This window comes from Phenylobacterium sp. (assembly GCF_013911965.1).
Taxonomy (GTDB): Bacteria; Pseudomonadota; Alphaproteobacteria; order Caulobacterales; family Caulobacteraceae; genus Phenylobacterium.
The window spans coordinates 1-56,385 of record NZ_JACESE010000024.1 but is presented as its reverse complement, the minus strand read 5'-3'; the positions used below and the strand labels follow the sequence as shown (position 1 = coordinate 56,385).

Sequence of the window (56,385 nt, the reverse complement as noted above, 5' to 3'; positions counted from 1 at the left end):
GACGCCCGCCCCCGTGACCGACGCCGCGCCCGCCGCCCCGCTGAAGCCCCCCGCCCGACCTGCAGGCCAGTGGGCCTTCGACGTTCTCCTGTGGGGCGGCATCGCGCTCGTCCTGGCGATCAGCTTCGGGCCGGCGGAGATGGCCAAGTTCCCGCGCCTGTTCACCGGCTCGGAGAACATGCGCCTGTTCGGCCAGGCCTTTCTGAGGCCCGACTTCGAGCTCCTGCCCTTCTACGTCGCCCAGATGTGGCTGACGATCCAGATGGCCATGTGGGGTACGGCGCTGGCGGTTCTGCTCGCCATTCCGCTCGGCCTGATGGGGGCGCGCAACATCGCCCCGCCGGCCATCCAGTGGCCCGTGCGCCGGGTGATGGACGTGCTGCGCTCGGTCCCCGACCTGGTCATCGGCATGGTCTTCGTGGTCGCCGTGGGCCTGGGCCCCTTCGCGGGCGTCATGGCGCTGGCGCTCAACACCGGCGGGGTGCTGGGCAAGCTGTTCTCCGAGGCGGTGGAATCCATCGACAAGGGCCCGGTCGAGGGCGTGCGCGCCACCGGCGCCCACCCGCTGCAGGAGATCGCCTGGGGCGTGGTCCCGCAGGTGGCGCCGCTGTGGACCTCGTACGCCCTCTACCGCTTCGAATCCAACAGCCGCGCGGCCACCATCCTGGGCCTCATCGGCGCCGGCGGCATCGGCCAGATCCTCTTCGACAGCCTCAACAGCTTCAACTATTCCCGCGTCGCGGCCATCGCCCTCGTGATCGTGGTGGCGGTGACGCTCATCGACCTGCTCAGCCAGGCGATCCGTTCGCGGCTGCTGTAGGGCCGCTCAGACGTCCAGATAGGCCGACATCAGCATCAGCAGGATGAAGCCCGCCGCGAAGGCGGGGCTGGAAATGCGCAAGGGGGCGCCGGGCTTGTCGGCCTCGGGCACGATCTGTTCGATGGTCGCGAGAAGCAGCAGGCCCGCGAAGAAGGACAGGGCCAGCGCCATGGTGACGTCGCCCGCTCCGCGCAGGACGAGGTAGCCCGCCGCTGCGCCAGCCACCGGAGTCAGAGGATAGGCGCAGGCTGCGATCAGGCGGCGGGACCGCGGGACGTCGGCGGCGCGGAAATTGGCGGTCACGGCGAAGCCGCCGGGAATGTTGGCCGCCACCTGGCTGAGCGCGAGCAGCAGCCCGAGGCTGCCGGAAACCGCCGAGCCGGCCCCAGTGGTCAGACCGTCGATCAGCAGGTCGGTGGCGACCGCGGCGTAGACCCCCCAAAGCCCAGCGCGGCCTTCGCCTGAGCCGAGCCGTCCCCGAATCCAGCCCGTGGTCCGCATCAGGAGGATGGAGGCCACCGCCCCGCCCATGAAGCCGATGGCCAGCAGCCACTGCTCGCCGCGGCCCACCGCGCGCGGCATCAGCTCGACCGCCACCACCGCGGCGGCGATGCCGGCCGCCGCATGCAGGGCCGCGCCGGTCAGCCAGGGCGGCGGCTGGCGCCACTCGGCCACGAGGGCCCCGGCGAGGGTGCCCGCGGCCGGCAGCAGGGCGATGAGCAGCAGGGTGGCGAGATCGGGCACGGGGCTCTTCGGCGGCGAAAGAACGGTCGCCTCCCGCAACGCGCATGGGCGTGCTTCGGCTCAGCCGCGGCGGACACGGGCTCTTGAACGCCCCGCCGGCGCCGCATATCTGGGCGCCCTGAGGCCACGACCTCACCGCGCGAGCGGCTTCCGCCCGGGACGGCCCGGCGATCTTCGAAAGAGGCGCCCGATGGCCTGGATCCTTCTCCTCATCGCCGGACTGTTGGAGGTCGTCTGGGCCTTCCTGATGAAGCAGTCGGACGGCTTCACCCGGCTCTGGCCCACCCTCGGGACCTTCGCCTTCATGGCCGCCAGCTTCGGCCTGTTGGCCATGGCCATGCGCAGCCTGCCGCTCGGGACCGCCTACGGCGTCTGGACCGGCGTCGGCGCGGTGGGCGCCTTCCTGGTCGGGCTGGTCGTGCTGGGCGAGCCGGCCAACCCCATGCGGCTGGCCGCCGCCGGGCTCATCGTCTCGGGCCTGGTGCTGATGAAGCTGTCGAGCAGCGCCTGAGGCGCCTCATCGCAAGGCAGCCCGCCGGAAAGTGCGGCGCGGCGGCCGATGGGATTTGCCGGCCGGCCGCGGCCCTCGTGCGCTGGGGCGGTGAAACGGCTCCGCCAGCTCCTCCACCTGATCCTCGCCGTCCGCGCCGGGCGGCTCGGCGGCCTGTGGACCGCCCCGCGCGGCTGAGCGCCCTCAGGCGATCGGCAGGTCGAACATCAGCTGCCGCGTGAAGCGCACCGGCGGCGAGCCATAGCCCAGCACCTGGTCGTGATAGGCCTTCATGTCGAAGGCCGCGCCCGCCTTGGTCTGCGCCTCGCGCCGCAGCGCCCAGTGTTCGCGCCAGCCGACGAAATAGGTGGGGAGCTGGGCCGAGGAGACCCGCGCCCGCGTCCACTTGCCGGCCGCCTCGCGCTCCTGCTGGAAGGCGTCGTGGGTCATCAGGCGCATGGCGCGCGCCTCGTCCCAGCCCTCCACATGGACGCCGATGTCGAGCAGGGCGTTGGCCACCACCCGCAGCAGGAACTTCAGATTGGCCAGGCGGTAGAGCGGATGGCCGTCGCGGTGGCCGGCCTCGACCATCACGTCCTGGGCGTAGCAGGCCCAGCCCTCCACGAAGGGACCCGACCAGAGCACCGAGCGCAGGATCGAGGGATAGCGGTTGGAGTGGGCCAGCTGCAGGTAGTGGCCCGGCGTCGCCTCGTGGGTGGTCAGACCCTCCAGCGTCCAGTTGTTGTATTCGCGCAGGAAGGAATCGGCCTGTTCCGCCGTCCAGTCCTCGGGGATGGGCGAGATCTTGTAGAAGGTCGGCAGGCCGCGATCGAGCGGACCGGGCGGATCGCAGTAGGCCACGGCCACGCCGCGCTGGAACTCCGGCGTCAGCACCAGCTCCACCGGCTCGGTGGGCGGAGTGACGATGGGGTGGGTCGCGACGAACTCGATGGCTGCGGCCAGCTTGGCCTCGCAGACCTCCACCAGGGTTTCAGGCGTGGCGCGGTCGGCATAGACGAACTCCATGGCCGCGGCGATGGCGGCCTGCCGTTCCTCGTCCGTGGGCGCCTCGGGCAGGGCGGGGGCTTCGGGGCGGCCGGCCAGCACCTCGCGCGACAGGCCGTACATCTCGCTGCGGATGTCGGCGAGCGCCTGCTCGGCGGCCGCCTTGATCTCGGCGCGGGAGAGCGAGCTGTTGAGCGCAAAGCGCAGCTTGGCGTCGTAGAGGTCGGCGCCCAGACGCCATTCCCCTGCGGCCTGGGGAACGAGGGTCCCGTCGATCCAGGCCTGGTGCTCGGCGATGGCCGCCTTGGCGGTCGCCGCGGCCGCCTGCAGCCGGGCGCGCTCCGGTCCCGAGAGGGCGTCCGCCTCGGCCAGCAGCAGGTCGACCAGACTGACCAGGCCCGCATTCTGGCCGGCCACCGTCTGGGCGTGGATCTTCGGCGTGCGGGCCGGGACGAGCGTCGCGCGCGTGCCGGCGAGCAGGGCGGGATAGGCCTCCATCCGCGCCGTGGCCGAGGCCAGCCGGGCCGTGATCGGCGCGAAGTCGCGGGCGATCAGGCTGTAGAGGGCGCCGCCCGCCATCTCGTTGTGGATCAGCGGGTCCCAGGCGTGCGCCTGCAGGGTCTGGGCCGACCACACGTCGCCCGCCAGGCTGTTGCGCAGGAGGGCGGCGTCCACCTGCCGGTCGCGCGACAGGGCGCTCGTCTCGATCGCCTCCAGCCGGGCCAGCAGGGCCGCCGAGGCCGCCGCCTTGGCCGCCCAGCCGGCGGGCGACAGGTCGTCCACCTGCGCGTCGTAGCGATGGTCGCCCATGGCCGTGGCCCAGATGGGCGAAAGCCTGGCGCTGGTCTCCAGCCAGTCCTTGCCGAGCGCGTCGAAGGCGGCGTCGGCCGGGCTGGTCGCCGGCGTCGGCGCGGCGCGCGCCTGCGAGAGCGGCAGGACCGCCGCGGCGCCCAGCGCCATCAGGGCGCGGCGGGAAAGGAGCAGGGACATGGGAAAGGCCTCGAACCGGTGCTGTGGCGATACTGTCGGCCGGACGCGCGCCGTCAGTCCATCAGCTTCTGCATCAGATAGACGTAGTGGCGGGCCCAGCGCTGCGCGTTCAGCTCCGGATCGGCGTCGTTGGCGTGGCCGCCAAAGGTGTTCTCGAAATAGATGTAGGGCGAGCCCATCGCCTCCAGGGCGGCGGCGAACTTGCGCGCATGGCCGGGATGCACCCGGTCGTCGCGGGTGTTGGTGGTGATGTAGGGCTCCGGATAGTCCACGCCGGGCTTGAGGTTCTGATAGGCCGAGTAGCGGGCGATGAAGGCGCGGTCCTCCGGAACCTCCGGGTCGCCATATTCGCCGATCCAGGACGCGCCGGCCGGCAGCCTGTGATAGCGCAGCATGTCGATCAGCGGGCTTTCGATCACCACGGCGTTCCACAGTTCCGGATGCTGGGTCATCGAGACGCTGGTCAGCACGCCGCCGTTGGAGCGGCCATAGATGCCCAGATGCTCCGGCGAGGTGATCTGTCGCGCGAAGAGGTCGCGGGCCACGGCGGCGAAGTCGTCGAAGGCGAGCTGGCGCTTTTCCCGCAGGACCGACTGGTGCCAGGCGGGGCCGAATTCGCCGCCGCCGCGGATGTTGGCGATCACATAGGCGCCGCCCTTCTCCATCCAGAGCTTGCCGGCCTCGGGCATGTAGATGGGCGGCTTGGCGATCTCGAAGCCGCCATAGCCGTACATCAGGGTCGGGATCTGGCCGTCCAGGGCCGCGGCCTTCGGCCGGACCACGAAATAGGGGATCTGCGTCCCGTCCGACGAGGCGGCCCAGAACTGCTCCACCAGGTGGGTCGAGGCGTCGAACCGGGCCGGCAGCTCGCGCGCGACCTTGGCGCTCATGGCCGAAGCGTCGGCGAACCACAGGCTGGTGGGCTCAAGGAAGCTCTCCACCTTCACGAAGAGGGCGTCGTCCTCGGACGCCAGGTCGGTGAGCGTGATGTTGGCGTCGGCGGGCAGGGGCAGGCGGGCCGAGGTCCAGCGGCCGTCTTCGAAGTCCCACACGTCGACGGCGCCCTTCACGTCCTCCAGGAGGGCGACGATCAGCTTTCCGTCGGTGGCGCCCGCCGTCTGGACCGCCTGGCGCGGTCCGGGCGCGAAGATCGCTTGCGCCTTGGCGGCCGCCGGGGCGGCCTTCAGCGCGGCCAGGTCGAAGGCGACGAGCGCGCCTTGCGGCAGGTCGCCGAAGGCCTCCTGCAGGGAGAAGACCGCCTGGCCGTCCACATAGGCCTCGTACTCGGCCTTCTTGGGCAGGGGGATGCGCTGCGGGCCCTCCGGGGTCAGCAGCATGAAGTCGCTCTCGTAGAAGGTGATCCCCCGGCGGGCGATCACCGCCTCGGCCCGGCCGCCCTCGCCGCGCAGGACGATGGGGGAGACCGAGACGTCGGTTTTCTCGCCGCGGAAGAGCTCGCGCGTCTCGCCGCTGCGCTTCAGCTCCTTGAGCACATAGGCGTAGCCGGATTCCGTCACCTCGCCCGGCGTCCATTCGCGGGCGACCAGCAGGGTGTCGGCGTCGAGCCAGGCGGCGCTCTGCTTGCCCTCGGGCAGGTGGAAGCCGCCGTCGACGAAGGCGCCGCTGCGGGTGTCGAACTCGCGGACCTCGACCGCGTCGCCGCCGCCGTCGGAGAGATCGACCAGGCAGACGGCCTCATCCGGCTTGCGGCAGTCGGCGCCGTGGAAGAACCAGTTGCGGCCCTCGGCCTGACCCAGCGCGTCCACGTCGATCAGCACCCGCCAGTCGGGCGCGCCGGCCAGGTAGCTGTCCCGGCTGGCGTGGCGCCACAGGCCGTGCGGATGCTCGGCGTCCTGCCAGAGATTGTCGACCCCGCCCGCGCGGAAGGCGGGCGTGGCGATGCGGTCTTCAGCGGTGAAGATGGCGCGGGCCTCCGCCAGCAGCGCCGGGTAGCGCGGATCGCCGGTCAGGCGCGCCAGCGCCTTCTCGTTCTGCGCCTTCACCCAGGCCAGCGCCCGGGGGCCGTCCACCGCCTCCAGCCACTGGAAGGGGTCGGGACCGTCGATCGTGGGAAGCACGGGTTCGGCCGCGATCGCCGCGGCGGGGAAGAGGATGGCGGCGCAGAGCGCGGGCAGCACAGCTTTCATGCCGTCCTTCCTAGATCGGCGGGGCAGGATCTGTCTTCCCCCGCTCGCGCGCGCATGATGATTTTGCGACCGCTCTCGCCTATATGTCGCCGGCCATGAGCCGTCCGTTCCTGAAGATGAACGGGCTCGGCAACGACTTCGTCGTGGTCGAGGCCCGGGAAACCCCCTTCGCGCCCAGCGCGGAGGAGGTGCGCGCGATCGCCGATCGCGAGCGCGGGATCGGCTGCGACCAGCTCGTCTCGCTCGAGCCTTCGACCAACGGCGCCGACGTGCGCGTGCGCTTCTGGAACGCCGACGGCGAGGAGGTCGGCGCCTGCGGCAACGGCTCGCGCTGCGTCGGCTGGCTGGTCATGGAGGCCACAGGCCGCGACGAGGCCGTGCTGGAGGTGGGCGAGCGCATCCTGCGCACCCGACGGGCCGGCGACCGCCTCGTCTCCGTCGACATGGGCGAGCCGGGTCTGGACTGGACGCAGATCCCGCTCGAGGAGCCGATGGACACCCGCGGCGTCGAGCTGCAGGTCGGCCCCATCGACGCGCCCCTGCTGCACACGCCCGGCTGCGTCTCCATGGGCAATCCGCACGTCGTCTTCTTCGTCGACGACATCGAGACCGCCCCCGTGCGCGAGGTCGGCCCGATGATCGAGCATCACCGCCTGTTCCCCGAAGGCGTCAATGTCGGCTTCGCGGAAGTGAAGGCCCGCGACCACATCCGGCTGCGCGTCTGGGAGCGGGGCGCAGGCCTGACGAAGGCCTGCGGCACCGGCGCCTGCGCCGCCCTGGTCGCCTGCGCCCGCCGGGGCCTCACCGACCGTGTGGCGCGGCTGGAGCTGGACGGCGGCGACCTGACCATCGAGTGGCGCGAGAGCGACGGCCACGTGATCATGACCGGCCCGGCCAGCGTCGACTTCACCGGCGTGCTGCCGTGAGCGGGGCCGATCCCAAGGGCGTCGACATCGTCACCTTCGGGTGCCGGCTGAACGCCTATGAGAGCGAGGTCATCCGGGCCCGCGCCGCGGAGGACGGGCTGTCCGACGCCATCGTCTTCAACACCTGCGCGGTGACGAACGAGGCCGTGCGCCAGGCCCGCCAGGCGATCCGAAAGGCCCGCCGCGAACGGCCGGGCGCCAAGGTGATCGTCACCGGCTGCGCGGCCCAGATCGACCCCGCCGCCTTCGCCGCCATGGACGAGGTCGACCTCGTCCTGGGCAACGCCGAGAAATCCGCGGCCGGCGCCTATGCCGAGCGGCCGGCCGCCAGCCCTTCCGAGGGCAAGGTCCGGGTCAACGACATCATGAGCGTGCGCGAGACCGCCGGTCATCTGATCGACGGGCTGAAGGACCGGGCGCGGGCCTATGTGGAGGTCCAGAACGGCTGCGACCATCGCTGCACCTTCTGCATCATCCCCTATGGCCGCGGGAACTCCCGCTCGGCGCCGGCCGGCGAGGTGGTCGAGCAGGTCCGCCGCCTGGCCGCCGAGGGCTATTGCGAGGTCGTGCTGACCGGGGTCGACGTGACCAGCTGGGGCGCCGACCTGCCGGGCGAGCCGACGCTGGGCCAGCTCGTCGGGCGCATTCTGAAGCTCGTCCCGGACCTGCCGCGCCTGCGGCTGTCCTCGATCGACGCGGCGGAGATCGACCGCGACCTCCTGCGCCTGTTCGCCGAGGAGGAACGGCTCGCCCCCTATCTGCACCTGTCGCTGCAGGCGGGCGACGACATGATCCTCAAGCGCATGAAGCGCCGCCACAGCCGGGCCGACGCCCTGCGGCTGGTGGAGGAGGTGCGCGCCGTGCGCCCGGACACAGCCTTCGGCGCCGACCTGATCGCCGGCTTTCCCACCGAGACCGACGAGATGTTCGCCAACACGCTGAGGCTGGTCGAGGAGGCGGGGCTCTCCTTCCTGCACGTCTTCCCCTTCAGCCCCAGGCCCGGCACGCCGGCCGCGCGCATGCCGCAGCTGCCGCGCAGCGTCGTGAAGGCCCGCGCCGCGGCGCTCCGCCAGGCCGGCGAGGCCGCCCTCGACCGGCATCTGGCGCGTCAGGTGGGCCGCACCCTCGACGCTCTGGTCGAGCGGCCGGGCCTCGCCCGCGCGCCGGACTTCACCGAGATCGCCTTCGAGGGCGAGGCGCAGGTCGGCCAGATCACGCCGCTCTCCATCGTCGGGCACGCCGAGGGCAAGGCCCGCGCGGTGACTCCGGCCCTGCTGGCGGCGGAATAGCCGCCGCCCTCAACGCCGCCGGGGCGTGTGGGCCAGGCGCAGGATGTTGGCCGCGCCCGGCGAACCCATGGGCAGGCCGGCGAGGATCAGGATGCGCTGGCCGGGCGGGGCGAGGCCCAGGTCGAGGGCCGCGTCGGTGGCGACCTTGGCGAGCGATTCCGAATCCGTCGGCTGTTCGACCACCCGGGCCTCGACGCCCCAGGTGAGCGCGAGGCGGCGGGCGACGCCCAGATGCGGCGTCAGCGCCAGGGCCGGCTGCAGGGGCCGCTCGCGGGCGAGCCTCAGCGCCGTCTGGCCGGTGGTGGTGAAGCTCGCCAGACAGGCGATGGCCGAGCGCTCGGCCGCGCGGGCGGCGGCCGCCACCAGGGCGTCGGCGTCGTCGTCCTCCAGCGGGAACTCGGCGTCCATCAGCTCGGGCCAGCGGGGATCGCGCTCCACCCGCTCGATGATGCGGTTCATGATGGTCACCGCCTCCAGCGGGAACTGGCCCGCCGCGGTCTCGGCCGACAGCATCAGGGCGTCGGCGCCCTCATAGACCGCCCCGGCCACGTCGGAGGCCTCCGCCCGGGTGGGCGTCGGCGCCGAGGTCATGGACTCCAGCATCTGGGTGGCGACGATCACCGGCAGGCCGCGCAGTCGGCAGGCGCGGATCAGCCGCTTCTGCACCACCGGCACGTCCTCCGGCGCCAGCTCTACGCCCAGGTCGCCGCGCGCCACCATGACCGCGTCGCAGAGGTCGAGGATCTCGTCCAGCGCCTCCAGCGCGGCCGGCTTCTCGATCTTGGCCAGGACGGCGGCGCGGCCCTGCACCAGCTGGCGCAGCTCGGCCATGTCGGCGGCCCGCTGGACGAAGGAGAGCGCCACCCAGTCGACGCCCTGATCCAGGGCGAAGGCCAGGTCCTTGCGGTCCTTGTCCGTCAGCGCCGGAATGGGGATCGGATGGCCCGGCAGGTTGAGGCCCTTGTGGTTGGACAGGGTCTCTCCGACCGTGACCTCGGTCTCGGCGAAGTCGGGGCCGTGGCGCAGGACGCGCAGGCGCACGCGGCCGTCGTCGATGAGGATCTCCGCGCCCGGCTTCACCGCCGCCAGCACCTCCGGATGGGGCGCGCAGACGCGCGAAGCGTCCCCCGGCGTGGGGTCGAGGTCGATGCGGAAGGTCTGTCCGGGCCGGATGCGCACCTGGTCGTCGGCGAACCGGCCGAGCCTCAGCTTGGGCCCCTGCAGGTCGGCCAGGACGGCCAGCGGCCGACCGACGGCGGCCTCCGCGCCCCGCACGGTGGCGATGGCGCGGGCGTGGTCGGCGTGGGTCCCGTGGCTGAAATTGACGCGGAAGACATCGGCGCCGGCGCGGGCGAGCGCCTCCACCTTGGACGGATCGCGGCTGGCGGGGCCCAGGGTCGCCACAATCCGGGCGCGACGGTTGCGGATCATGGGGGCTCTGTTCCTAACTGTGCGGCCGAACGTCCGATGACCGGATGTCGCCTTGGCGGCGGTCGAAACGCAGCTTACCAAACCGCATCCGAAGCCATCGTAAAAAGGGACCCGGCCGACGCGGCAAGCCGGCGGGGCCGGAGGCGCCTTGTGATCCAGAACCTCGACCTCTTCCCCGTCGGCAACTGCGCCGCCAGCGGGCTGATCGACCGGCAGGGCCGAATCGTCTGGGGCTGCGTGCCGCGGGTCGACGGCGATCCCTTCTTCTCCACCCTGCTGTCGGACCGCGACCCCGGCGCGGAGGACGTCCAGGGCCTGTGGGCCATCGAGGCCGAGGACCTGGCCCATGTGCGCCAGTCCTACCTGCGCAACACGCCCATCGTCCGCACGGAACTGACCGACAAGAAGGGCGACACGCTCGAGATCCTCGACTTCTGCCCCCGCTACCGGCAGTTCGGCCGGGTCTATCGGCCCACCGCCTTTATCCGCCTGGTGCGGCCGATCTCGGGCACGCCGCGGATCCGCATCCGCCTGCGCCCGACGGTCAACTGGGGCGAGGCGCCCGCCAGGCGCACCACCGGCTCCAACCACATCCGCTATGTGGGCGGGCCGGCCACCATGCGGCTGACCACCAACTGCCCGGTCAGCCACATCACCGAGGAGCGGCTGTTCCGGCTGGAAGAGCCGATCGCCATGTTCCTCGGCCCCGACGAGGGCTTCGACGCCGACGTGGCGGCCACCACCAGCCGGATGCTCAACGAGACGCGCGACTACTGGCGCAACTGGGTCCGCACCCTGTCGGTGCCCCTGGAATGGCAGGAGGCGGTGATCCGCGCCGCCATCACCCTCAAGCTCTGCGCCTATGAGGAGACCGGCGCCATCGTCGCGGCGCTCACCACCTCCATTCCCGAGCATGCCGAGTCCGGGCGCAACTGGGACTACCGCTACTGCTGGCTGCGCGACGCCTATTACGTGGTCCAGGCGCTGACGCGGCTGGGCGCCGCCGACATGCTGGAGAACTATCTCGGCTATCTGCGCAACCTGGTGGACAAGGAGAAGGGCGGCCACGTCCAGCCGGTCTACGGGGTGGGCCTGGAGCCGGGCCTGGTGGAGCGCATCGCCCACGCCCTGCCCGGCTATCGCGGCATGGGTCCGGTGCGCATCGGCAACCAGGCGCACGAGCACCTGCAACACGACGTCTACGGCCAGATCATCCTGTCCACCGTCCAGGCCTTCTTCGACGAGCGCCTCCTGCGGCCGGCGACGGTGGAGGATTTCCGGGCGCTGGAGCCCGTGGGCGAGCGGGCCTACGAACTGCACGCCACCCCCGACGCCAGCCTGTGGGAATTCCGCGGCCGCGAGGCGATCCACACCTATTCGGCGGTGATGTGCTGGGCGGCCTGCGACCGCCTGGGCAACGCCGCCGTCCAGCTCGGCCTGCTGGAGCGCGCCAAGTACTGGAACGACCGGGCGCAGGAGATGCGCGAGACCATCGAGAGCCGGGCCTATAACGAAAAGCTCGGCCGTTTCGCCGCCACCTTCGACGGCGAGGAGCTGGACGCCAGCCTGCTGCAGCTGGTGGACGTCCGCTTCGTCCCGGCCAGCGACCCGCGCATGAAGGCCACCATCGAGGCGGTGGAGAAGGGCCTGCGCCGCGGGCCCTACATGCTGCGCTACGCCATTCCCGACGACTTCGGGGAGCCGAAGACGGCCTTCAACATCTGCACCTTCTGGCTCATCGAGGCCCTGCACCTGTCGGGCCGGGGCGACGAGGCGCGCGATCTCTTCGAGGAGATGCTGACACGCCGCACGGCCGCGGGCCTGCTGTCGGAGGACATCTCCTTCGACGGGAACGAACTGTGGGGCAACTACCCCCAGACCTACTCCCTGGTCGGCCTGATCAACTGCGCCACCCTGCTGTCCAAGCCCTGGGCGGCGGTGCGGTAGGCGGGCGGGCTCAGGCCTTCGCGCGTTCGCCGAAGAGGGCGGAGCCGACGCGGACGCTGGTGGCGCCGAAGCGCACCGCGGTCTCGAAGTCGCCGCTCATGCCCATGGAGAGCTTCGCCACGCCGTTCCGCGCCGCGATCCTGGCCAGAAGGGCGAAATGCGGGCCCGGCGGCTCCTCGGCCGGCGGGATGCACATCAGACCCTCGACCGCCAGGCCGTAGGCGTCCCGGCAGGCGGCGATGAAGGCGTCGGCCTCCGTCGGGACGACGCCGGCCTTCTGCTCTTCCTCGCCGGTGTTCACCTGCACATAGAGGCGCGGGCAGCGGCCGGCCTTCTGCGCCTCTTGCGCCAGCGCGCGGGCCAGCCTGTCCCGGTCGAGGCTCTCGATCACGTCGAAGAAGGCGACCGCCTCCCGGGCCTTGTTGGTCTGCAGCGGTCCGATCAGGCGAAGCTCGATCTCGCCTCGCCGATCGGCCCATCGCTCCATGGCCTCCTGCACGCGGTTCTCGCCGAAGACGGTCTGGCCGGCGGCCAGCACGGGCGCCACACGGTCCCAGGGCTGTTGCTTCGACACCGCCACCAGGGTCACATCGGCCGGGTCTCGGCCGCACGCCCGCGCCGCCGCGGCGATGCGGGCCAGAACCTCGGCGCGGGCGGCGGCGGGATCGAAGGGGGATTCAGGCAGGCTCATGGGCGACAGCTTCTGGGATCTTTCGCGGACCGCCTGGTCCTTAAGCCGCCGCGCGGCCGCGCAAAACCCCCTGCCGCCCCTGCTCCTCTTCACCGATCCGGCCCGCACGCCCGATCCCATGGCCGCCGCCGCCGCCCTGCCCACGGGTTCGGCCGTGGTCTACCGCGCCTTCGGGGCGGCGGAGGCGCCGAAGATCGCGCGCGAGCTGCGGACCCTGACCGCCCGGCGCGGCGTCCGGCTGCTGATCGGGGCTGACGCCGCCCTGGCGCGAGCCGTCGGGGCCGACGGCGTCCATCTGCCCGAGCGGCTGGCCCCTCGGGCGGGGCCGCTCCGGCGGGCGCGCCCCGGCTGGATCATCACGGCCGCGGCCCATTCCCTGCCGGCCGCGCGGCGGGCCCTGGCGGCCGGCGCGGATGCGGTCGTGGTCTCGGCGGTCTTCCCCAGCCGCTCGGCCAGCGCCGGCCCGCCCCTGGGGGCGCTGCGCTTCGCCCGCCTGGTCCGCGCCGCCGGCGGGCCGGTCTACGCCCTGGGCGGGGTGAACATGAAAAACGCCCGCAGGCTGCTGGCCTCGGGCGCGGTCGGTCTGGCGGCGGTGGAGGGGCTGGCGCCCGGAAGGATTTAGAAGCGGAGGGCGGTTTCGAGCCGGACGCGCGGGGTGGACTCGGTCGGCTGGGTCTTCTTGAAGGCCGGCTCTTCCTTCTCGCCCAGGGCCACCGCGCCGCCGACGCGAAGGCTGGGCGTGACGCGGAAATAGGCGCCGGCCTGGACGTCGTTCAGCTGCACATCACGGCCGGAGGGCTGATCAAGGTCGAGCGTGACGCCCCACCGGCCGTTCTGCATGTCCCACTTCAGGGTCTTTCCCCCCTGAGGCAGGGCTTCGCTGCGGACGGTGAAGTCCATGTCCTTCGCCTTGGTCTGCGCATGCGCGCCGGCCGCGCCCAGAAGGGCCGCCGAAAACGCAACAAACGCCACCGTCCGCTTGGACATCTTCACCGTCAAAGGGCCCCCTGCGCCCCAGGTCGCCTCCGGCAGATCGCCGGTCTTGACCGTCGGACCGATTAGATGCCCCCAACGCGGCCGGTCAACTGCGGGATGCGAGTCTCCCGGCCCTGTGGACAAGATGGCCGCTTTCTGTGGCGCCGCCGCCACGTGATTCCTGTTTGGCGCCTGTGCTGTCGTTGTTATAGAGGGCCGGGCGCGGGGCGGCGCCGCGGCGCGATCACGACGCGGAAACTATCACTGGAGGCGGATGAATATGCCGTTTGTGCGCGGAGCCTGGATTCGGAACACCTCTTCCGTCGTCCTGGCCCTTGGCCTTTTCTCGCTGACCGCCTGCGCCTCGCGCGGCGACGACGGCGACGGTTTCCGCCTGTTCGGCCGGGGCGGCGACGAGCCGGCGGCCGCCGACGCCGCCGCCATCGCGGTGAACGGCTATCTGTGGCGCGCCAGCCTCGACACCCTGTCCTTCATGCCGCTGGCCTCGGCCGATCCGTACGGCGGCATCATCATCACCGACTGGTACGTGAATCCGGAAAAGCCGGACGAGCGCTTCAAGGCGACCGTCTACATCCTGGATGCGCGCCTGCGGGCCGATGGCCTGAACGTGTCCATCTTCAAGCAGGTCCGCGGCCCCGAGGGCGGCTGGGTCGATGCGCCCGCCGCCGGCCAGACCGAGGTGGACATCGAAAACGCCATCCTGACCCGGGCCCGCCAGCTTCGACTTTCGAACATCCGGGGCTGACGCCCCGGGGCGCGTTCAGCCTCGCTCCTCCGAACGCGCCGTCTCATTCGCGACCGGCGCGTCCGAAGGGATTCGCCGGTCTTCCCGTTCCGATCTGAAGACCCCGAAGGCAGCCCCCGATGGCGCGCTACAATCCCAAGGACGTCGAGCCCAAATGGCGTGAGGCCTGGACCAAGGCCGACGTCTTCAAGGCCGAGATCAAGCCCGGCCAGCCCAAATACTACGTGCTGGAGATGTTCCCCTATCCGTCGGGGCGGCTCCACATGGGCCATGTGCGCAACTACGCCCTGGGCGACGTGGTGGCGCGCTTCAAGCGGGCGCGCGGCTTCAACGTCCTCCATCCCATGGGCTGGGACGCCTTCGGCCTGCCCGCCGAGAACGCCGCCATGGAGCGCGGCGTCGATCCGCGCGGCTGGACCTACGACAACATCGCGCGCATGCGCGACGAGCTGAAGCAGCTGGGCCTGTCCATCGACTGGAGCCGCGAGTTCGCCACCTGCGACGTCGACTATTACGGCAAGCAGCAGGCCTGGTTCCTGGACCTGTACGAGCGCGGCCTGGTCTATCGCCGCGAGGGCGTGGTCAACTGGGACCCGGTGGACCAGACGGTCCTGGCCAACGAGCAGGTGGTCGACGGCCGCGGCTGGCGCTCCGGCGCGGTGGTGGAGAAGCGCAAGCTGAACCAGTGGTTCATGCGCATCACCGACTATGCCGACGACCTGATCGAGGGGCTGAAGACGCTGGACCGCTGGCCGGAGAAGGTCCGGCTGATGCAGGAGAACTGGATCGGCCGCTCCCAGGGCCTGAAGTTCCGCTTCCCCTGGGCCGAGGCCGCGCCCGCCGGCTTCGAGGACGGTCTGCAGGTCTACACCACCCGGCCCGACACCCTGTACGGCGCAAGCTTCGTCGGCATCGCCCCCGACCATCCCCTGGCCGAGCAGCTGGCGGCCGCCGACCCGAAGGTGGCCGACTTCATCGCCCAGTGCCGCAAGGGCGGGGCGAGCGAGGCCGAGATCGAGACGGCCGAGAAGATCGGCTATGAGACCGGCCTCTTCGTCCGCCATCCGTTCAACCCCGACTGGAAGCTGCCGGTCTGGATCGCGAACTTCATCCTGATGGACTACGGCACGGGCGCCATCTTCGCCTGCCCGGCCCACGACCAGCGCGACCTGGACTTCGCCCGCAAGTACGGCCTGCCGGTGCGGCCCGTGGTCCTGCCGCCGGGCGAGGATCCGGCGAGCGTGACCATCGGCGACGAGGCCTATACGGGGCCCGGGACCATCTTCAACTCCGCCTTCCTGGACGGGCTGGACGTGCCGGCCGCCAAGGCCGCAGCGGTGGCCAGGGTCGAGGAAGCCGGCCTGGGCGAAGGCGCGACCGTCTATCGCCTGCGCGACTGGGGCGTGGCCCGCCAGCGCGGCTGGGGCTGCCCGGTGCCGGTCATCCACTGCGCCAAGTGCGGCGTCGTGCCGGTTCCCAAGGACCAGCTGCCCGTCGCCCTGCCCGACGACCTGGAGTTCGGCAAGCCGGGCAATGCGCTGGACCGCCATCCCACCTGGAAGCATGTGGACTGCCCGTCCTGCGGCGGGCCAGCGACGCGCGAGACCGACACGCTCGACACTTTCGTGGACTCGTCCTGGTACTTCGCCCGCTTCACCGACCCGACCGCAGAGGCGCCCATCGACAAGGCGGCGGCCGACTACTGGCTGCCGGTGGACCAGTATGTCGGCGGCATCGAGCACGCGGTCCTGCACCTGCTCTACGCCCGGTTCGTCACCCGGGCCCTCGCCGACGAGGGCATGCTGTCGGTGAAGGAGCCCTTCGCCGGCCTGTTCACCCAGGGCATGGTCACTCACGAGACCTATCGCCGCCAGTCGGGCGAATGGCTGGAGCCGAACGCCGTCGAGATCGAGACGAGCGGGAACACCCGCCGCGCCGTCCTGATCGAGACCGGCGAGCCGGTGGTGATCGGCGACGTCGAAAAGATGTCGAAGTCCAAGAAGAACACCGTGGCCCCGGAAGAGATCTTCGAGGTCTACGGCGTCGACGCCGCGCGCCTGTTCGTCCTGTCCGACAGTCCGCCCGAGCGGGACACCCAGTGGTCGACGGCCGGCGTCGAGGGCGCCTGGCGTTTCGTCAACCGCGTCTGGGCCGAGTTCGACAGCCAGCCCGCCGCCGTCCCGCCGGCCGAGCCGGACGCGCAGGCGGCCGAGCTGCGCCGCGCCGCGCACCGGCTGGTCAAGGCGATGACCGAGGCGGTGGACTCCTTCCGCTTCAACTCGGGCATCGCGCGCCTTTACGAGTTCCTGAACGTGCTCAAGGCCCATCCGGCGCAGGGGGCCAGCCCCGGCCTGCTGGCCGCGCGCACCGAGGCCCTGTCCGTCTTCGCCCGCCTGGTCGCCCCCTTCACGCCGCACCTGGCCGAGGAGTGCTGGGCCCGCATCGGCGGCGAGGGCCTGGTGGCTGTGGCCCCCTGGCCGGACTACGACCCGGCGCTGGCCGAGGACGCCGTCAAGCTCCTGCCGGTGCAGGTCAACGGCAAGCGCCGCGGCGAGATCAGCGCGCCCGCCGGCGCCGAGCCGGCCGATGTGGAGAAGTTGGTGCTTGACGATCCGGAGATCGCGCGGCGCCTTGAGGGCCTGACCATCCGCAAGGTGATCGTGGTCAAGGACCGCATCGTCAACATCGTGGCCAACTGAGGCGTTCCGACGTGAAGCAGACCCGCTCCCTGGTGCTCCTGGCCTGCGCCGGCCTCCTGCTGGCCGGCTGCGGCTTCCGCCCGCTCTATGCGGAAAGCGGCGTCACGTCCGGCCTGTCGGGCGTCGTCGTCGCCGCGCCGGAAGGCCGGGCCGGCTATCTCGTCAACGAGGCGCTGGAAGACACGCTGATGCTGCGCCCCGGCGCGGCCGCGCCGTCCTGGCGCCTCGACCTCGACATCTCCGAACAGCGCTTCCCCCGCGGCCTGCGGGTCGACAACGTGGCCACGCGGTACGAATACGTCCTGACGGCGGCCTACACCCTGCGCGCCCTGCCCTCCGGCGATCCGGCCAAGACCGGCCGGGTCCGGGTGGAGCTGACCTACGATTCCGCCGACCAGCCCTACGCCTCGGTCGCCGCCCAGCAGGACGCCCAGGAGCGGGCCGCCGCCGAGGCCGCCCGGCGGATCGAGCTGGAGCTCGCCGCCTGGTTCGCCGACCAGGCCGGCGCCTGACGGGGCGGCCGGCATGATCCTCTCCCGCCGGCCGGACATCGAACGCTTCCTGGCCCGGCCGGACGCCGCCGTCCGCGCCGCGCTGATCTATGGCCGCGACATCGGCGTGGTGCGCGAGCGGGCCAACCAGCTGGCCGGCAAGGTGGTCGAGCGGCCGGACGATCCCTTCGACGTCGCCCTGCTCACCGACGCCGATGTGGACGGCGACGCCGGTCGTCTGGAAAACGAACTGGCCTCCCAGTCCCTGATGGGCGGCCGCCGCCTGGTCCGACTGAAGCTGTCGGTGGAGAAGGCCAGCCTCGACAAGATGGCCGCCGAAGCGCTCAAGCGCCACGCCGAGGGCGAGTTCAATCCCGAGGCCTTCTTCCTGATCGAGGCCGGGGCGCTGGACCGCAATTCGGCCCTGCGCCGCAATGCGGAGAAGGCGAACGCCTGCGCCGCCATCCCCTGCTACGAGGACGAGCCCGGCGACATGGCCCGCCTGGTGCGCGAGGCGCTGACCGCCGAGGGTGTGGGCTTGAACTCCGATGCGCTCGCCCTCTTCGTCGCCCGCCTGCCCCGCGACCGCGGCGTGGCCCGCCAGGAGATCGAGCGGCTGATCCTCTATCTGGGCCCGTCCAGCGGCATGACGGCCACGCCGAAGGACCTGGAGGACTTCATGGGGGTGGAGCCGGAAGCCTCCCTCTTCGACGCCGCCTCCGACGCGTTCGGCGGCCGCATCGCCGAGGCCCAGGCCGCCCTCCGCCGCGCCGCCGCCGAGGGCGAGACGGGCCCGGCCGCCGTGCGCGCCATCGGCCAGCACCTGGCCAAGCTGCGCCGCACGCTGACCCTCGCCAAGAGCGGCGCGGGCCTGCAGGAGGCGGCCAAGGCCTCCGGCGTCTTCTGGAAGAACGAGCGGGAGTTCCTGCGCCAGGCGCGCGCCTGGAACCTCGAGCTCCTCGACGCCGTCCAGCCCGAGATCCTCGCCGCCGACCGCGCCTGCAAGACCGCCGGCAGCCCCGACCGCCTCATCGCCGAACGCCTGGCCCTGACGATCGCGGCGCGGGCCAAGCGGATGGGGCTGTAGGGGCGCCGTGCGTCCTTCGAGGCTCGCTCCGCTCGCACCTCAGGAGGAGGGGCGCGGGAGCGAGGCTTCAGTTCGACCTCATCCTGAGGCGCCCTGCGCAAGCAGGGCCTCGAAGGACGAGGGCGGTCGCAGGGCCGCAAACCCCCTCAGCCGCCTTCGGCGGCAGCTCCCCCTGGAAGGGGGAGCATCTTAGGGCTGAGCGTCCAACGAGCGCTGCGCAGATCCTCCCCCTCATCGAGGGGGAGGTGGCCCGGAGGGCCGGAGGGGGCCCCACGGACTCAGCGTGGTCGGGGTGTCTGTCGATAAGCCACTGAATATAGACCAGAATTCAACCCGTGCGCGACAGGCGGCGGCAGAGGTCGTCGAGCTGCTCGAGCGTGGCGTACTTGATCTTCAGCTCGCCGGCGCCGCCGCGGTCGGCGATCTCGACCGAGAGGCCCAGCACCTCGGCGAGGTCGTTTTCCAGGGCGAGCGTGTCGGTGTCCTTGGCGCCGCCGCCGCCTGAGCGGCCGCCGCCGGACGTCCGCCCCGCTTCCGGCGCCGAGCCCTTCCGGACCAGGGCCTCGGTGTCGCGCACCGACAGGTTCCTGGCGATCACCTGTTCGGCGAGGGCCTCGGGGTTGTCGGCGGTGATCAGGGCCCGCGCATGGCCGGCGGTGAGCTTGCCTTCCACCACCATGTTCTGCACCGAGCCGGGCAGGTTCAGGAGGCGCAGCATATTGGCCACGTGGCTGCGGCTCTTGCCCACCACCTGGGCCACCACCTCCTGGGTGCGGCCGAAGCGGTCCATCAGCACGGCGTAGCCGCGGGCCTCTTCGATCGCCGAGAGGTCCAGCCGCTGGACGTTCTCGACGATGGCGATCTCCATCACCTGCAGGTCGTCGAGCTCGCGCACGATGACCGGCACGGTGTGCAGGCCCGCCCTCTGGCTGGCCCGCCAGCGCCGCTCGCCGGCGACGATCTCGTACTGGCCGTCGTGGCGGGTGCGCACCAGGATGGGCTGCAGCACGCCGCGCTCGCGGATGGAGTCCGCCAGTTCGGCCATCTCCTCCTCGCGGAAGACATGGCGCGGCTGGGACGGGTTGGGATGCAGGAGCTCGATCGGCGCGTCGCGATAGCCGGTGGCCGGCGGGCGCGCGGCCGGGGCGGCCGCCTCGCCGCCCTCGCCGGCCTCCACCGGAACCTCGTCCTCCACGTCGCCCAGAAGGGCCGACAGGCCCCGGCCCAGGCCCCTGCGGTTCTCCGCCATGCTCATCAACGCTCCCTAGGCGGCGGCCTTGGCGCGCCGCCGGCGCTCGCGCGCCACCACCTCGCGGGCCAGTTTCAGATAGGCCTGGCTGCCCGCACATTTCAGATCATAGACCAGGACCGGCTTGCCGAAGGACGGCGCCTCCGACACCCGCACATTGCGCGGGATCATGGTCTCGTAGACGGTCTCGCCGAAATGGTCGCGCACGTCGCGGGCCACCTGTTCGGAGAGGCTGTTGCGCCGATCGTACATGGTCAGCACCACGCCCTGGATCTCCAGGGCCGGATTGAGGCTGCCGCGCACCAGCTCCACCGTCCGCATCAGCTGGGTCAGGCCCTCCAGGGCGAAGAACTCGCACTGCAGGGGGACCAGCACCGCATCGGCCGCCGTCATGGCGTTCACCGTCAGCAGGTTCAGCGACGGCGGGCAGTCGATCAGCACATAGGTGAAGTCGCCCTCGCGCCGGATCCTGTCCAGGGCGTCGCGGAGCTTGAAGGACCGCCGGCTCTGACCGCCCAGCTCCAGCTCCACCCCCGAGAGGTCCGGATCGGCCGGGATCAGGTAGAGGCCCGGCAGGTCGGTGGCCACCACCGCCTCGGTCGCCGGCTTCTCGCCCATCAGCACGTCGTAGAGGGTGGTCTTGCGCTTCGCCCGGCCGACGCCGAGGCCGGTGGAGGCGTTGCCCTGCGGGTCGGAGTCGATCAGCAGCACCTTCTCGCCCACGGCGGCCAGCGCCGTGCCGAGATTGATGGCCGTGGTGGTCTTGCCCACCCCGCCCTTCTGGTTGGCGATCACGAGGATGCGGGCCTTGGCCGCCGCCGCCGGGGCGGCCGGCGCCTCCTTCACCTCAGCTTCGGCGGGCATGGACCTGGCTCCTTACGCGTAGGATGCGGCCGCGGGGATCGCTGGCGCTGGGGATCTGTTCGGACTCGAAGCGCCAGGCGGCGCGGGCCTCCTCCACCTCGGCGGCCACGTCCTGGCCCTTGAGGAAGAGGCCCTCCGCGCCGCGGTCGAGATAGGGCTTGGCGTAGCCCAGCAGGCGGGTCAGGGGGGCGCAAGCCCGGGCGGTGACGATATCCACATCGAGGCGCAGGTTTTCCGCACGGTCGTTATGGATGGTGGCCGGCAGGTCCAGCGCGCCGACCACCTCGGCGAGGAAGCGGCAGCGCTTGGCCATGCTCTCCACCAGGTGGACGTGGAAGCCCTCGCGCCCCTGGCCCAGGATGGCGAGCACGAGTCCGGGCAGGCCGGCCCCGGCGCCCAGATCGGCCCAGGTGCGGGCTTCGGGCGCCAAAGAAATGAGCTGGGCGGAGTCCCACGCATGCCTTCCCCAGAAGTCGGGCAAGGTGGCGGGACCGACCAGATTCATCCTTTGATTCCAGTCGGTTAGGAGCTCTCGGAAGGTCTCCAGAGCCGAAATCTGCGCTTCCGAGGCCCCGCTGAGGCGCACAAAATCCGAAGCGTCGATGGGGGATAGGCCGCTGTGCGCCACAGGGCCGATTTTTTCAGGGCCCTTCTCGGCCGATTTCGCCCCCGAGGCGGTCGCCGCGCCGGTCACGCCGCCACCTTGCGCCGCACATGGGCGAGCAGGGCCGTGAGCGCACCGGGCGTCACGCCCTCGATGCGGGCGGCCTGGCCGAGCGTCAGCGGTCGGACGGCGGCGAGCTTCTCGCGCACCTCGTTCGAGAGACCGCCCACGGTCGCATAGTCGAGCTCGGCCGGCAGACGCAGGTCCTCGTCGCGGCGGAAGGCTTCGACGTCGGCGGCCTGGCGATCGAGATAGCCGGCATAGGAGGCGTCGATCTCCACCTGCTCGCGCACGGCCGGCGACCAGGCGCCGATCTCCGGCCACAGGGCGGCCAGGTCCGCAAAGCCGATGGTCGGATAGGCGAGCAGCTGGACAAGGTTGCGCACCACCCCGTCGGCCTTGACCGGCAGGCCGGCCTTGGCCGCCTGGGCCGGGGTCAGGGTCAGTTCGGCGGCGCGGGCCCGGGCGCCGGCCAGAGCGGCGGATTTCTCGCCGAAGGCGGCGGCGCGGTCAGCGCCCACGACGCCCAGCTCGATCCCCTTGCCGGTCAGGCGCTGGTCGGCGTTGTCGGCGCGCAGAGTCAGACGGAACTCCGCCCGGCTGGTGAACATGCGGTAGGGCTCGGTCACACCGCGTGTGACCAGGTCGTCGATCAGCACCCCGATATAGGCCTCGTCCCGGGCGAAAACGTGCCCCTCCCCGCCGCCGGCGGCGCGGGCGGCGTTGAGGCCGGCCACCAGGCCCTGGGCGCCGGCCTCCTCATAGCCCGTGGTGCCGTTGATCTGGCCCGCGAGATAGAGGCCCGGCAGGCGCTTGACCTCCAGGGTCGGATAGAGCTCCCGCGGATCGACATAGTCGTATTCGATGGCGTAGCCGTAGCGCTTCACCCGGACGTTCTCGAGACCCGGAATGGTGCGCAGGAAGAGGTCCTGCGTCTCTTCCGAGACCGAGGTCGAGATGCCGTTGGGATAGACGGTGTCGTCGTCCAGCCCCTCCGGCTCCAGAAAGATCTGGTGGCTCGTCTTGTCGGCGAAGCGGACGACCTTGTCCTCGATGGAGGGGCAGTAGCGCGGGCCGCGGCCATTGATCCGGCCGCCATAGACCGCCGATTCCGACAGCCGCTCGGCGATGATCCGGTGCGTCTCTTCGGTCGTATAGGTGATGCCGCAGGCGATCTGCGGGGTGGTGATCGCCGCCGTCAGAAAGGAGAACGGCGTCGGCGGATCGTCCGCCTGCTGCATCTCGAGCCGGTCCCAGGCGATGGAGGCCCCGTCCAGCCGCGCCGGCGTGCCGGTCTTCAGCCGGCCCATGGCGAGGCCCAGATCATAGAGCCGGTCGGCCAGGCCGATGGCCGGCGCCTCGCCCGCCCGGCCCGCCGGAATGCGGCGGTCGCCCAGGTGGATCAGACCTTTGAGGAAGGTGCCCGTGGTCAGCACGACGCGGCCGGCGGCGTAGGTCTCGCCGCTCGCCCCCGCCACGCCCGCGACCCGGCCGTCCCGGACGATGAGGTCCTCGACCGCCTCGGCGCGGATTGTCAGGTTCGGCGTGGCGACCAGCTCGGCCTGCATGGCCTCGCGATAGAGCCTGCGGTCGATCTGCGACCGGGGACCCCGCACGGCGGCGCCCTTGGAACGGTTCAGCAGGCGGAACTGGATGCCGGCGGCATCGGCCATGCGGCCCATGACGCCGTCCAGGGCGTCGATCTCGCGGACCAGGTGCCCCTTGCCCAGGCCGCCGATGGCCGGGTTGCAGGACATCTCGCCGATCGTCTCGACCTTGTGGGTGAGCAGCAGGGTGCGCGCGCCCACCCGCGCAGCCGCGGCCGCGGCTTCGCAGCCCGCATGGCCGCCGCCGATCACGATCACGTCCCAGGTGGAGTTGGCTGACATTGCGGTCGTTCGTCTTCAAAGCACGGACGCCCCCGCGCAGGCGGGGGCGAGCCCTCGCTATATAGGCGAAGTGCGGGCGAACGTCGACGCTGCGGGGCGTCGCACGAAGCGGTTTGGGGCGGAGCGACGGTTACCGGCGCTGTCGCGCCGGCCCCCTCCGGCCCTCCGGGCCACCTCCCCCTCGCTAAGGGGGAGGATCTGCTCTGCGGCTGCGGGGGCCCGGTGAGAAGATGCTCCCCCTTAGCGAGGGGGAGGTGGCCCGGAGCGACTGAAGGGGCCTACTGCGCCTGTTTCACGTGAAACGCCGGAGGGGTAGCGCTCGGCCCTACCGGCGCTGTTTCACGTGAAACACAGGCTTAGGCTCACGCACGATGTTCCACGTGAAACATCACTTCCCGATGCAGAAGCTGGAGAACACCCGGTCCAGCACATCCTCCGGATGGATGCGGCCGGTGATCCGGTCCAGCGCTCGCGCCGCGAGCCGGACGTCTTCGGCCGCCAGTTCCGGCTCAGGCTCCGGACCCGCCGCCCGTCGCAGGCGGTCGGCGGCTTCCAGCAGCAGGGCCTGGTGCCGCAGCCGTGTGGCCGCCGGCGGCTCAGCCCCGCCCAGGGCCTCGACCACCCGCTCGGTCAGGGTCTGTTCGAGCCAGGCGAGGTCGTTGGGGCTGCGGGTCGTGAACGGCGTCCCGACCGAAGCGGACTCCCCGAGATCACGCTTCGTGGCCAGGATGAGGTCGTCGCCGCCCACCTCCGGCGGCGCCGGCCCCGGGTCCGGATCGGTCCCGTCCACCAGCCAGATCCGCAGGTCCGCGCCGGCCGCCCAGGCGCGCGCGCGCCGCACGCCCTCGGCCTCGATCTCGTCGGCCGTGTCCCGCAGACCGGCCGTGTCGGCGACGATGACCTTGTAGCCGCCCAGGACCAGGGGGACCTCGATGATGTCGCGCGTGGTGCCCGGCGTCGCCGTGACAATGGCCGCCTCGCGCCGGGCCAGGGCGTTCAGCAGGGTGCTCTTGCCCGCATTGGGCTTGCCGACGAGCGCGATCCGGTAGCCTTCGCGCACCCGCTCGCCCCGCTCGGCGGCGCCGGCCGCGGCTTCGATCTCGCCGATCAGCTCCGTCAGGATGGGCCGGGCCCGGGCGGCGACGTCCTCGGGGATCTCCTCGTCGGGAAAGTCCACCGCAGCCTCGAAGACCGACAGGGCCTCGATCAGCCCCTCGCGCCAGCGGGCCTGGGCCTGGCTCAGGCGGCCGCCGAGCTGGTCGAGCGCCTGGCGCCGCTGGGCCGCCGTCTCGGCCTCGATCAGGTCGGCCACCCCCTCGGCCTGGGCGAGGTCGAGCTTGCCGTTCTCGAAAGCCCGCCGGGTGAATTCGCCGGGCTCGGCCAGCCGCAGGCCCAGGGCGGCGAGGGCCTGCAGCACGCCGGCCACCACGGCGGGGCCGCCGTGCACGTGAAACTCCGCGGAGTCCTCCCCGGTATGGCTGGCCGGACCGCGGAAGAAGAGGACGAGCGCCTGGTCCAGCACCGCGCCCTGCCCGTCCCGCAAGGTCCGCACCACAGCCTCGCGCGCCCGCGGCGCTCGGCCGGCCAGGGCGCGAACGGCCTCGCGCGCCCGCGGCCCGGAAACGCGGATCACCGCGACGGCGGCCCGGCCCGGCGCGGTGGCCGCGGCGTAGATGGTGTCGCTCATTTGGGCCGATTGCCGCCCATGGCGCTTTCGGCCGCCGCCGTCATCAGCTTGCGGAACTGCTCCTGGGCGCCGACGCCGAAGGCCGTCCAGGCCTTCATCAGCTCGTCGGGCGAAGCCATGGCCATATTGGCCTCCATCCGCTTGCTCATCTCGGCGACCATCTTCTCATTCAGCTCAGTCACGTCGGGCAGGCCCAGGAAGGCGCGCGCCTCGGCGGGGGTGCAGTCGATCTCGACGGACATCTTCATGGGAAGCCTCCCTTGCGCGCCCAAGGCCTAAGGGCGCAGTGACGACAATGTTATGGTCCTGCGCTAGGGACGCAGGCTAGTAGCCCTGCGCCCTTATGGCGCACGCTTTGCGGCGACCTTTCGGAACGGAGCATAGAATGGCCGGCGAAACCCTTCAGATCCAAACCCCCGACGGCGCCTTTTCGGCCTATGTGGCCAAGCCCGCCCAGACGCCCGCCCCGGCCATCGTGGTCCTCCAGGAGATCTTCGGCGTCAACAAGGTGATGCGGGACATCTGCGACGACTACGCCGCCAAGGGCTATCTGGCCGTCTGCCCCGACCTCTTCTGGCGGATCGAGCCGGGCGTCGACATCACCGACCAGTCCGAGGCCGAGTGGAAGAAGGCCTTCGAGCTGATGAACGCCTTCGACCCCGACCAGGGGGTGCGCGACATCCGCGCCGTGATCGATCAGGTCCGCGGCTCGGCCGACTGCAACGGCAAGGTGGGCGCGGTGGGCTTCTGCCTGGGCGGCCTGCTGGCCTTCACCACCGCCACCCGCACCGACGCCGACGCCTGCGTCTCCTTCTACGGCGTGGGCATCGAGCAGCGCACCGGCGAGGCCGAGCGCCTGGCCCATCCCCTGCTGATGCATATCGCCGAGGAGGACCAGTTCGTGCCCAAGCCGGCCCAGGACCTGATCCTCAAGGCCCTGAAGAACCATCCGCAGATCGAGATCCACACCTATCCCGGCCGCGACCACGCCTTCGCCCGCAAGGGCGGCGAGCACTACCACGAGGCGGACGCCCAACGCGCCCAGCAGCGCACCGACGCCTTCTTCAAGCAGCACCTGGGCTGATCCTCATGCGCGCCATCCGCATCGAGTCCGTCGGCGGGCCGGAGGTTCTCCGCCTCGTCGAGGTGGAGACGCCGCAGCCGGGGCCCGGCGAGATCCTGGTCCGAAACCAGGCGATCGGCCTCAACTTCATCGACACCTACCACCGCTCCGGCCTCTATCCCGTCAAGCTGCCCTCGGGCCTGGGCATGGAGGGGGCCGGACTCGTCGAAGCCGTGGGCGAGGGCGTGACGCGCTTCTCGGCGGGCGATCTGGCCGCCTACGCCTCGGGGCCCATCGGCGCCTATGCCGAGTTTCACGTGGTGAAGGCCGACCGCGCCGTGAAGCCGCCGGCCGGCGTCGGCGCCGATGTGGCGGCCGCGGCCCTGCTGAAGGGCATGACGGCGGAATTCCTGCTGCGTCGCTGCTATCCGCTGAAGGCCGGCCAGACGATCCTCGTCCATGCCGCCGCCGGCGGCGTGGGCTCCATCCTCGTCCAGTGGGCCAAGGCCATCGGCGCCATTGTGATCGGCACGGCCGGGTCCGAGGAGAAGGCGGCCCGCGCCCCGCGAGTTGGGCGCCGATCACGTCATCCTGTACCGCCACGAGGACGTGGCGGCGAGGGTGCGCGAGATCACCGGCGGCGCCGGCGTGCCTGTGGCCTATGACTCCGTGGGGGCGGCGACCTTCGAGGGAACGCTCGCCAGCCTGGCGCGGCGCGGCCTCTTCGTCTCCTTCGGTAACGCCTCGGGCCCCGCCCCGCCGGTGGAGCCGGGGCGGCTGTCGCGGATGGGATCGCTCTTCCTCACCCGGCCGACCCTGTTCGACTATGTCGCGACCGTGGAGGAGCTGGACGAAAGCGCCCGGGCCCTCTTCGACGTCATCGCCAAAGGCCAGGTGCGCATCGACATCGGCCAGACCTTCCCGCTCGCCGAGGCCCGCCGCGCCCACGAGGCGCTCGAAGGCCGGGAGACCGTGGGAGCCTCGCTGCTGGTCCCTTGACCTTGCCAACGCCTCCGGTTGCGGCGAAGCTTCGCTGCAACCGGAGCCGGGGGGCCTGCCATGGGCAGCTTTTCGTTCGTTCACTGGGCCATCTTGCTGGCCTGGTTCGTCGTCGTCCTCTTCCCGGTGGGGAAGATCCTGTCGCGCCTCGGCTTCCACTGGGCGCTGGCGCTCCTGACCCTTATCCCGGGCGTCAACCTGATCCTGCTCTGGGCGCTGGCCTTCATCGCTTGGCCGAAAGACAAGACTGCGCCGGCCGACTGAGGCGGTGTTTCACGTGAAACGTCGGCTGAGGACGTAGACCCCCTCAGTCGCCTCCGGCGACAGCTCCCCCTGGAAGGGGGAGCATCTTTTCGCACTGCGCTGTCCAACAACGCCGAGCAGATCCTCCCCCTCCTTCAGGGGGAGGTGGCCCGGAGGGCCGGAGGGGGCCGGCGCGCCAGCGCCGGAGAGACGCCCCCACCCAAAAACGCAAAGGGCACGAAGAGCGCTGAACCCTTCGTGCCCCTTTGTGATCTTCGTGGTTGAACCTTGACCGCGCCTGCCCGGGAAATCCCGAGCTGGCGCCCCCACCCCAACCCCTCCCCGCAAGGGGGAGGGGCTATAGGGCGTCAGGTGTTCATCGACTGGAAGAAGTCGTCGTTGTTCTTGGACTGCCGGAGCTTGTCGAGCAGGAACTCGATGGCGTCCTGAGCGCCCATGGGATTGAGGATCCGGCGCAGGACGTAGGTCTTCTGCAGCTGGTCCTTGGGCGTGATCAGCTCTTCCTTGCGGGTGCCGGACTTCAGCACGTCGATGGCCGGGAAGATGCGCTTGTCGGCCACCTTGCGGTCCAGGACGATTTCCGAGTTACCGGTGCCCTTGAACTCTTCGAAGATGACTTCGTCCATGCGGCTGCCGGTGTCGATCAGGGCCGTGGCGATGATGGACAGCGAGCCGCCCTCCTCCACGTTCCGCGCCGCACCGAAGAAGCGCTTCGGCCGCTGCAGGGCGTTGGCGTCGACGCCGCCGGTCAGCACCTTGCCCGAGGACGGGACGACGGTGTTGTAGGCGCGGCCCAGACGGGTGACGGAGTCGAGCAGGATGACCACGTCGCGCTTGTGCTCGACCAGGCGCTTGGCCTTCTCGATCACCATCTCGGCGACCTGGACGTGGCGGGTGGCCGGTTCGTCGAAGGTCGAGGCGATGACCTCGCCGCGCACGGTGCGCTGCATGTCGGTCACTTCTTCCGGCCGCTCGTCGATGAGCAGGACGATCAGATAGACCTCGGGGTGGTTGGCCTCGATCGACTTGGCGATGTTCTGCAGCATCACCGTCTTGCCCACCCGCGGCGGGGCGACGATCAGGCAGCGCTGGCCCTTGCCGAGCGGGGCGACGATGTCGATGACGCGGCCCGAACGGTCCTTCAGGGTCGGATCGTCGATCTCCATCCGCAGGCGCTCTTCCGGATAGAGCGGCGTCAGGTTGTCGAAGTGGACCTTGTGACGGACGTTCTCCGGGTCCTCGAAATTGATCTGGTCGACCTTCACGAGCGCGAAGTAGCGCTCGCCCTCCCGCGGGGCGCGGATGGCGCCGACCACGGAGTCGCCGGTGCGCAGGCCGAACTTCCGGATCTGGGAGGGGCTGACATAGATGTCGTCCGGGCCCGGCAGGTAGTTGGCCTCGGGACTGCGCAGGAAGCCGAAGCCGTCAGGCAGGACCTCCATGGTGCCGGAGCCTGAGATCTCCACGCCTTCCTCGGCGAGGGTCTTCAGGATGCCGAACATCATGTCCTGCTTGCGCATCGAGTTGGCGTTCTCGATCTCCATCTGCTCGGCGAAGGCGAGCAGGTCGGCCGAGGATTTCTCCTTCAGCTCCTGCAGGGACATGCGGGTCAGGCCCATGGCCGCGATGGCCTGGGCCGCGGGAGACGGCTCGTCGATATCGGAATCGCCGGCCTCGTCGTCGGTCTGGGAGTCCAGGACTTCGGTCTCGGTGTCTTCGCTCATGGTCATATGGCTCTTGGGGGCTCGTTGGGTTCGCCTCACGGCCGCGCGGGTCGGAGTCCAGAACGGACTCCGGGCGGGGTGACGCAGGCGGTGGCGTCTCAGGCGAGGCGCGCAATGGGTTGTTCTGGGACCGGGCCGTCGGCGACAGATCGCGCGGCGCCGGGAAAAGGCGGGGCGTGGGATGGCTCCCACGTATTCTCACGCAAACCACAGGCGAGGGCCTGCGGTCAAGCGCGACAAATCAGCAGATGGGGTCAGCGCGACCCGAATTCCAGGGTCACGGCCAGGACGGCGACGATGGCCAGCAGGAAGGGGATCTCGTTCGTCGCCCGCCAGAACTTGGACGACCTGGGCCGTTCGCCCCGCGCCAGCTTCTTCCGCGCCCCGGCCAGGAAGCCGTGCCAGCCGGACAGGATGATGACCGCCGTCAGCTTCACGTGCATCCAGGGCTGGGCGAGGAAGGCCCATCCCTGCTTCATCCAGTAGACGTGCAGCAGGATCAGGGTGACGCCGAGGATCCAGGTGATCGCCATCGACGGATTGATGATGATCCGCAGCAGCTTGGCTTCCCAGACCTGGAAGTGGGCGTCGAACTCGCTCCCGGGAGGGGCCGTCTCGGTGTGGTAGGCGTAGAGGCGGGGCAGGTACATCATGCCCGCCATCCAGGCGATGACGGCGATGATGTGAAGTCCCCGGACCAGATCGAACCAGTTCATGCCGCCTCCCCGCGGTTCTTATGCCCTGCAGGCGCATTTCCCACAGGACGCCGGGCAGGTCCAGCCGCCGACGGGCGCCACCGCTGCGTCGCGGGCCAGGGCCGCCGTCACCGCCGAGGCCAGGCCGGAGACGAAATCGCCCTGAACGCCCAGCGCCGGCACGCGCAGATAGGGCGCGCAGCCGATCTCTCGGGCGATGTCGGCATATTCGTGATCGAGCTCCACCAGGGTCTCCACATGCTCGGAGACGAAGGCGATCGGCGACAGGATGACGCCCTTGCCGTCGGCCGCCGCCCGACGGATGGATTCGTCCGTCGGCGGACCGATCCAGGCCAGCGGCCCGACCCGGCTCTGGTAACAGACCTCCCAGTCTGACAGTTCCGGCAGCTTCGCCGCCACCGCCGCGGCCGTCGCCTCGACCTGGGCCTGATAGGGGTCGCCGGCCTGGACCACCTTCTCAGGCAGGCCGTGAGCGGAGAAGAGCAGGCGCAGGCCTTCGGGCCGGCCGGCCGTCTCCCAGGTCTGGCGGATCAGGGCCGCATGGGCCTCCACCAGCTCGTCCTGGGTGGGAAAGCAGCAGACCGTGCGGCTGCGGCCCGGCCCCTTGTAGGCGGCCGCCCAGTCCTTCAGGGACGAGGCGCTCGTGGTGGTCGAGAACTGCGGATAGAGCGGCAGCAGGACGATCTCGTCGGGCGCGAAGGCGGCCACAGCCCTGGCCGTCTCGTCCGCCCGCGGGTTCCAGTAGCGCATGGCGATGAAGGCGCGGACCTCATAGTCCGGCGCGGCCGCCTTCAGCGCCTCTTCCAGGGCGCGGGCCTGCTTCTGCGTCTCCGGCAGAAGCGGCGAGCCGCCGCCCATGATGGCGTAGTTGGCCTGGGCGGTCTTCCTGCGCGTGGTGGAGATCAGCGCCGCCAGCGGATAGCGGGCGATCGCCGGCAGGCCGATGATGGCGGGATCGCGGAAGAGGTTGAACAGAAAGGGCTGGACGGAGTCCGGGCCATCGGGCCCACCCAGGTTGAAGAGGACGACGGCCAGCTTCTTCATTCGACTCCAGTCACACCTTTCCGGTCACGCGCCCGATGGCGCGGGCGATGTTCTCCACCGGGGTGTCAGGTAGGACGCCATGGCCGAGGTTGAAGATGTAGGGGCCCTTTCCCCACTGTTCGATCAAGGCGTCGATGCGGGCGTCCATGGCCGGGCCGCCGGCGCGCAGCAGCAGATTGTCGAGCGCGCCCTGGATGGCCTTGCCGCCCGCCTGGATGCGCTGGCCCTGGGCGGCGCTCGCCTGGGTGTCCAGCGCCACCGCCTGGACCGGCACGCGCGCGGCGTAGTTGTCGACCAGGGCGCCGGCCCCGCGGGGGAAGCCGATGAAGGGCGTGTCGACCCCGGCGGCGCGGACCTTCTCGACGATGGCGGCGTGCGGCCTGATGACGATGCGTTCGAAGACGTCCTCGGCCAGGCCCTCGGCCCAGCTCTCGAACAGCTTCAGCGCCTGGGCGCCGGCGCGGGCCTGCATGACCAGATAGCGGGCGGTGGACTCCACCAGGATGTCCAGCAGGCGGTCGAGGTCCTCAGGGTTCTGGTAGGCGTAGGTCCGCGCGCCGGAGCGGTCGCTGCCCCGGCCCTCGATCATGTAGGTGGCCACCGTCCAGGGCGCGCCGGCGAATCCGATCAGGGCCCGCTCCGGCTCCAGTTCGGCGCGCACGCGGGTCAGGGTCTCGCCGATCTCGGAAAGCCGTCCGGTCGAGGCCTCGATCTCGGCCTCGAGGGCGGAGAGCGCCGGCAGTTCGCCGAGCCGCGGCCCCTCGCCGGCCTCGAACCACACCTTCTGACCGAGCGCCCGGGGCAGCAGCAGGATGTCGGCGAAGACGATGGCCGCATCCAGCGGGAAGCGGCGCATCGGCTGAAGGGTCGCTTCGGCCGCCATGACGGGATCGTGGCAGAAGGCGATGAAGTCCTTCGCCCGGGTGCGCAGCTCCCGGTACTCGGGAAGCGATCGGCCGGCCTGGCGCATGAACCAGACGGGCGGGCGGTCCAGCGTCTCGCCGGCCAGGACGCGCAGCAGGCGCGGTTGGGAACCTTCGGTCATGGCTAGCCTTAAACCTGCTCCCCCGCCTGCGCTCAAGAGGCGAGGCGCGGGGCGAATGCGCACACAGTTCCTTCCCTCTTCCTGAAAGAAAGATTTCTGAAGGATGAAGAAGGGGTAGGGCCGGTCAGACCCGGGGAAAAGCGCCTTCGTCTCCGGCCATACCGACTCCCCCCACAGCTTGCCGGCGACCGGTCCACAGACTCGCCCAGAGCCTGTGAACTGCGGGGATGAAGATCACGCCTCCGCCCAAAGCCTTAACGAAACCTTAACTCCGCGCCACGGCCGGCCTGCGGACAGGCGGCGCCGCACACGGCAGGCGCGTTTACCTTTCATTAAGACCTTCCCCAGCCCCCTCTCCCGGTGGACGGCTGTCGCACAAACCCGCTGCTTTTCCCGCCCCGCCGCAAAGGCTCGCCCGGCCTGCGGAAAACAGCGGCCCTATCCCCAAGGCCGTGCGCGTCCGTTAAGAGGGTTTTCGACTCCTCGGTCCCCAGGAATCTTTTGTCGCACCCCGCCCTTTCCCCTCGCTCGCTCCGCCCGGTATGACCAACCCGCGCATCGCCACCTATTTCCACGTCCACCTCGTCTCGGACTCCACGGGCGAGACGCTGAACGCCATGGCCCGCGCGGTCTGCGCGCGCTTCGAGAACGTCCTGCCGATCGAGCACATCTATGCTCTGGTCCGCTCGCAGAGGCAGCTCGACCGGGCGCTCGCCGACATCGAGGCGGCGCCGGGCGTGGTGATCCACACCATCGTCGACGCCGAACTCCGCGAGGCGCTGGAAGAGGGCTGCCGCCGGCTGGACATGCCGTGCATCGCCGCGCTCGACCCGCTGGTCAGCGCGATGTCGCGCTATCTGGGCGCGGCCATTTCGAGCCGGGTCGGCGCCCAGCACGCCCTCGACCACGACTACTTCAACCGCATGGACGCCCTGAACTACGCCATCGGCCACGACGACGGCCAGGGCGGCCAGGACCTGGAGCAGGCCGACGTGGTGCTGGTGGGCGTCTCGCGCACCTCCAAGACGCCGACCTGCATCTATCTGGCCCACCGGGGGGTGCGCGCGGCCAATGTGCCGCTCGTGCCGTCGCGGCCGATCCCCGACAAGCTCCTGCAGCTGAAGAACACCCTGGTGGTGGGCCTCACCATCTCGCCCGACCGGCTGATCCAGATCCGGCGCAACCGGCTGCTCAGCCTGAAGGAGAACCGCACCTCGACCTATATCGACGTGGACGCCGTGCGCGAGGAGATCGTCTATGCGCGCCGCCTCTATGAACGGCAGGGCTGGCCAGTGATCGACGTCACCCGCCGCTCGGTCGAGGAAACCGCCGCCGCGGTGATGAACCTGCTGACCTCCGGCCGGGGCCAGGTGGAGGTGCTGGGATGACCGGGGTCATACTCGCCTCGCAGAGCGCCGCCCGCGCTCAGATCCTCGCCGGCGCCGGGGTGGCGTTCGAAAAGGTCAGCGCCGGAGTGGACGAGGATCTCACCAAGGCCCGCCTGCTCGAGGCTGGGGAAACGCCGGCGGTGATCGCCGCGGCGCTCGCCCAGGAAAAGGCCCAGGCCGTTTCGCGTAGCCGGCCGGGTCTGATCATCGGCGCCGACCAGACTCTCGAGTTCGAAGGCCAGCTCTACGACAAGGCGGCCAGCCTGGAGGAGGCCCGCGCGCGCCTGCTCGCCCTGCGCGGCAAGCCCCACCACCTGCACTCGGCCGTGGCGGTCGCCGAGGACGGGCTGGTGATCTGGGAGGAACTGGCCACCGCGACACTGACCATGCGCGACTTCTCGCCCGCCTTCCTCGACGATTACCTGGCCCGCGAAGGCGCGGACCTGCTGGGGTCGGTGGGCTGCTATCGGCTGGAAGGCCTGGGCGCCCAGCTCTTCGCCGAGATCAGCGGGGACTACTTCGCCATACTGGGCCTGCCCCTTCTGGGCCTGCTCGACCTTCTCCGCGACAAGGGCGTGGTGGTGCGATGAGCGCTTCGATCTCCGGCGCGGCGGTCGTGGCCGGCGTGGTCGGCTCGCCGGTCCGCCACTCCCTGAGCCCCCTCATCCACAACGCCTGGATCGCCGCCGCCGGACTGGACGCCGCCTATGTCCCCTTCGCGCCGGCCGAGGCCCGCTTCGCCGACTTCGTGAACGGCCTGCGCGGCGGGGCCGTCCGCGGCCTCAACGTCACCCTGCCGTTCAAGGAGCAGGCCCTGGCGCTGGCCGACCGGGCCAGCGACCGCGCCTGGGACGCGGGCGCGGCCAACCTGCTGGTCTTCGAGCACGACGGTCAGGTCTTCGCCGACAACACCGACGGGCTGGGCCTCCTCGCCGCCTTCGCCGAGCAGGCGCCACGCTTCGATCCGACGGCCGCGCCGGTGGTCATACTGGGCGCCGGCGGGGCCGCGCGCGGGGCGGCGGCGGCCTTCAAGGCGGCGGGCGCCCCGGAGGTCCGCATCGTCAACCGCACGCCGGCCCGGGCCGAGGCCATCTGCGAAGCGCTGGGCGAGCGGGCGGAAGCCTTCCCGCTCGAGCGCGCAGCCGCCGCCTTCGCGGGCGCCGGGGCGGTGATCAACGCCACCTCGGCCGGCCTGTCGGGCGACGGGGGCCTCGACGTCCCCCTGGCGGCGACGCCGGAGACGGCCGTGGTCATGGACATGGTCTACAAGCCCCTCCGCACCGGCTTCCTCCAGGCCGCCGCGGCCCTGGGCCGCCCGAGCGTGGACGGCCTCGCCATGCTGATCGGCCAGGCGGTCCCCTCCTTCGAGGCCTTCTTCGGCGCCGCGCCGCCGGCGGGGGTGGACGTGCGCGCCCTGGCGCTCAAGACTCTCGGCGATGTCGAAAGGATCTGAACCGATGCTCCTGATCGGCCTGACCGGCTCCATCGGCATGGGCAAGTCGACCACGGCCGGCTTCTTCCGCGAGCACGGCGTGCCCGTCTATGACGCCGACGCCGCCGTGCACGACCTCTACGACGTGGGCGGGGCGGCCGTGGGGCCGGTGGGCGAGGCCTTTCCCGGCGTGGTCCAGGGCGGCGCCGTCGACCGGGAGCTGCTGCGCCAGCGCGTGCTCGGCGATCCCGAGGCGCTGAAGCGGCTCAACGCCATCGTCCATCCCCTGGTCGGGGCGGACCGGCAGACCTTCTTCGCCGAGGCCAAGGCCAAGGGCGCGGACATGGTGGTGCTGGACATTCCCCTGCTGTTCGAGACCGGCGGCCACGCCAACATGGATGCGGTCGTCGTGGTCAGCGCGCCGGCCGAGATGCAGCGCGAGCGGGTGCTCGCCCGTCCGGGCATGACGCCGGAACGCTTCGACGCCATCCTCGCCCAGCAGATGGCCGACGCCGAGAAACGGGCCCGCGCCCATTTCGTGGTCGAGACGGGCCAGGGCCTGGACCATGCCCGCGCCCAGGTCACCGAAATCGTGAACGCCCTTCGCGACCCCGACCGCCGGCCGCGGCGCCCCGCCCCGGTTGAATCGGCCGCCAAACCGGGCCAATGAACGGCCATGGCGCGTGAGATCGTCCTGGATACGGAAACCACCGGCTTCGAGCCGCGCGAGGGCCACCGCCTGGTGGAACTGGCCTGCCTGGAGATCGAGGACTTCGTCCCCACCGGGCGCACGTTCCACTGCTACATCGATCCCGAGCGCGACATGCCGCCGGACGCGGAGAAGGTGCACGGCCTGTCGGCCGCCTTCCTGCGGGGCAAGCCGAAGTTCGCCGATTCGGAGGTGGTGGAGGCCTTCCTCGACTTCGTCGGCGACGCCAACATCGTGGCCCACAACGCCACCTTCGACCGCACCTTCGTCAATTTCGAACTCGGCCTCTGCGGTCGGGTGGAGATCTGCGAAACCCGCTGGGTGGACACCCTGGCGCTCGCCCGCGTCCGCTTCCCCGGCATGGCCAATTCGCTGGATGCGCTCTGCCGGCGGTTCAAGATCTCGCTGGCCGACCGCGAGAAGCACGGGGCGCTGATCGACGCCCGCCTGCTGGCCGACGTCTATCTGGAGCTGAAGGGCGGCCGCGAGCGCAAGCTCGAACTGGCGCCGGCGATCATGGCCCAGGCCGTGGGCGCCGCGCGCCAGGCGGCCTACGGCGCGCGGCCCCGCCCGCTCGCCTTCCGCTCCACCGACGCCGAACGCGAACGCCACGCCGCCTTCGTCCGCGACGTGGTGAAGTCCGACACGCTCTGGAAGAAGCACGGGCTGTAGGGGGCGCTCGCTCCGCCTCTCGGGTGTGGAGAGACCGCAGACCCCGCCTGGCTCGCGCCTGAGGTGCGGGCGAAGCGGGCGCCGGACGCAGAACCTCTTCGCCTAGCCCGGCCGCTGCTCGGCGGAGAACGCCGCCACGTCCTCGATCAGCGCCTCGGCGGCGGTCCTCACCAGTTCGCCGCCCTTTTCCGGGGTGGCGAGCGCCGGGTCGGAGCCCATGCGGCCGTCGGGATAGCGGGCGCGGAAGTCGTTGGCCTCGCGGATCGGGCCGGTGGGCGCGATCTGCGGCGCATAGTTGGCGGTCTTGATGGCGTCCGGATAAGCCCACTGGGTGACGGCGATCTCCGAGGGCGTCGCATGGCTGCCGTGGCCGGTGGGGAACTGGCGGTTGGCGAGCGCGGTGACGCCCTTCAGGTCCCACCAGTTCTTCAGCTTCAGCGCAAAGCCGCGGTCCTTTCCGGAAAAGCTCGCCTCGGCGTAGAGTTCGGAAAAGGCCGCCTCGATGGTGGCGACATTGCCGCCGTGGCCGTTCAGGAAATAGATCTTCGTAAAGCCGTGGGCGCCGAGCGACCGGCACCAGTCGCCGATGGCGGCGATGAAGGTGGTCGGCCGCAGGGAGATGGTGCCCGGAAAGCCGAGGTGGTGCTGGGCCATGCCGATGTTGAAGGTGGGGGCCACCAGGAGGTCGCCGGCCTTCTGCGCCTCGTGGGCGATGATCTCGGGGCAGAGCCAGTCGGTGCCCAGAAGCCCCGTCGGCCCATGCTGCTCGTTGGAGCCGATGGGCACCACCACCGTCTTCGAGCGCTTCAGATAGGCCTCGATCTCGACCCAGGTGGACAGGTGCAGCAGCATGGCGCGTCTCCGGCGGCGGACTTCAGGCCACGGACATAGGCCTTTGCAGGCGCTGGGTTAAGTCCGGGGCCGATCAGGGAGGACACGGATGATCGAAAGCTTCGACGACGGGGCGGCCATGGCCGAGGCCGCGGCCGAGGCGACGCGAGCGGCGCTGGCGGCGGCGCTGGCCGCCGGGCGGCGCGCCAGCCTGGTCGCCACGGGCGGCCGGTCGCCGGGTCCCGTCTACGACCGCCTGGCGGCGGCGGCGCTCGACTGGTCGCGGGTCGACGTCACCCTGTCGGACGAGCGCTTCGTGCCCCCCGACCATGCGGCCTCGAACGAGCGGCTGGTGCGCGAGCGGCTGCTGCGCGGCGCGGCCGCCGACGCCCGCTTCGTCCCCCTCTTCCGGCCGGCGGCGGATCCCGACGCCGCGGCCCGCGCCGCCGAGGCGAGCGTCGAGGCGCTCGCCCCCTTCGACGTCACCCTGCTCGGCATGGGCCCGGACGGCCATGTGGCCTCGCTGATCCCGGGCTCGCCCCGCGTCGCCCAGGGGCTGGACCCCTCCCTGACCAAGATGCTGATGGGCGTGCCCGAGGCGATCGGCGATCCGCCCCTGCCGCGGATCACCCTGACCCTGCATGCGTTGTTGCAATCGCGCGCCATCCTCGTCCTGATCACGGGTGAGACCAAGCGCCGGGTGATCGAGCGGGCGGCGGCGGGCGAAGACCTGCCGGTGCGCGCCCTCTTGACCCAAGCGGAGGCGCCCGTTCGGGTCCTCTGGGCGCCTTGAGGAGGGACCACGCCATGCCGCCGTCAGCCATGCACCCCACCGTCGCCGAGGTCACGCAGCGCATCGTCGCGCGCAGCCGCGACAGCCGGGCGGCCTATCTGGAGCAGATGGAGGCGGCCCGCCGGTCCGGCCCCGGGCGCGCCAAGCTGTCCTGCGCCAACTTCGCCCACGCCTTCGCCGCCCTGCCGGAGGAAGGCAAGACGCGGATGCGCGATCCGACCGCGCCCAACGTCGCCATCGTCTCGGCCTATAACGACATGCTCTCGGCCCACCAGCCGTACGAGCGCTTTCCGCAGGTCATCAAGGCCGCCGCCGAACAGGTGAAGGCCACGGCCCAGTTCGCCGGCGGCGTGCCGGCCATGTGCGACGGCGTCACCCAGGGCCGACCGGGCATGGAGCTGTCGCTGTTCTCCCGCGACGTCATCGCCATGGCCACCGCCGTGGCGCTGACCCACGACGCCTTCGACGCCGCCCTGATGCTGGGCATCTGCGACAAGATCGTGCCGGGCCTGACCATCGGGGCGCTCGCCTTCGGCCACCTGCCGGTGATCTTCGTCCCCGGCGGGCCGATGACCTCGGGCCTCTCCAACGCCGAGAAGGCCCGCGTCCGCGGCCTCTACGCCGAGGGCAAGGTGACCCGCGAGGAGCTGCTCGATTCCGAGATGAAGTCGTATCACGGGCCGGGCACCTGCACCTTCTACGGCACGGCCAATTCCAACCAGATGATGATGGAGATGACCGGCCTGCACCTGCCGGGCGCGGCCTTCATCCACCCCAACACCCCCCTGCGCGACGCGCTGACCGCCGCGGCGGCCCAGCGGGCGGTGGAGATCATCCCCTCCTCCAACGCCTATACGCCCATGTCGGCGGTGGTCGACGAGAAGAGCCTGGTCAATGCGCTCGTCGGCCTGCTCGCCACCGGCGGTTCGACCAACCACACCCTGCACCTGGTGGCCATGGCCCGGGCGGCCGGCGTCATCCTGACCTGGAGCGACTTCGACGACCTGTCCCGCGTCGTGCCCCTGATCGCGCGGGTCTATCCCAACGGCAGCGAGGACGTGAACGCCTTCCAGGCTTCCGGCGGCATGGCCTTCGTCACCCGCCAGCTGCTGGATGCGGGCCTCGCCCACGAGGACGTGGTCACCGTGGCCGGCGGGGGCCTGCGCCTCTATCAGCGTGAACCCTTCCTGCAGGACGGCAGGCTCGTCTGGCGCGAGGGGCCGGCGGAAAGCCTGAACCGCGACATCCTTCGGCCGGTGGACGACCCCTTCCAGGCCGAGGGCGGGCTGCGGGTGCTGGAGGGCGGGCTCGGCCGCGCCGTCATCAAGACCTCGGCGGTGAAGCCCGAACACCTGGTGGTCGAGGCCCCGGCGCGGGTGTTCGACGACCAGGATGAGCTGCTCGAAGCCTATAAGCGCGGCGAGCTGACCTCCGACTTCGTCGCCGTCGTGCGCTTCCAGGGCCCCAAGGCGAACGGCATGCCCGAGCTGCACAGTCTGACCCCCACGCTCGGCGTCCTGCTGGACCGAGGGCTGAAGGTGGCGCTGGTCACCGACGGGCGCATGTCGGGCGCCTCGGGCAAGGTGCCGGCCGCGATCCACGTGACGCCGGAGGCCGCCGACGGCGGACCGCTCGCCTATGTCCGCGACGGCGACCTGATCCGCCTGGACGCCCAGGCTGGCCGCCTGGAGATCAAGGTCGAGGCGGCCGAGCTGCGATCCCGGCCGCCGGCGCCGCAGCCGCGGGCCGGCCACGGCTATGGCCGGGAGCTCTTCGGCTGGATGCGCCGGGTCGCCGGCCCCGCCGAGGCCGGCGCGTCGGTCCTGTTCGAGGACGCCGCCTGATGCCGCTGCTCTATGAAGGCCTCGTCGGCGACGTCGGCGGCACCAACGCCCGCTTCGCCCTCGTCGACACCGAGGGTCACCTGCGCAACACCAAGATCTACGCCTGCGCCGACTACGGCTCGCTGGACGAGATCATCACCGAATATCTGGACGAGACGGCCGGCAAGAAGCGCCCGGCCCAGGCGGTGATCGCCGTCGCCGGGCCGGTGGTGGCCGGCGAGATCGAGTTCACCAATCTCGACTGGCACGTGGCCGAGGTCGACCTGATCGCCAATTTCGGTTTCGACGCGGTCAAGCTGATCAACGACTTCGCCGCCCAGGCCATGGCCGCCCCGGTGCTCGACCCCGACGACCTGCGCCGCATCGGCCCGGCGCTGCGGGCGCCCACCGACTGCCCCATCGTGGTGCTGGGCGCCGGCACAGGCTTCGGCGTCGCCGCCGTCGCCCGTTCCCTCCACGTGGACATCGCCGTGGCGACGGAGGGCGGCCACGCCGCCTTCGCGCCCACCGACGAGACCGAGGTGGAGATCTGGCGGCGGCTGAAGGCCATCCACGGCCGGGTGTCGGTGGAGCGGGTCCTGTCGGGCCAGGGGCTCTATGACCTCTATGTGGCGCTGGAGGAGATCGCCGGCCGCTCCCCCGCCCTGCCGGACGAGCGGGTGGTGATCGAGGCCGGGGAGGCCGGCGACCCGGCCGCCGCCGCGGCCCTCGACCGCTTCTGCGGCATTCTCGGTTCGGCGGCCGGCGACATCGCGCTCACCCACGGCGCCCGGGGCGGGGTCTATGTCAGCGGCGGCATCGCGCCGCGCATGATCGACCGCATCATGTCCGGCGGCTTCCGCGCCCGGTTCGAGGACAAGGGCCGGCTGTCGGACTATGTGGCCGAGATCCCGACCTTCCTGATCACCCACCCCTATGCGGCCCTGGTGGGCTGCGTCCGCGAACTGGCCCAGCTGGAGGGCGTGAAGCTGTGACGCTCGAAGAGATCATGGGGCTCGCCCCCGTCATACCCGTCCTGATCATCGAGGACGCCGCCGCGGCCGCGCCGCTGGCCCGGGCGCTCTGCGCCGGCGGTCTGACGGCCCTGGAGGTGACGCTGCGCACCCCGGCCGCCACCGAAGCCATCCGCCGGATCGCCGGGGAGGTGGAAGAGGCTGTGGTCGGGGCCGGCACGGTGACCAGCGCCTCGGCCCGCCAGGCGGCCGCCGACGCGGGCGCCCGCTTCGCCGTCTCGCCGGGCCTGATCGAAGGGGAGTACGCCGAGGGGCCGATCCCTCTCCTGCCCGGCGTCGCCACGGCGAGCGAGCTGATGCGCGGCCTCGACCACGGCTTTTCCGCCTTCAAGCTATTCCCGGCCAGCGTGGTCGGCGGAGTCGGCCTGATCCGGGCCTTCGCCAGCCCCTTCCCGCAGGCGGTCTTCTGCCCGACGGGCGGGATCGGCCCGGACAATGCGCCGGACTATCTGGCCGAACCGAACGTGGCCTGCGTGGGCGGCTCGTGGGTCGCGCCCAAGGCCGCCGTCGCCGCCGGGGACTGGGCGCGGATCGAGGCCCTGGCGCGGGAGGCGAGCAGGCTGCCCCGCGCCAGAACGCGTCCGCTCAGCCTCTAAGCCGCGCCCGTCGAGCCGAAGCCGCCGGCGCCGCGCGCCGTCTCGTCCAGGGCGCCGACCTCCTCCCAGGCGGCCTGGATCACCGGGGCGATGACCAGCTGGGCGATCCGGTCGCCGCGGCGGACGGTGAAGTCCTCCTCGCCGAGGTTGATCAGGATGACCTTCACCTCGCCGCGATAGTCGGCGTCCACCGTGCCCGGCGAATTCAGGCAGGTGATCCCGGCCTTGGCGGCCAGGCCCGAGCGCGGCCGCACCTGGCCCTCGAAGCCGGGCGGCAGGGCGATGGCGAGGCCGGTGGGGATCATCTCCCGCTGCATGGGGCGCAGCACCAGCGGCGCGTCCTCGGGGACGGCGGCGCGCAGGTCCATGCCGGCGGCGAGCTGGCTTTCATAGGCCGGCAGCGGCAGGTCGGCGTTGTGGGCCAGGCGGGTGATCTTGATCTTGGGGGTCACGAAAGCTCCAGTTCCTGCGCCATCCTCTGCGCCAGCCGGGCGGCGACGTCGGCCTTGGCCGTGCGGTCCCAGCGCTCCACCCCGTCCTTCGTCACGATGGAGACGGCGTTGTCGTCCCCGCCCATGGTGCCTTCGACGCTGACGTCGTTGGCCACGATCCAGTCGCAGCCCTTCTTGGCCAGCTTGGCCCGGGCGTAGGCCTCCACGTCGTTGGTCTCGGCGGCGAAACCGACGACCAGGCGCGGGCGGTCCGGGCCCGCCCTGGACAGGGTCGCCAGGATGTCCGGGTTCTCGACCAGCGCGATGGGCGGCGGGCCCTCGCCCGTCTTCTTGATCTTCACCGCGCCCTCCTCGGCCGGGCGCCAGTCGGCGACGGCGGCGACGCAGACGGCGAGGTCGGCGGGCAGGGCGGCCTGACAGGCGGCCAGCATCTGGCGGGCGGTCTCGACATCGACGCGCGTCACGCCGGCCGGCGCCGAAAGCGCCGTCGGGCCGGAGACCAGCGTGACCTCGCAGCCCAGCTTGGCCAGGGCCGCGGCGATGGCGTAGCCCTGCTTGCCGCTCGAGCGGTTAGTCAGGTAGCGCACCGGATCGATCGGCTCGGCCGTGGGCCCGGCCGTGACGATGGCCCGCTTGCCGGCCAGCGGCCGGGCGGCGGGACCGGCCAGCATGTCCATGATCGCCTGGAAGATCGCCGCGGGCTCGGCCATGCGGCCGAAGCCGAACTCGCCGCAGGCCATGGCCCCCTCGTCGGGACCGACGAAGGCGACCCCGTCGGCCTTCAGCGTCGCCAGGTTCCGCCGCGTGGCCGGATGCTCCCACATGCGCACGTTCATGGCCGGGGCCATCAGGACCGGCTTGTCGGTCGCCAGAAGGGTGGTGGCCGCAAGATCGCCGGCCAGGCCATGGGCGGCCTTGGCCATCAGGTCGGCGGTGGCGGGCGCGACGACCACGAGATCGGCGGAGCGCGAGAGCTCGATATGGCCCATCTCCGCCTCGTCGGTCAGGGAGAAGAGCTCGGAATAGACCTTATCCTCGGCCAGGGCCGACAGAGACAGCGGGGTGACGAACTGGGCGCCCGCGCCGGTCAGGACCGGCCGCACGCCGACGCCCGCCTTGCGCAGGAGCCGCGTCAGCTCCAGCGCCTTGTAGGCCGCGACGCCGCCGCCCACGATCAGGAGAACCCGCTTTCCGTCCAAGGCGCTCGCCCCTTCCGCCGCTTCGCGTCCGCTATAGCCTCATATAGGCGCTGGACAAACCGCCGCAGATGTTCTTTGTTCGTTCCGCTACAGCTTTGAGCCCAAGTCCGGGGAGAGACGAAGGTGACGGTGCGGTACGGTTCCTGGCTCGCCGCGGGCGCGAGCCTTCTCATTCTGACGGCCTGCGACAACGGGCCCTCGGCGGTGCGGCCCCAGGCGGCCGACGCCGGGGCCACCGGAAGCGACGCCGCCGCCACGGCCCCGAGCGTGAGCACAGGCGAGAGCGCGGCGCGGCCGCCCGTCCCGACCGTGGACGGCGCGCCCATGTGGTCGGAGACCAGCCGCTACTCGGCCCAGGAAAACGCGCAGCGCGCCTATGAGCGCAACGGCGAGGCCTTCGGGGCGACCAGCCTGGACGACTTCGTGAAGAAGGCCCACGCCTTCGTCAGCGACCCGCCGGCCGGCACCCAGACGCTGAAGCGCGGCAACGGCGACACCCTCTTCTACGATCCGGCCGGCAACGTCTTCGCCGTCGCCACCGCCCAGGGCGCCCCGCGCACCATGTTCAAGCCCGACGACGGCCCCGCCTACTGGGAAGAGCAGAAGACCCGCGAGGCCGAACGCTCCAGCCGCGCGGCGGACTGAGGCGGCGGCGCCGGCCGGGCCTCGAAGGACGAGGGCGGCCGCCCGGCCGTGGGACCCCCTCAGGGGGAGGTGGCGTCCGAGCCTGCCCCCGCAGGAATGCTCGGGACGAGCATGAGGCGGCGAAGGGAGCCCTGCGGAGACGCTCCGCTGCGTGACCAACCCGTAAGCTTTCGCGCGCGGCGGAGGATGCTATGGCTAGCGCCTTCGCGTATTCCGGGAGCCGTCCATGTTCGCCCGCCTGACTCGCCTCGCCCTCTCCCTGGCCGTTCTGGCTGCTCCCCTGGCCGCCCCCCTGGCCGCCCGGGGCGCGGAGGCGCCGCCGATCCAGTACCGCGAGCGGGTGCTGGAGAACGGCCTGCGCGTGCTGTCCTCGGTGGACGAGACCACGCCGAACGTGACGGTGCAGGTCTGGTACGGCGTCGGCTCCAAGGACGATCCGGAGGGCCGTTCGGGCTTCGCCCACCTCTTCGAGCACATGATGTTCAAGACCACGCGGAACATGCCGTCGGAGACGCTCGACCGCATGACCGAGGACGTGGGCGGCTTCAACAACGCCTCCACCTGGGACGATTTCACCAACTATTACGAGGTCGTGCCGGCCAACCACCTGGAGCGCCTGCTGTGGGCCGAGGCCGAGCGCATGGGCTCCCTGGTGGTGGACGAGGCGATCTTCGCCTCCGAGCGCGACGTGGTGAAGGAGGAGCTGCGCCAGCGCGTGCTGGCCAGCCCCTACGGCCGCCTGTTCGCCCTGATGCTGCCCAAGGCGACCTATCAGGCCCACCCCTACAAGCGGCCCGGCATCGGCTCGATCGCCGAGCTGGACGCGGCCACCATCGACGACGTCCGCGCCTTCCACGAGGCCTATTACCGCCCCGACAACGCCGTGCTGATCGTGGTCGGCAACTTCGAGCCCGCCAAGTTCGACGCCTGGGTCGACAAGTACTTCGCCGGCATCGAGAAGCCGCAGGCGCCGCTGAAGCGCGTCACCGCCGTCGAGCCGCCCCGCACGGGTCCGGGCGTCTATCGGGGTTACGGCCCCAACGTGCCGCTGCCGGCGGTGGTCCTCACCTGGCTGGGCGCCGCCGCCGACAGTCCCGACGCGCCGGCGCTCAAGGTGCTCGACGCCATCCTCTCCAGCGGCAAGTCCTCGCGGCTCTACAACGCGCTCGTCTATGAGCAGCAGGTCGCCGTGGAGGTGATGTCCACCGCCGACCTGCCCCAGCAGCCGGGCATGATCGCGCTGGGCGCCATCATGTCGAGCGGCGAGAGCGTCGAGACCGGCGAGCAGGCCCTGCTGGCCCAGGTCGCCCGGCTGCGGGACGCGCCGCCCAGCGAGGCGGAGCTGAACGAAGCCAAGAACGAGCTGACCGCCGCCGAGCTGCGCGAGCGCGAGACGGTCGACGGCCGCGCCTTTGCGCTGGGCTACGCCTGGGCGACCGAGGGCGATCCGGCCGCCGCCAACGAGAACCTGGCGGCCCTGCAGGCCGTCACCGCCGCCGACGTCCAGCGGGTGGCGCAGAAGTACCTGGATCCGCAGCGGCGCATGACCATCACCTATCGCTCCGAGGACGCCCGTCCCGAAGGCGAGACGGAGGCCGAGGAGGCGCCGCCCGCCGTCGAGGCCGTCCGCTACGAAGGCGACATCGTCACCCTGGCCCCCGAGGGCGAGCGGGAGGCGCCGCCGCCGGTGGCCGAGGCCATCAGCCCGACCTTGCCCAAGCCGGCCGAGACCACGCTCGCGAACGGCCTGCGCGTCATCGTCGCCCGCTCCAGCGACCTGCCGCTCGTCTCCGGCGCCCTGATCGTCAAGGCCGGCGCCTGGGCCGATCCGGAAGGGCAGGCCGGCGCCATGTCCATGACGGCGAACATGCTGCCCGAAGGGACCGCCACCCGCACGGCGCCCCAGATCGCCCAGGAGATCGAGGCCCTCGGCGCGGTCCTCTCGGCCTCCGCCGGGCTCGAAAGCAGCTCGGTCGGCGTGACGGTCATGTCCGACAAGGTCGCGCCGGCCTTCGCCATCCTCTCCGACGTGGTCCGCAACCCGGCCTTCGCCGCCGAGGAGCTGGAGCGCCAGACCGCCCAGGCCCTGGACGCCCTGGCCGTCGCCTATGAGGATCCGGGCCAGCTGGCGGCCATGACGGCCGCGCCGGTGATCTTCGCCGGCACGCCGTTCGGCCACGCCGCCGACGGCACGCCGGCCTCGCTGCAGAAGCTGACGCCCGACGGGCTGAGGGCGCTGCACGGAACCTACTTCCGTCCCGACAACGCCATCCTGGTCCTGACCGGCGACATCTCGCCCGAGGCCGGCTTCGCCCTCGCCCGCCAGGCGTTCGGCGACTGGCAGGCGCCGTCCGCCCCCCTGCCGCCCCAGCCGCAGGTGGCGCCGCAGGCCCAGCGCAAGGTGGTGGTCATCGATCTGCCGGGCACGGGCCAGGCCGCCGTCCGTCTCGCCAAGCCGGCCATCGCCCGGGGAAGCGAGGCCTACTATCCGGGCATCGTCGCCAACACGGTCCTGGGCGGCAGCTATTCGGCGCGGCTGAACCAGGAGATCCGGATCAAGCGCGGCCTCTCCTACGGCGCCAGCTCCTCTCTGTCGGCCCGGCGCACCACCGGCGCCTTCCAGGCGCAGGCCCAGACCAAGAACGAGTCCGCGCCCGAGGTCATGGACCTGATCGCCGCCGAGCTGGACAAGCTGGGCGCCACGCCGGCCCCGCCCGAGGAGCTGAAGGCCCGCAAGTCGGTGCTGGTCGGCGCCTTCGGCCGGGCCATGGGCACGGCGGGCGGCCTGGGCGGGGTGCTGGGCGAACTGGCCCTGCAGGGCGTGCCGCTGGACGAGATCGCCGTCTACACCGCCAGGGTGGAGGCCGTGACGCCCGACCAGGTGCGCCGCTTCGCCGAGGCCCATCTGGCGCCCGAGGACGCCGCCGTGATCATCGCCGGCGACTTCTCCGCCTTCGAGGCGGGGCTGCGCGCGCGCGAGCCGGACCTGACGGTGATCCCGGCCGACCAGCTCGACCTGGATTCGGCCACCCTGCGGGCGGTGGAGTAGAAGGCCCGCCGTCGCCGGGGGTTGAACCCCCCCCGGCGGCCGGGCGTAGTGCATCCATGCAAGATCAGTTCGACGTCGTCGTGGTGGGCGCGGGCGCCGCCGGCATCGCCGCGGCCGCACGCCTGTCGCGCTCGCCGCTCTCGGTGGTGGTGCTGGAGGGCCAGGGCCGCATCGGCGGCCGCGCCCACACCTTGCTCGCCCGCACCGACCTGCCGCTCGATCTCGGCTGCGGCTGGCTGCACAGCGCCGACCGCAATCCGCTCGTCCCGCTTTTCGAGCGCCGCGACATCCCGATCGACCGCAGCGAGCCGGCCTGGGCCCGGCCGGAGGCCAATCTCAGCCTGACGCCCGAGGACGGCGAGAGCTTCGGCGCCGCGCTGGCGGCCTTCGAGGCCCGCCTGGAGGCGGCCGCCGCCGAAGGGGGCGAGGGGCGGGCCAGCGCCTATCTGCCCGGCGCCGGCCGCTGGGCGCCGATGATCGAGGCCTTCTCCGGCTACTATAACGGCGCGGGTCTCTCCCAGGTCTCGGTTCAGGACTACGGCGCCTATGAGGACACCGGCGTGAACTGGCGCGCGCCGGAGGGTTACGGGGCGGCCATCTGCGCCCTGGCCGACCGCTCCCTGATCGTTCCCCACTGCGCCGTGCTCTCCATCGACCACAGCCGCACGCCGCTCGTCCTGGAGACCGCCCGCGGGCCGGTCAGCGCCCGCGCCGTGGTGGTGACGGTCTCCAGCGACCTGATCGCGCGGGAATCGATCCGTCTGACGCCCGGCCTTCCGGAGAAGGTCGACGCCGCCACCGGCGTGCCGCTCGGCCTCGCCAACAAGGTCTTCCTCAGCCCCACCGCGCCGGAGGCTTTCGGCCGCGAGCAGCATCTGTGGGGCCGCACCGATACGGCCGAGACCGGCAGCTACTATCTGCGTCCGCTGGGCCGCCCGATCATCGAGGCGTTTTTCGGCGGCGCCCATGCCCGCGCCCTGGAGGCGGAGGGGCCCCGCGCGGCCGCCGCCTTCGCCATCGAGGAGCTTGTCGGCCATTTCGGCGCCGGCGTCCGCCGCCAGCTCAAGGTGATGGCCGAGACCGGCTGGGCCTCCGACCCCTGGGCGCTGGGGGCCTATTCCCACGCCCTGCCGGGCTGCGCGCCGGCGCGGCAGGTGCTGGCGGCGCCGGTCGAGGACCGCCTCTTCTTCGCCGGCGAGGCGACGTCGAAGACCGCCTTCTCCACCGCCCACGGCGCCTGGGAGAGCGGCCTGCGCGCCGCCGACGAGGTGCTCCTGGCCTTGCGGGTCACGGCCGCTTAAGCCACAGGGGTGGCCCCCTCGACCGGAGAGCGCCATGGACGGCCCCACATCGCACTTCTTCTTCTCCCAGCGGCTGCGTCTCCACTATGTGGACTGGGGCAATGAGGGCGCCCCGCCGCTGGTGCTGGTGCACGGGGGCCGCGACCACTGCCGCAACTGGGACTGGGTCGCCCAGCGCCTGCGCGACCGCTACCACGTGATCGCGCCGGACCTGCGCGGCCATGGGGACTCGGCCTGGGCCGTCGGCGGCGGCTACGACATGAGCGCCTACATCTACGACCTCGCCCAGCTGATCCATCAGCGCAGCGACCGGCCGGTGACCCTCATCTCCCACTCGCTCGGCGCCGGCATCGCCCTGAACTATTGCGGGATCTTCCCGGAGAAGGTGGAGAAGATCGTCGCCATCGAAGGCCTCGGCCCTTCGCCCGCGGTGATGGCCGAGCAGGCCAGGCGCGCGATCGACGAGCGGCTGCGCAGCTGGATCGTCGACCGGCGGGAGAATTCGGGCCGCAACCCCCGCCGCTACGCCAGCCTCGAGGACGCGGTCGCCCGCATGGCCGAGGAAAACCCGCACCTGTCGCCGGAGCAGGCCCGCCACCTGACCGTCTACGGCGCCCTGCAGAACGAGGACGGGACCTATAGCTGGAAGTTCGACAACTTCATCCGCGGCGGCGGGGTCGGCGGCTTGAGCCACGCCGACCAGCACCAGCTCTGGCGCAACATCACCTGCCCGGTCCTGCTCTTCCGCGGCATGGAGTCCTGGGCGTCCGACCCCGTCGAGGATGGCCGCATCGAGAACTTCCGCAACGCCCGCCTGGTGAATGTCGAGGGCGCCGGCCACTGGGTCCACCACGACCGGCTCGACGTCTTCATGGCGGAGGTGGAGGCCTTCCTGGCCGGATAGGCCTCAGGCGATCCTCGCCCTCTGGCCCCAGCGGGCGAGGTCGGGTTCCTCGCCCATGAGGGCCAGGCCCGAGGCGATGGATTCCAGCTCCGCCCCGGTCTCGATCTTCTCGGCCGGGAAGCGGCGGGCGAAGACGGCGCGCACCGCCGGCACCAGGGAGGAGCCGCCGGTCAGGAAGATCCGGTCGATCCCCTCGGGCCCCAGGCCCGCCGTCGCCAGGGCCTCGTCCACGGCCCCTTCGATCAGGGCCAGTTCCGGGGCGATCCAGTCCTCGAACTCCGTCCGCGCCACCTCGCGGACGAGCGAGACGCCGCCGGCCTCGAAGCGGAAGACGGCCGAGGGTTCCGAGGACAGCGTCTCCTTCAGGTCGGAGACGGCGCGGTAGAGGCGGTAGCCGTGGTTGTCGTCGAGGATCTCGATCAGGCGCTCGATCTTCTCCGGCTCGACGGCCTCGCGGGCGAGCTTGCGGATCTCGCGCATGTCACGCGAGGCGCGCAGCAGGGCGAGCTGGTCCCAGCGGGCGAAGGCCGAATAGTAGCGGTTGGGGATGGGCAGCACCTTGCCGAAGGAGCGGTAGGACGAACCCTTGCCGAGCGCCGGGGAGACCAGGTGGTCGATGATCCGGTAGTCGAAGGCGTCGCCGGCCACGCCGACGCCCGACCGGCCCAGCGGCTCGGCCCGGAAGGCCCCGCCGGCGCGCGTGAAGCGGATGATGGAGAAGTCGCTGGTGCCGCCGCCGAAGTCGCCCACCAGCACGGTGGCGTCTTCCTTCAGCTGCCGGGCGAAGAAGAAGGCCGCGCCCACCGGCTCGTAGACATAGAGGATCTCGGAGAAGCCCAGCCGGGCGAAGGCCGCCTCGTAGCGCGACAGCGCCAGGTGCTCGTCCGGCGCGGCGCCGGCGAAGGTCACGGGCCGCCCCACCACCACCCGCCTGGGCAGGTCCGCCAGGTCCGCGCCGCCGTGGTCGCGCAGCTTGAAGAGGAAGGCGGCCAGCAGGTCCTCAAAGGCGTAGCGCCGGTTCAGGATCTGGGTCTCGGTGAAGCTGGACTGGGCGGCGAAGGTCTTGAACGACTGGATGAACCGCGTCTCCAGCGGGTCCTCCGCATAGGCCTCGATGGCCCAGGGACCGGCCTCCACCGTGCGCTCGGCCGGCGCCTCGGGCGGGGCGTAGAAGGAGAGGGCCGAGCGGAAGGCGGTGACCTCGCGCTCGGGCGCGGGAAAGCGGACGAGGCGCGCGGCCTCGCCCGGCGCGGCGAGCGCCACCACCGTATTGGTGGTGCCGAAGTCGACGCCCAGGCTCAAGGCGGGCGGATGGTTCGCGCTCATGGCGCAGGTCCTCCCCGGGGCGGAGCGGACGACGGATCGTCCGCCGCCCGGAGAGCGCACGATCCCTTAGACGATCTGGATGGGGCCCAGACGCATCAGAGGGCGGCCTCCTGCTGGGGCTGGTCGTAGGCCGCCAGGGTGGCGGTGTGCAGGATGCGCGAGACCGAGGCCGAGAGCGGGCAGATCTGCACGCTCTTCTCCAGGCCGAGCAGGATCGGGCCGATGACGGTGGCGCCGCCGAAGGCCTGGACGAGCTGGGTGGAGATGGCCGCCGAGTGGATGGCCGGCATGATCAGCACATTGGCCGGGCCGGTCAGGCGCATGAAGGGGAAGTTGCCGCGGCGCTCCGGCTCCAGCGCCAGGGCGGGGGGCATCTCGCCCTCGTACTCGAAGTCGAGGTCCATCTGGTCGAGCATGGCGACCGCCTCGCGCACCTTCTCCGAGCGGATGCCCATGGGATTGCCGAAGGTGGAGTAGGACATGAAGGCCACGCGCGGGGTGTAGCCCAGCGCCTTCACCGCCTGGGCCGCCTCCAGGGCGATTTCCACCAGGTCCTCGGCCTCCGGCATCTCGGTGACGTTGGTGTCGGCGATGAACAGGGTGTGCCCCTTGCCCAGCAGGACCGACATGCCCATCACCCGGCCGCCGGGGGCGGGATCGATGACGCGCAGCACCTCGTCCAGCGCCTGGTCGTAGGAGCGGGTCACGCCGGTGACCATGGCGTCGGCATAGCCGAGCGCCACCATGCAGGCGGCGAAGGAGTTGCGGTCCTGGTTCACCAGGCGCTGCACGTCGCGCATCAGATAGCCCTGACGCTGCAGCCGCTCGTAGAGATAGTTGGCGAACTCCGGATTGTGGTCGGAGGTGCGGGCGTTGATGACCTTCAGGCCCGCCTCCGCCGGATCGAGGCCGACGGCGCGCATGTTCTCGGCCACCAGCTCGTCGCGGCCCACCAGGATGGCGTCGCCCAGGCCCGCGCCCTGGAAGGCGTAGGCCGCGCGGATCACGCTGGGCTCCTCGCCCTCGGCGAAGACCACCCGCTTCTTGGGCCGGCCCAGGACCGCGCCCTGCAGCTTCTGCAGGAAGGCCGCCGTGGGATCGAGCCGCTGGGCGAGCTCGGCCCGGTAGGCCTCCATGTCCTCGATGGGCTTGCGCGCCACGCCGGTGTCCATGGCCGCCTGGGCCACGAACGGCGGCACGTACCAGATCAGCCGCGGGTCGAAGGGCGTCGGAATGATGTATTCCGGCCCGAACTTGAGCTGCATGCCGTGATAGGCCGCGGCCACCTCGTCGGGGACGTCCTCCTGGGCGAGCTTGGCCAGCGCCTGGGCGCAGGCGATCTTCATCTCCATGTTCACCCGCCGGGCGCGCACGTCGAGCGCGCCGCGGAAGATGTAGGGGAAGCCCAGGACGTTGTTGACCTGGTTGGGATAGTCGCTGCGGCCGGTGGCCACGATGGCGTCCGGGCGGACCGCGTGGACCTCCTCGGGCGTGATCTCGGGGTCCGGATTGGCCATGGCGAAGATGATCGGCTGGGGCGCCATGGCCTTGACCATGTCGGCCGTCACCGCCCCCTTCACCGACAGGCCGATGAAGACGTCGGCGCCGACCATGGCCTCGGCCAGGGTCCGGGCGTCCGTATCGACGGCGTGCGCCGACTTCCACTGGTTCATGCCTTCGGAGCGGCCGCGCCAGATGACGCCGGTATTGTCCACGGCGATGCAGTTCTCGGCCCGCATGCCCATGGCCTTGACCAGCTCCAGCGTGGCGATGCCCGCCGCGCCCGCGCCGCAGAGGACGAGCTTCACGTCCTCGATGTTGCGGCCGGTGATCTTGCAGGCGTTCAGGAGGCCGGCGGCCGAGATGATGGCCGTGCCGTGCTGGTCGTCATGGAAGACCGGGATGTCGAGCAGCTCCTGCAGCTCGGTCTCGATGCGGAAGCATTCCGGGGACTTGATGTCCTCCAGATTGATGCCGCCATAGGTCAGGCCGATGTTCTTGACGACGGTGATGATCTCGTCGGGATCGGTGGCGGCCACCTCGACGTCGATGGAGTCGACGTCGGCGAAGCGCTTGAAGAGGACGCTCTTGCCCTCCATCACCGGCTTCGACGCCAGGGCGCCGAGATTGCCCAGCCCCAGGATCGCCGTGCCGTTGGAGATGACGGCCACCAGATTGCCCTTCGACGTGTAGTCGTAGGCCTTGTCGGCGTCCTCGGCGATGGCCAGCACCGGTACGGCCACGCCCGGCGAATAGGCCAGCGACAGGTCGCGCTGGGTGGCCATCGGCTTGGTCGGCGCGATGGCGATCTTTCCGGGCTGGGGCAGACGGTGGAAGCTCAGGGCCTCCTCGTCGGTGAAGGTGCGTTTTTCGGCGTCGCTCATAGGCGCGGCGGTCCTTGCAGACAGGCGGACGAGTGGAAGGCGCGCAACCTACCGACCCGAACCCCGCGCCACAACTGCAAGAACCGTGCGGGGGAGTAGGAATTGCGGGCGCGGGGGTGTTGGACGGGAAGCGTGGCCGTGGGGTCACTCGCGGCTGGATGGCTTCGGTCCTTCCGACGGCGGCGACGCTCACGCTACACGGCTTCAGAATGGGATTTCGTCGTCCAGCTTGCTGCGCGGCGGCTCGTCAGTTTCCCCAGGCACTACGCCGACGTTCGCCGCGGCTGTGGTATCCATCTGATGGGGCGGCGCTTGCACACGTATTCCCCAGGCGTCGACCACCGTGTCGAGCGGGAAAGCCGCCTTTTCCATCCGCCATTCATGATACGGCGCGGCTGTGGTGCTCCACGGTCCAGGCTCGGGCCGTGTGAATTGAACACGGGTCGGAATGTGAAACGCGCTTCCGAAGACGATCGCTTCGCCGCTGTCGAGTATCGTCACCTGGTCGAGGAGCCGGCGCGCCTGCATGGGGATGATGCGCCTGAAATGCTCAATGTCGTCGGGGTTCTGGAGTCGATGGCTGACGAAGTTGGCGCACTGGCTGATGATCGTCTGACTTATCTCGCTTGGCCGCTGGCTGGCGATGATAAGCGAGAGGCCGAACTTCCGGCCCTCCTTTGCGATCCGCTCGAACGCGAGCCGCGAGAGTGTTTGGCCTTTGGCTTCGTCGCTGCGCGGAGGTCTAGCGTAGTTGTGGGCCTCTTCGAGGACCAAGACCCATGGGTGCTTGTAGCGAGCTTTCGCGGGCAAATTTTCGCGTATCTCTAGGAGGACGCGCCCGATCACGGTGCAGGCGTACGGCAGCACTTCGTGACTGAGCATCGAGAGATCGAGGACGGCAACGCGCGGCCCTTTCCGTACGCCTAATCCGAAGCGTTTCAACCAATCTTCCAGAGAGGTGACCTTGGTTGCCTCCTCTTCGTAATTCAGGAAAGCACGCCAACGTGGATCATCAAGCCGCGTTTGGAGGCGCAACTTCAGTGTTGTGAGATGCGCTTCGATTCTGCCTGCCTCTTCCGGGGAAGTTGCAGCGTCGATGAGCGAGGGATCTTGAAACTTCGAGCGTGGAATATAGAGAGGGCTGTCTGCTGTCGTTGCGCTGACGGTCGCGACGGCCAGTTCACCTGCGAGCACTTCCTTGATTGACGCCGCGAGCTCTTCTGCGGCACTCCTGATCTCGGCCTCGTTGAGTGGCGAGTTGAAATCCGGCGGGTTAGCGTTGAGCTGCCCTTGATGTTGAGCGAGGGCAGCTGTTAGTCGTTGTCGACCAGCTAGTTCCCGGCCACCAAGATACCCTTCCATGATGCGGTGATCGGTCACCGCAGGCTTCTTCTTAGGTCGGCCGGTGGTGTTGAGTACTTCGACAATGGCGTTCGCCTTCTGAAGCGCGAGGCGTAGCGAGTTTGCGTCTGCGGCGAGCGCCTTGTTTGTCGATTTCGCTTTCGCCAACGCCCACCAATCCTTCAGGACGGGCTCCTGGGTTTGCTCTGACGCGCTCAGCCAGGCGCAAACTTCGGCTGCGTTGAATAGCCAGATCGGAAGGGGGAATTCCTGGCCGTTCAGATAGACGTGATCGGGCCTGCGTTCGAGCGTCTGTGCGCCCCCGAAAGCCTTGCCGTACTCGCCGTTGATATCGAGCACGAAGATGTGCGGTTCGTTCCCCTCGTCACCGAGAGCGGCCATGGCCTTCTGGATGAGGCTCGAGACGGAAAAAGACTTTCCGGAACCTGTATTACCGACAATCGCAAGTGGTCTTGAGAACATGTCGTTGTACGACGCGCGTACAACATTCTGAGGCTGACCCGTTGGACAACCTAGCGTCAGATCGCAGTCAAAGTCGTCGTCATCGCCCTCATAATCGTCAGGGCGGTTGCGACGGGGCGGCGTCTCGAAAACTGCCTTCAACACATCTGGAGGGCTGATTTCGGCCGGTGTGTCGAGTGTTGGCAAGATTGTAATGCCGGCGCTAAACGTCCATTTTTCGCCCGCCCGGCTGATCGTCCCAAGCAACTGAACGCTTGCTACACGCCGTGGCTTTATGAGTTCCAAGGTCAGCTCGTCGCCCGATGACGGATCGTAACTCTCGCGCGCTTCGAGATCGGTGATGACGCCGATTACCGTCTGACCCGCGCCTAGGGAAAAGGTCAGATACGCATTGATAGCGACAGCGACTTGGACACCGTCCAGCGTTGCGCGCATCGCAGAGTGCGTCCCGGGCAGGAGTTCGACTTTGACCCGAAATCCTTGGACTGCGACGATGTGCCCGATGACCCGTGGGCTCTCCATTTAGCCCCCAGTCTGGTGCGGCGGCCCACCGAGCGCAGCGTCTAAGCCTAGCGCAGGGGCCTTATCGCCCTGGATGGAAGCGATCTGCTTTTCAAAACTCCGCAGTCGTAGGAAGTCCGTTAACCATTGGACGTCGGGCATAATTGTCTTCGCAAAGTCATCGAAGCTTGCGTGCTTGAACTTGGCCGCCTTGAAGGCCTCCTCGGTGGCAGTCAGCACGAATGCGCGCCGCCCGAGTTCCTTGTACCCCTGAATTCGTTTGATCGTCGCACTCTTCGGATCGGGCTCAACGACCAACATCACTAGCGAGGGGTTCATGAGGGCCGTCTCAATTATTCGCGTAACGTGTTCGTCGCCGAAACCGTAACCGAGGACGAGCAAGAAGGTCTGCGGCACGCTTAGGCGTATTTGGAACGAGCGCAGCAAATGCGCGAACGGCATCGACAAAGTCTGAGCAAACTTGTTGGCCGTCGGAAGGATGCCAATGGGACCAGTATTCTCCGTCAGGCTATCGAGCTTCTGCGCCTTCTGCTCGACACCCAACTCCCGATAGTCGGCGAACGGCGCGAGCGAAGGGTGTCGCGCACGGAGCTCGTCCCCTTCGGCTCGCCAGTGGATCGAGCCGTGAAGCTTGTAGAAGTGCAAGAACTTGTCAAACCGGCGGACACGGCCTTCGGCGACCTCGCCTGGATAGTAAATGTCTAGCCCATAGACGGACGGATCAAACCGCGCCTCTGCCCGTCCGCTGAAGCCGTCGAAATACTGAATGCCTAGGCGCTCAAGCGCCTGCTCGAAGAGGGTATCGTAGTTCAACGTGAATAGGTTCGCGCGTCCGAGGTTGCTGTCGCGGGCGACGAGCTTCGCGAGGAACGCGAGATGGGGCGGAACCCCTGCCGGCGTCACCGAGCCCTCGGGAATGGGCGGCAAACTAAGTGCGCACTCCGCAAATATTGCTCGGCCCAGATGGTCAATGAGCCACTTTAGGTCGTCGATTGATGGCGTCGCATCGCCCTGCCAATTGAGACCACAGAACGGCGATCCTGTGGATGTCGCAAGGTGATAGGCGTTCACGAGGAACGAGAGCCAAGCCTCGAAACCGATCGAATCTTGGACCAATAAATCACTCAGTCGACCGCTGACGATCTTCTTCGCCTCTGGTGGAATGTCAGGGTGCTTTTCGAGAGTGCTGAGGACCGCTGCATCAAGGTTGGCCATCGTCTTGCCGCCCAAGCCCTCGCCGACGGAGCAGCCAGCGGCAGTGAGAACAACGAGGTTCTCCATGCGCAGCCATTCAGCGATCAGCGCCTGAAGCCTGATGCGCGCCTCAGTCTCATTCTTCCCTTTGAGCAAGTCGTCCGCTTTGCCGTCTTCAGACGGGCCAAAGAGGCTGTAAGGGGAAGGAACGTTGTTGGGCTCGCTCATAGCCACTCCGCGACAGCACAGCTTCTAAGCTACCCTGACGGGAAAGGTATTCAAGGCAACGCGGAAGGTGCACCTGCCGCAGCTGGGCGACCCACAGTGACCCTCCAAGCCGCCCGCCTCACCCTCCGCCTCATCCTCGCCGCGGCCTACTTCGCCGCCGGCGTCCTGCACCTCGCCGTCCCTGCGCCGTTCCTCGGGATTACGCCGGGCTGGGTTCCGTGGCCGCAGGCCGTGATCGCGGCGACGGAACCCAGCCCGGCGTAATCCCGAGGAACGGCGCAGGGACGGCGAGGTGCAGGACGCCGGCGGCGAAGGAGGCCGCGGCGAGGATGAGGCGGAGGGTGAGGCGGGCGGCTGGGAGGGTCACTGTGGG

49 protein-coding genes and 1 pseudogene are annotated in these 56,385 nt (G+C 70.5%); 27 read left to right on the top strand and 23 right to left on the bottom strand.

Annotated elements, in window-relative coordinates:
* Positions 1-40: 40 nt before the first annotated feature.
* Positions 41-820 (top strand): phosphonate ABC transporter, permease protein PhnE, encoded by a 780-nt coding sequence (gene phnE, locus H2041_RS17955; protein ID WP_293415096.1) that lies wholly within the window; start codon positions 41-43, stop codon positions 818-820.
* Positions 821-826: 6 nt separating this feature from the next.
* Here the strand turns inward: phnE and H2041_RS17950 are convergent, their stop codons facing one another.
* On the bottom strand, positions 827-1,564 hold the full coding sequence (locus H2041_RS17950) for a hypothetical protein (RefSeq protein ID WP_293415088.1): 738 nt from the start codon (positions 1,562-1,564) through the stop codon (positions 827-829).
* A gap of 190 nt (positions 1,565-1,754) precedes the next feature.
* Between H2041_RS17950 and H2041_RS17945 the strand changes: the two genes are divergently transcribed.
* Positions 1,755-2,075 (top strand): multidrug efflux SMR transporter, encoded by a 321-nt coding sequence (locus tag H2041_RS17945; RefSeq protein WP_293415086.1) that lies wholly within the window; start codon positions 1,755-1,757, stop codon positions 2,073-2,075.
* A 183-nt stretch (positions 2,076-2,258) separates the two neighbouring features.
* Here the strand turns inward: H2041_RS17945 and H2041_RS17940 are convergent, their stop codons facing one another.
* Complete coding sequence (locus H2041_RS17940; protein ID WP_293415084.1) at positions 2,259-4,049, bottom strand: DUF885 domain-containing protein; 1,791 nt, start codon at positions 4,047-4,049, stop codon at positions 2,259-2,261.
* Between the two features lie 53 nt (positions 4,050-4,102).
* Entirely contained in the window at positions 4,103-6,196 is a 2,094-nt protein-coding gene (locus tag H2041_RS17935) for a prolyl oligopeptidase family serine peptidase (protein ID WP_293415082.1), read from the bottom strand.
* Between the two features lie 95 nt (positions 6,197-6,291).
* Between H2041_RS17935 and dapF the strand changes: the two genes are divergently transcribed.
* Positions 6,292-7,122, top strand: a complete 831-nt coding sequence (gene dapF / locus H2041_RS17930; protein ID WP_293415080.1) for a diaminopimelate epimerase — start codon at positions 6,292-6,294, stop codon at positions 7,120-7,122.
* Positions 7,119-8,411: a tRNA (N(6)-L-threonylcarbamoyladenosine(37)-C(2))-methylthiotransferase MtaB gene (mtaB, locus tag H2041_RS17925; protein WP_293415078.1), complete on the top strand. Its 1,293-nt coding sequence runs from the start codon at positions 7,119-7,121 to the stop codon at positions 8,409-8,411. The genes dapF and mtaB overlap by 4 nt, the downstream gene beginning before the upstream one ends.
* Before the next feature lie 9 nt (positions 8,412-8,420).
* Here the strand turns inward: mtaB and pyk are convergent, their stop codons facing one another.
* Positions 8,421-9,842, bottom strand: coding sequence for a pyruvate kinase (gene pyk, locus H2041_RS17920; protein WP_293415076.1), 1,422 nt, complete (start codon positions 9,840-9,842; stop codon positions 8,421-8,423).
* A 150-nt stretch (positions 9,843-9,992) separates the two neighbouring features.
* Here pyk and H2041_RS17915 point away from each other — a divergent pair, with 150 nt between their 5' ends.
* Positions 9,993-11,789, top strand: coding sequence for a glycoside hydrolase family 15 protein (locus H2041_RS17915; protein WP_293415074.1), 1,797 nt, complete (start codon positions 9,993-9,995; stop codon positions 11,787-11,789).
* A 10-nt stretch (positions 11,790-11,799) separates the two neighbouring features.
* On the opposite strand, the gene H2041_RS17910 is transcribed toward H2041_RS17915, so the two are convergent.
* The gene (locus tag H2041_RS17910; protein WP_293415072.1) at positions 11,800-12,480 is read right to left on the bottom strand and encodes a YggS family pyridoxal phosphate-dependent enzyme; all 681 of its coding nucleotides are present in this window, start codon (positions 12,478-12,480) and stop codon (positions 11,800-11,802) included.
* On the opposite strand from H2041_RS17910, the gene H2041_RS17905 reads away from it, so the two are divergent.
* Positions 12,479-13,102, top strand: a complete 624-nt coding sequence (locus tag H2041_RS17905; RefSeq protein WP_293415070.1) for a thiamine phosphate synthase — start codon at positions 12,479-12,481, stop codon at positions 13,100-13,102. The two genes, H2041_RS17910 and H2041_RS17905, sit on opposite strands and share 2 nt — an antisense overlap.
* On the opposite strand, the gene H2041_RS17900 is transcribed toward H2041_RS17905, so the two are convergent.
* Positions 13,099-13,467: an NtrZ family periplasmic regulatory protein gene (locus tag H2041_RS17900; protein WP_293415068.1), complete on the bottom strand. Its 369-nt coding sequence runs from the start codon at positions 13,465-13,467 to the stop codon at positions 13,099-13,101. The genes H2041_RS17905 and H2041_RS17900 overlap by 4 nt on opposite strands.
* A gap of 268 nt (positions 13,468-13,735) precedes the next feature.
* On the opposite strand from H2041_RS17900, the gene H2041_RS17895 reads away from it, so the two are divergent.
* From H2041_RS17895 to holA, 4 genes are all read left to right on the top strand, one after another.
* Entirely contained in the window at positions 13,736-14,221 is a 486-nt protein-coding gene (locus H2041_RS17895; RefSeq protein ID WP_293415094.1) for a DUF3576 domain-containing protein, read from the top strand.
* Positions 14,222-14,340: 119 nt separating this feature from the next.
* Positions 14,341-16,920 (top strand): leucine--tRNA ligase, encoded by a 2,580-nt coding sequence (gene leuS, locus H2041_RS17890; protein ID WP_293415066.1) that lies wholly within the window; start codon positions 14,341-14,343, stop codon positions 16,918-16,920.
* 11 nt (positions 16,921-16,931) lie between these two features.
* Positions 16,932-17,432: an LPS assembly lipoprotein LptE gene (lptE, locus tag H2041_RS17885; protein WP_293415064.1), complete on the top strand. Its 501-nt coding sequence runs from the start codon at positions 16,932-16,934 to the stop codon at positions 17,430-17,432.
* Between the two features lie 13 nt (positions 17,433-17,445).
* The gene (holA, locus tag H2041_RS17880; protein ID WP_293415062.1) at positions 17,446-18,498 is read left to right on the top strand and encodes a DNA polymerase III subunit delta; all 1,053 of its coding nucleotides are present in this window, start codon (positions 17,446-17,448) and stop codon (positions 18,496-18,498) included.
* Positions 18,499-18,826: 328 nt separating this feature from the next.
* On the opposite strand, the gene H2041_RS17875 is transcribed toward holA, so the two are convergent.
* The 6 genes from H2041_RS17875 to H2041_RS17850 form a co-directional block, all read right to left on the bottom strand.
* The gene (locus tag H2041_RS17875; protein ID WP_293415092.1) at positions 18,827-19,747 is read right to left on the bottom strand and encodes a ParB/RepB/Spo0J family partition protein; all 921 of its coding nucleotides are present in this window, start codon (positions 19,745-19,747) and stop codon (positions 18,827-18,829) included.
* Positions 19,748-19,762: 15 nt separating this feature from the next.
* Positions 19,763-20,611 carry an AAA family ATPase gene (locus H2041_RS17870; RefSeq protein WP_293415060.1) on the bottom strand — a complete coding sequence of 283 codons (849 nt, stop codon included), beginning with the start codon at positions 20,609-20,611 and terminating at the stop codon, positions 19,763-19,765.
* Positions 20,595-21,248, bottom strand: a complete 654-nt coding sequence (gene rsmG / locus H2041_RS17865; protein ID WP_293415090.1) for a 16S rRNA (guanine(527)-N(7))-methyltransferase RsmG — start codon at positions 21,246-21,248, stop codon at positions 20,595-20,597. The genes H2041_RS17870 and rsmG overlap by 17 nt, the downstream gene beginning before the upstream one ends.
* Positions 21,249-21,301: 53 nt before the next feature.
* On the bottom strand, positions 21,302-23,164 hold the full coding sequence (gene mnmG / locus H2041_RS17860; protein ID WP_293415058.1) for a tRNA uridine-5-carboxymethylaminomethyl(34) synthesis enzyme MnmG: 1,863 nt from the start codon (positions 23,162-23,164) through the stop codon (positions 21,302-21,304).
* A gap of 388 nt (positions 23,165-23,552) precedes the next feature.
* On the bottom strand, positions 23,553-24,851 hold the full coding sequence (gene mnmE / locus H2041_RS17855; protein ID WP_293415056.1) for a tRNA uridine-5-carboxymethylaminomethyl(34) synthesis GTPase MnmE: 1,299 nt from the start codon (positions 24,849-24,851) through the stop codon (positions 23,553-23,555).
* Entirely contained in the window at positions 24,848-25,099 is a 252-nt protein-coding gene (locus tag H2041_RS17850; protein WP_293415054.1) for a DUF6489 family protein, read from the bottom strand. Before H2041_RS17850 ends, mnmE begins: the two co-directional genes overlap by 4 nt.
* A gap of 137 nt (positions 25,100-25,236) precedes the next feature.
* Here H2041_RS17850 and H2041_RS17845 point away from each other — a divergent pair, with 137 nt between their 5' ends.
* The 3 genes and pseudogenes from H2041_RS17845 (at position 25,237) to H2041_RS17835 (ending at position 27,177) form a co-directional block, all read left to right on the top strand.
* Positions 25,237-25,935, top strand: coding sequence for a dienelactone hydrolase family protein (locus H2041_RS17845; RefSeq protein ID WP_293415052.1), 699 nt, complete (start codon positions 25,237-25,239; stop codon positions 25,933-25,935).
* Positions 25,936-25,940: 5 nt separating this feature from the next.
* A pseudogene (locus H2041_RS17840) lies at positions 25,941-26,913 on the top strand (quinone oxidoreductase).
* Positions 26,914-26,973: 60 nt separating this feature from the next.
* The gene (locus tag H2041_RS17835; RefSeq protein ID WP_293415050.1) at positions 26,974-27,177 is read left to right on the top strand and encodes a hypothetical protein; all 204 of its coding nucleotides are present in this window, start codon (positions 26,974-26,976) and stop codon (positions 27,175-27,177) included.
* A gap of 347 nt (positions 27,178-27,524) precedes the next feature.
* Here the strand turns inward: H2041_RS17835 and rho are convergent, their stop codons facing one another.
* The 4 genes from rho to hemE all read right to left on the bottom strand — a co-directional run bounded on the left by rho (position 27,525) and on the right by hemE (position 31,706).
* Positions 27,525-28,901 (bottom strand): transcription termination factor Rho, encoded by a 1,377-nt coding sequence (gene rho / locus H2041_RS17830; RefSeq protein WP_293415048.1) that lies wholly within the window; start codon positions 28,899-28,901, stop codon positions 27,525-27,527.
* Positions 28,902-29,155: 254 nt separating this feature from the next.
* Positions 29,156-29,617, bottom strand: a complete 462-nt coding sequence (locus H2041_RS17825) for a CopD family protein (protein ID WP_293415046.1) — start codon at positions 29,615-29,617, stop codon at positions 29,156-29,158.
* A gap of 18 nt (positions 29,618-29,635) precedes the next feature.
* Positions 29,636-30,661, bottom strand: a complete 1,026-nt coding sequence (gene hemH / locus H2041_RS17820; protein WP_293415044.1) for a ferrochelatase — start codon at positions 30,659-30,661, stop codon at positions 29,636-29,638.
* Positions 30,662-30,671: 10 nt separating this feature from the next.
* Positions 30,672-31,706: a uroporphyrinogen decarboxylase gene (gene hemE, locus H2041_RS17815; protein WP_293415042.1), complete on the bottom strand. Its 1,035-nt coding sequence runs from the start codon at positions 31,704-31,706 to the stop codon at positions 30,672-30,674.
* Between the two features lie 542 nt (positions 31,707-32,248).
* On the opposite strand from hemE, the gene H2041_RS17810 reads away from it, so the two are divergent.
* From H2041_RS17810 to dnaQ, 5 genes are read left to right on the top strand one after another with little or no spacing between them, the layout of a single operon-like run.
* Complete coding sequence (locus H2041_RS17810) at positions 32,249-33,094, top strand: pyruvate, water dikinase regulatory protein (RefSeq protein WP_293415040.1); 846 nt, start codon at positions 32,249-32,251, stop codon at positions 33,092-33,094.
* A complete protein-coding gene (locus H2041_RS17805; protein ID WP_293415038.1) occupies positions 33,091-33,684 on the top strand; it encodes a nucleoside triphosphate pyrophosphatase in 594 nt (197 codons plus the stop codon). Before H2041_RS17810 ends, H2041_RS17805 begins: the two co-directional genes overlap by 4 nt.
* Positions 33,681-34,547 carry a shikimate dehydrogenase gene (gene aroE / locus H2041_RS17800; RefSeq protein ID WP_293415036.1) on the top strand — a complete coding sequence of 289 codons (867 nt, stop codon included), beginning with the start codon at positions 33,681-33,683 and terminating at the stop codon, positions 34,545-34,547. Before H2041_RS17805 ends, aroE begins: the two co-directional genes overlap by 4 nt.
* 4 nt (positions 34,548-34,551) lie before the next feature.
* A complete protein-coding gene (gene coaE, locus H2041_RS17795) occupies positions 34,552-35,196 on the top strand; it encodes a dephospho-CoA kinase (protein WP_293415034.1) in 645 nt (214 codons plus the stop codon).
* Between the two features lie 6 nt (positions 35,197-35,202).
* The gene (gene dnaQ / locus H2041_RS17790; protein ID WP_293415032.1) at positions 35,203-35,907 is read left to right on the top strand and encodes a DNA polymerase III subunit epsilon; all 705 of its coding nucleotides are present in this window, start codon (positions 35,203-35,205) and stop codon (positions 35,905-35,907) included.
* 102 nt (positions 35,908-36,009) lie between these two features.
* On the opposite strand, the gene H2041_RS17785 is transcribed toward dnaQ, so the two are convergent.
* Complete coding sequence (locus H2041_RS17785) at positions 36,010-36,759, bottom strand: creatininase family protein (protein ID WP_293415030.1); 750 nt, start codon at positions 36,757-36,759, stop codon at positions 36,010-36,012.
* Positions 36,760-36,847: 88 nt separating this feature from the next.
* Here H2041_RS17785 and pgl point away from each other — a divergent pair, with 88 nt between their 5' ends.
* From pgl to eda, 4 genes are read left to right on the top strand one after another with little or no spacing between them, the layout of a single operon-like run.
* Positions 36,848-37,531: a 6-phosphogluconolactonase gene (gene pgl, locus H2041_RS17780; RefSeq protein WP_293415028.1), complete on the top strand. Its 684-nt coding sequence runs from the start codon at positions 36,848-36,850 to the stop codon at positions 37,529-37,531.
* 29 nt (positions 37,532-37,560) lie between these two features.
* Complete coding sequence (edd, locus tag H2041_RS17775; RefSeq protein ID WP_367134350.1) at positions 37,561-39,375, top strand: phosphogluconate dehydratase; 1,815 nt, start codon at positions 37,561-37,563, stop codon at positions 39,373-39,375.
* Entirely contained in the window at positions 39,375-40,349 is a 975-nt protein-coding gene (gene glk / locus H2041_RS17770; protein ID WP_293415024.1) for a glucokinase, read from the top strand. Before edd ends, glk begins: the two co-directional genes overlap by 1 nt.
* On the top strand, positions 40,346-40,984 hold the full coding sequence (gene eda / locus H2041_RS17765; RefSeq protein ID WP_293415022.1) for a bifunctional 4-hydroxy-2-oxoglutarate aldolase/2-dehydro-3-deoxy-phosphogluconate aldolase: 639 nt from the start codon (positions 40,346-40,348) through the stop codon (positions 40,982-40,984). Before glk ends, eda begins: the two co-directional genes overlap by 4 nt.
* Here the strand turns inward: eda and dut are convergent.
* Both dut and coaBC read right to left on the bottom strand, forming a co-directional pair.
* Complete coding sequence (gene dut, locus H2041_RS17760; protein WP_293415020.1) at positions 40,981-41,436, bottom strand: dUTP diphosphatase; 456 nt, start codon at positions 41,434-41,436, stop codon at positions 40,981-40,983. The genes eda and dut overlap by 4 nt on opposite strands.
* Positions 41,433-42,635: a bifunctional phosphopantothenoylcysteine decarboxylase/phosphopantothenate--cysteine ligase CoaBC gene (coaBC, locus tag H2041_RS17755; protein WP_293415018.1), complete on the bottom strand. Its 1,203-nt coding sequence runs from the start codon at positions 42,633-42,635 to the stop codon at positions 41,433-41,435. The genes dut and coaBC overlap by 4 nt, the downstream gene beginning before the upstream one ends.
* 129 nt (positions 42,636-42,764) lie before the next feature.
* On the opposite strand from coaBC, the gene H2041_RS17750 reads away from it, so the two are divergent.
* From H2041_RS17750 to H2041_RS17735, 4 genes are all read left to right on the top strand, one after another.
* A complete protein-coding gene (locus H2041_RS17750; protein ID WP_367134324.1) occupies positions 42,765-43,280 on the top strand; it encodes a hypothetical protein in 516 nt (171 codons plus the stop codon).
* 226 nt (positions 43,281-43,506) lie between these two features.
* Positions 43,507-46,329 (top strand): pitrilysin family protein, encoded by a 2,823-nt coding sequence (locus tag H2041_RS17745; RefSeq protein ID WP_293415014.1) that lies wholly within the window; start codon positions 43,507-43,509, stop codon positions 46,327-46,329.
* 56 nt (positions 46,330-46,385) lie between these two features.
* On the top strand, positions 46,386-47,630 hold the full coding sequence (locus H2041_RS17740) for an NAD(P)/FAD-dependent oxidoreductase (protein ID WP_293415012.1): 1,245 nt from the start codon (positions 46,386-46,388) through the stop codon (positions 47,628-47,630).
* A 34-nt stretch (positions 47,631-47,664) separates the two neighbouring features.
* A complete protein-coding gene (locus H2041_RS17735) occupies positions 47,665-48,534 on the top strand; it encodes an alpha/beta hydrolase (protein WP_293415010.1) in 870 nt (289 codons plus the stop codon).
* 3 nt (positions 48,535-48,537) lie between these two features.
* Here the strand turns inward: H2041_RS17735 and H2041_RS17730 are convergent, their stop codons facing one another.
* The 4 genes from H2041_RS17730 to H2041_RS17715 form a co-directional block, all read right to left on the bottom strand.
* Positions 48,538-49,860: an Hsp70 family protein gene (locus tag H2041_RS17730; protein ID WP_293415008.1), complete on the bottom strand. Its 1,323-nt coding sequence runs from the start codon at positions 49,858-49,860 to the stop codon at positions 48,538-48,540.
* 95 nt (positions 49,861-49,955) lie between these two features.
* Entirely contained in the window at positions 49,956-52,244 is a 2,289-nt protein-coding gene (locus H2041_RS17725; RefSeq protein ID WP_293415006.1) for an NADP-dependent malic enzyme, read from the bottom strand.
* Between the two features lie 204 nt (positions 52,245-52,448).
* Positions 52,449-54,503, bottom strand: a complete 2,055-nt coding sequence (locus H2041_RS17720; protein ID WP_293415004.1) for a DUF87 domain-containing protein — start codon at positions 54,501-54,503, stop codon at positions 52,449-52,451.
* Positions 54,504-54,590: 87 nt separating this feature from the next.
* Positions 54,591-56,012, bottom strand: a complete 1,422-nt coding sequence (locus H2041_RS17715; protein WP_293415002.1) for an SIR2 family protein — start codon at positions 56,010-56,012, stop codon at positions 54,591-54,593.
* 96 nt (positions 56,013-56,108) lie between these two features.
* Here H2041_RS17715 and H2041_RS17710 point away from each other — a divergent pair, with 96 nt between their 5' ends.
* Complete coding sequence (locus H2041_RS17710; protein WP_293415000.1) at positions 56,109-56,276, top strand: hypothetical protein; 168 nt, start codon at positions 56,109-56,111, stop codon at positions 56,274-56,276.
* Positions 56,277-56,385 lie beyond the last annotated feature (109 nt).

Coding starts and splice junctions, on each gene's coding strand:
- H2041_RS17875 (WP_293415092.1), bottom strand. CDS start 19,747: ATGGCGGAGAACCGCAGGGGCCTGGGCCGGGGCCTGTCGGCCCTTCTG.
- dnaQ (WP_293415032.1), top strand. CDS start 35,203: ATGGCGCGTGAGATCGTCCTGGATACGGAAACCACCGGCTTCGAGCCG.
- H2041_RS17910 (WP_293415072.1), bottom strand. CDS start 12,480: ATGAGCCTGCCTGAATCCCCCTTCGATCCCGCCGCCGCCCGCGCCGAG.
- glk (WP_293415024.1), top strand. CDS start 39,375: ATGCCGCTGCTCTATGAAGGCCTCGTCGGCGACGTCGGCGGCACCAAC.
- H2041_RS17715 (WP_293415002.1), bottom strand. CDS start 56,012: ATGAGCGAGCCCAACAACGTTCCTTCCCCTTACAGCCTCTTTGGCCCG.
- H2041_RS17945 (WP_293415086.1), top strand. CDS start 1,755: ATGGCCTGGATCCTTCTCCTCATCGCCGGACTGTTGGAGGTCGTCTGG.
- H2041_RS17895 (WP_293415094.1), top strand. CDS start 13,736: ATGCCGTTTGTGCGCGGAGCCTGGATTCGGAACACCTCTTCCGTCGTC.
- H2041_RS17835 (WP_293415050.1), top strand. CDS start 26,974: ATGGGCAGCTTTTCGTTCGTTCACTGGGCCATCTTGCTGGCCTGGTTC.
- H2041_RS17745 (WP_293415014.1), top strand. CDS start 43,507: ATGTTCGCCCGCCTGACTCGCCTCGCCCTCTCCCTGGCCGTTCTGGCT.
- H2041_RS17850 (WP_293415054.1), bottom strand. CDS start 25,099: ATGAAGATGTCCGTCGAGATCGACTGCACCCCCGCCGAGGCGCGCGCC.
- mnmE (WP_293415056.1), bottom strand. CDS start 24,851: ATGAGCGACACCATCTACGCCGCGGCCACCGCGCCGGGCCGGGCCGCC.
- H2041_RS17940 (WP_293415084.1), bottom strand. CDS start 4,049: ATGTCCCTGCTCCTTTCCCGCCGCGCCCTGATGGCGCTGGGCGCCGCG.
- rho (WP_293415048.1), bottom strand. CDS start 28,901: ATGAGCGAAGACACCGAGACCGAAGTCCTGGACTCCCAGACCGACGAC.
- H2041_RS17905 (WP_293415070.1), top strand. CDS start 12,479: ATGGGCGACAGCTTCTGGGATCTTTCGCGGACCGCCTGGTCCTTAAGC.
- H2041_RS17785 (WP_293415030.1), bottom strand. CDS start 36,759: ATGCTGCTGCACCTGTCCACCTGGGTCGAGATCGAGGCCTATCTGAAG.
- holA (WP_293415062.1), top strand. CDS start 17,446: ATGATCCTCTCCCGCCGGCCGGACATCGAACGCTTCCTGGCCCGGCCG.
- pyk (WP_293415076.1), bottom strand. CDS start 9,842: ATGATCCGCAACCGTCGCGCCCGGATTGTGGCGACCCTGGGCCCCGCC.
- H2041_RS17935 (WP_293415082.1), bottom strand. CDS start 6,196: ATGAAAGCTGTGCTGCCCGCGCTCTGCGCCGCCATCCTCTTCCCCGCC.
- H2041_RS17720 (WP_293415004.1), bottom strand. CDS start 54,503: ATGCGCGCAACGCTGGACGGTGTCCAAGTCGCTGTCGCTATCAATGCG.
- H2041_RS17870 (WP_293415060.1), bottom strand. CDS start 20,611: ATGCCCGCCGAAGCTGAGGTGAAGGAGGCGCCGGCCGCCCCGGCGGCG.
- mnmG (WP_293415058.1), bottom strand. CDS start 23,164: ATGTCAGCCAACTCCACCTGGGACGTGATCGTGATCGGCGGCGGCCAT.
- H2041_RS17900 (WP_293415068.1), bottom strand. CDS start 13,467: ATGTCCAAGCGGACGGTGGCGTTTGTTGCGTTTTCGGCGGCCCTTCTG.
- hemH (WP_293415044.1), bottom strand. CDS start 30,661: ATGAAGAAGCTGGCCGTCGTCCTCTTCAACCTGGGTGGGCCCGATGGC.
- edd (WP_367134350.1), top strand. CDS start 37,561: ATGCACCCCACCGTCGCCGAGGTCACGCAGCGCATCGTCGCGCGCAGC.
- H2041_RS17730 (WP_293415008.1), bottom strand. CDS start 49,860: ATGAGCGCGAACCATCCGCCCGCCTTGAGCCTGGGCGTCGACTTCGGC.
- H2041_RS17825 (WP_293415046.1), bottom strand. CDS start 29,617: ATGAACTGGTTCGATCTGGTCCGGGGACTTCACATCATCGCCGTCATC.
- H2041_RS17805 (WP_293415038.1), top strand. CDS start 33,091: ATGACCGGGGTCATACTCGCCTCGCAGAGCGCCGCCCGCGCTCAGATC.
- H2041_RS17725 (WP_293415006.1), bottom strand. CDS start 52,244: ATGAGCGACGCCGAAAAACGCACCTTCACCGACGAGGAGGCCCTGAGC.
- H2041_RS17845 (WP_293415052.1), top strand. CDS start 25,237: ATGGCCGGCGAAACCCTTCAGATCCAAACCCCCGACGGCGCCTTTTCG.
- aroE (WP_293415036.1), top strand. CDS start 33,681: ATGAGCGCTTCGATCTCCGGCGCGGCGGTCGTGGCCGGCGTGGTCGGC.
- hemE (WP_293415042.1), bottom strand. CDS start 31,706: ATGACCGAAGGTTCCCAACCGCGCCTGCTGCGCGTCCTGGCCGGCGAG.
- leuS (WP_293415066.1), top strand. CDS start 14,341: ATGGCGCGCTACAATCCCAAGGACGTCGAGCCCAAATGGCGTGAGGCC.
- dapF (WP_293415080.1), top strand. CDS start 6,292: ATGAGCCGTCCGTTCCTGAAGATGAACGGGCTCGGCAACGACTTCGTC.
- pgl (WP_293415028.1), top strand. CDS start 36,848: ATGATCGAAAGCTTCGACGACGGGGCGGCCATGGCCGAGGCCGCGGCC.
- H2041_RS17735 (WP_293415010.1), top strand. CDS start 47,665: ATGGACGGCCCCACATCGCACTTCTTCTTCTCCCAGCGGCTGCGTCTC.
- coaE (WP_293415034.1), top strand. CDS start 34,552: ATGCTCCTGATCGGCCTGACCGGCTCCATCGGCATGGGCAAGTCGACC.
- H2041_RS17740 (WP_293415012.1), top strand. CDS start 46,386: ATGCAAGATCAGTTCGACGTCGTCGTGGTGGGCGCGGGCGCCGCCGGC.
- H2041_RS17810 (WP_293415040.1), top strand. CDS start 32,249: ATGACCAACCCGCGCATCGCCACCTATTTCCACGTCCACCTCGTCTCG.